At 68.9% G+C, this 56,970-nt stretch carries 52 protein-coding genes (2 of these 52 cut by a window edge); 31 read left to right on the top strand and 21 right to left on the bottom strand.

Annotated features, from left to right (window positions below; translation table 11 throughout):
- From ABS735_RS13785 to ABS735_RS13765, 5 genes are all read left to right on the top strand, one after another.
- Positions 1-246: the 3' portion of a PLP-dependent cysteine synthase family protein gene (locus ABS735_RS13785; protein ID WP_016325476.1), read on the top strand. 915 nt of this gene lie to the left of the window's left edge; 246 of the gene's 1,161 nt are visible here — the last part of the coding sequence; its start codon lies off the left edge, out of view; the stop codon is at positions 244-246.
- A 211-nt stretch (positions 247-457) separates the two neighbouring features.
- On the top strand, positions 458-745 hold the full coding sequence (locus ABS735_RS13780; protein ID WP_016325477.1) for a heavy-metal-associated domain-containing protein: 288 nt from the start codon (positions 458-460) through the stop codon (positions 743-745).
- Positions 746-857: 112 nt separating this feature from the next.
- Positions 858-3,134 (top strand): heavy metal translocating P-type ATPase, encoded by a 2,277-nt coding sequence (locus tag ABS735_RS13775; protein WP_016325478.1) that lies wholly within the window; start codon positions 858-860, stop codon positions 3,132-3,134.
- 495 nt (positions 3,135-3,629) lie between these two features.
- Complete coding sequence (locus ABS735_RS13770) at positions 3,630-4,382, top strand: cytochrome c biogenesis CcdA family protein (RefSeq protein ID WP_373905801.1); 753 nt, start codon at positions 3,630-3,632, stop codon at positions 4,380-4,382.
- A gap of 351 nt (positions 4,383-4,733) precedes the next feature.
- Positions 4,734-5,408 carry an SCO family protein gene (locus tag ABS735_RS13765; RefSeq protein ID WP_016325481.1) on the top strand — a complete coding sequence of 225 codons (675 nt, stop codon included), beginning with the start codon at positions 4,734-4,736 and terminating at the stop codon, positions 5,406-5,408.
- A gap of 70 nt (positions 5,409-5,478) precedes the next feature.
- Here ABS735_RS13765 and ABS735_RS13760 read toward each other — a convergent pair whose 3' ends face one another.
- Together ABS735_RS13760 and ABS735_RS13755 are read right to left on the bottom strand one after the other, a co-directional pair.
- Entirely contained in the window at positions 5,479-6,201 is a 723-nt protein-coding gene (locus tag ABS735_RS13760) for a cation efflux transmembrane domain-containing protein (RefSeq protein ID WP_016325482.1), read from the bottom strand.
- On the bottom strand, positions 6,201-6,536 hold the full coding sequence (locus ABS735_RS13755) for an ArsR/SmtB family transcription factor (protein WP_373905802.1): 336 nt from the start codon (positions 6,534-6,536) through the stop codon (positions 6,201-6,203). The genes ABS735_RS13760 and ABS735_RS13755 overlap by 1 nt, the downstream gene beginning before the upstream one ends.
- Positions 6,537-6,800: 264 nt before the next feature.
- Here ABS735_RS13755 and ABS735_RS13750 point away from each other — a divergent pair, with 264 nt between their 5' ends.
- From ABS735_RS13750 to ABS735_RS13740, 3 genes are all read left to right on the top strand, one after another.
- Positions 6,801-7,262: a DUF6153 family protein gene (locus tag ABS735_RS13750; RefSeq protein WP_016325484.1), complete on the top strand. Its 462-nt coding sequence runs from the start codon at positions 6,801-6,803 to the stop codon at positions 7,260-7,262.
- Between the two features lie 94 nt (positions 7,263-7,356).
- Entirely contained in the window at positions 7,357-8,031 is a 675-nt protein-coding gene (locus ABS735_RS13745; protein WP_016325485.1) for a DUF305 domain-containing protein, read from the top strand.
- Between the two features lie 145 nt (positions 8,032-8,176).
- Entirely contained in the window at positions 8,177-9,031 is an 855-nt protein-coding gene (locus tag ABS735_RS13740; protein ID WP_016325486.1) for a F510_1955 family glycosylhydrolase, read from the top strand.
- A 201-nt stretch (positions 9,032-9,232) separates the two neighbouring features.
- On the opposite strand, the gene ABS735_RS13735 is transcribed toward ABS735_RS13740, so the two are convergent.
- The 5 genes from ABS735_RS13735 to ABS735_RS13715 form a co-directional block, all read right to left on the bottom strand.
- Positions 9,233-10,498 (bottom strand): MFS transporter, encoded by a 1,266-nt coding sequence (locus ABS735_RS13735; protein ID WP_016325487.1) that lies wholly within the window; start codon positions 10,496-10,498, stop codon positions 9,233-9,235.
- A gap of 81 nt (positions 10,499-10,579) precedes the next feature.
- Positions 10,580-11,110 carry a carboxymuconolactone decarboxylase family protein gene (locus ABS735_RS13730; RefSeq protein WP_016325488.1) on the bottom strand — a complete coding sequence of 177 codons (531 nt, stop codon included), beginning with the start codon at positions 11,108-11,110 and terminating at the stop codon, positions 10,580-10,582.
- Between the two features lie 20 nt (positions 11,111-11,130).
- Positions 11,131-11,907, bottom strand: a complete 777-nt coding sequence (locus ABS735_RS13725) for a hypothetical protein (RefSeq protein WP_361015272.1) — start codon at positions 11,905-11,907, stop codon at positions 11,131-11,133.
- A gap of 962 nt (positions 11,908-12,869) precedes the next feature.
- Positions 12,870-13,979, bottom strand: coding sequence for an ACR3 family arsenite efflux transporter (arsB, locus tag ABS735_RS13720; RefSeq protein ID WP_046247777.1), 1,110 nt, complete (start codon positions 13,977-13,979; stop codon positions 12,870-12,872).
- Complete coding sequence (locus ABS735_RS13715; RefSeq protein WP_046247776.1) at positions 13,976-14,284, bottom strand: ArsR/SmtB family transcription factor; 309 nt, start codon at positions 14,282-14,284, stop codon at positions 13,976-13,978. Before ABS735_RS13715 ends, arsB begins: the two co-directional genes overlap by 4 nt.
- Positions 14,285-14,376: 92 nt before the next feature.
- Between ABS735_RS13715 and ABS735_RS13710 the strand changes: the two genes are divergently transcribed.
- Positions 14,377-14,790, top strand: a complete 414-nt coding sequence (locus ABS735_RS13710) for an arsenate reductase ArsC (RefSeq protein ID WP_016325493.1) — start codon at positions 14,377-14,379, stop codon at positions 14,788-14,790.
- The gene (trxB, locus tag ABS735_RS13705; protein WP_016325494.1) at positions 14,787-15,779 is read left to right on the top strand and encodes a thioredoxin-disulfide reductase; all 993 of its coding nucleotides are present in this window, start codon (positions 14,787-14,789) and stop codon (positions 15,777-15,779) included. The genes ABS735_RS13710 and trxB overlap by 4 nt, the downstream gene beginning before the upstream one ends.
- 88 nt (positions 15,780-15,867) lie before the next feature.
- Here trxB and ABS735_RS13700 read toward each other — a convergent pair whose 3' ends face one another.
- From ABS735_RS13700 to ABS735_RS13685, 4 genes are all read right to left on the bottom strand, one after another.
- Entirely contained in the window at positions 15,868-16,290 is a 423-nt protein-coding gene (locus ABS735_RS13700; RefSeq protein WP_016325495.1) for a cobalamin B12-binding domain-containing protein, read from the bottom strand.
- 42 nt (positions 16,291-16,332) lie between these two features.
- Positions 16,333-17,928 (bottom strand): acyl-CoA mutase large subunit family protein, encoded by a 1,596-nt coding sequence (locus ABS735_RS13695; RefSeq protein ID WP_373905803.1) that lies wholly within the window; start codon positions 17,926-17,928, stop codon positions 16,333-16,335.
- A 55-nt stretch (positions 17,929-17,983) separates the two neighbouring features.
- Positions 17,984-18,259 carry a DUF5988 family protein gene (locus tag ABS735_RS13690; RefSeq protein ID WP_016325497.1) on the bottom strand — a complete coding sequence of 92 codons (276 nt, stop codon included), beginning with the start codon at positions 18,257-18,259 and terminating at the stop codon, positions 17,984-17,986.
- 493 nt (positions 18,260-18,752) lie between these two features.
- Positions 18,753-19,106 carry an ArsR/SmtB family transcription factor gene (locus ABS735_RS13685; RefSeq protein ID WP_042799404.1) on the bottom strand — a complete coding sequence of 118 codons (354 nt, stop codon included), beginning with the start codon at positions 19,104-19,106 and terminating at the stop codon, positions 18,753-18,755.
- Between the two features lie 84 nt (positions 19,107-19,190).
- On the opposite strand from ABS735_RS13685, the gene ABS735_RS13680 reads away from it, so the two are divergent.
- Positions 19,191-19,970, top strand: coding sequence for an SDR family oxidoreductase (locus tag ABS735_RS13680; protein ID WP_042799405.1), 780 nt, complete (start codon positions 19,191-19,193; stop codon positions 19,968-19,970).
- Between the two features lie 60 nt (positions 19,971-20,030).
- Here ABS735_RS13680 and ABS735_RS13675 read toward each other — a convergent pair whose 3' ends face one another.
- Together ABS735_RS13675 and ABS735_RS13670 are read right to left on the bottom strand one after the other, a co-directional pair.
- The gene (locus ABS735_RS13675) at positions 20,031-21,512 is read right to left on the bottom strand and encodes an NAD(P)-binding domain-containing protein (RefSeq protein WP_016325500.1); all 1,482 of its coding nucleotides are present in this window, start codon (positions 21,510-21,512) and stop codon (positions 20,031-20,033) included.
- Positions 21,513-21,547: 35 nt separating this feature from the next.
- Entirely contained in the window at positions 21,548-21,709 is a 162-nt protein-coding gene (locus ABS735_RS13670) for a hypothetical protein (protein ID WP_016325501.1), read from the bottom strand.
- 498 nt (positions 21,710-22,207) lie between these two features.
- Here ABS735_RS13670 and ABS735_RS13665 point away from each other — a divergent pair, with 498 nt between their 5' ends.
- The 4 genes from ABS735_RS13665 to aepY all read left to right on the top strand — a co-directional run bounded on the left by ABS735_RS13665 (position 22,208) and on the right by aepY (position 32,231).
- Entirely contained in the window at positions 22,208-29,284 is a 7,077-nt protein-coding gene (locus ABS735_RS13665) for a type I polyketide synthase (protein ID WP_042799407.1), read from the top strand.
- A 26-nt stretch (positions 29,285-29,310) separates the two neighbouring features.
- On the top strand, positions 29,311-30,351 hold the full coding sequence (locus tag ABS735_RS13660; RefSeq protein ID WP_007445820.1) for a ketoacyl-ACP synthase III family protein: 1,041 nt from the start codon (positions 29,311-29,313) through the stop codon (positions 30,349-30,351).
- An 84-nt stretch (positions 30,352-30,435) separates the two neighbouring features.
- The gene (locus ABS735_RS13655) at positions 30,436-31,131 is read left to right on the top strand and encodes a DedA family protein (RefSeq protein ID WP_042799409.1); all 696 of its coding nucleotides are present in this window, start codon (positions 30,436-30,438) and stop codon (positions 31,129-31,131) included.
- Positions 31,128-32,231: a phosphonopyruvate decarboxylase gene (gene aepY / locus ABS735_RS13650; protein WP_016325504.1), complete on the top strand. Its 1,104-nt coding sequence runs from the start codon at positions 31,128-31,130 to the stop codon at positions 32,229-32,231. Before ABS735_RS13655 ends, aepY begins: the two co-directional genes overlap by 4 nt.
- Before the next feature lie 75 nt (positions 32,232-32,306).
- On the opposite strand, the gene ABS735_RS13645 is transcribed toward aepY, so the two are convergent.
- Positions 32,307-32,708 carry an ArsR/SmtB family transcription factor gene (locus ABS735_RS13645; RefSeq protein WP_016325505.1) on the bottom strand — a complete coding sequence of 134 codons (402 nt, stop codon included), beginning with the start codon at positions 32,706-32,708 and terminating at the stop codon, positions 32,307-32,309.
- Positions 32,709-32,776: 68 nt separating this feature from the next.
- The gene (locus ABS735_RS13640) at positions 32,777-34,342 is read right to left on the bottom strand and encodes an MFS transporter (protein WP_016325506.1); all 1,566 of its coding nucleotides are present in this window, start codon (positions 34,340-34,342) and stop codon (positions 32,777-32,779) included.
- 744 nt (positions 34,343-35,086) lie between these two features.
- Between ABS735_RS13640 and ABS735_RS13635 the strand changes: the two genes are divergently transcribed.
- The 8 genes from ABS735_RS13635 (at position 35,087) to ABS735_RS13600 (ending at position 45,393) form a co-directional block, all read left to right on the top strand.
- A complete protein-coding gene (locus ABS735_RS13635) occupies positions 35,087-35,809 on the top strand; it encodes a CTP synthase (protein ID WP_042799411.1) in 723 nt (240 codons plus the stop codon).
- Positions 35,810-35,919: 110 nt separating this feature from the next.
- A complete protein-coding gene (locus ABS735_RS13630; RefSeq protein ID WP_016325508.1) occupies positions 35,920-38,442 on the top strand; it encodes a molybdopterin-containing oxidoreductase family protein in 2,523 nt (840 codons plus the stop codon).
- 55 nt (positions 38,443-38,497) lie between these two features.
- The gene (gene aroA, locus ABS735_RS13625; protein ID WP_016325509.1) at positions 38,498-39,820 is read left to right on the top strand and encodes a 3-phosphoshikimate 1-carboxyvinyltransferase; all 1,323 of its coding nucleotides are present in this window, start codon (positions 38,498-38,500) and stop codon (positions 39,818-39,820) included.
- The gene (gene gpmI, locus ABS735_RS13620; RefSeq protein WP_016325510.1) at positions 39,817-41,352 is read left to right on the top strand and encodes a 2,3-bisphosphoglycerate-independent phosphoglycerate mutase; all 1,536 of its coding nucleotides are present in this window, start codon (positions 39,817-39,819) and stop codon (positions 41,350-41,352) included. Before aroA ends, gpmI begins: the two co-directional genes overlap by 4 nt.
- On the top strand, positions 41,349-41,708 hold the full coding sequence (locus ABS735_RS13615) for a hypothetical protein (RefSeq protein ID WP_016325511.1): 360 nt from the start codon (positions 41,349-41,351) through the stop codon (positions 41,706-41,708). Before gpmI ends, ABS735_RS13615 begins: the two co-directional genes overlap by 4 nt.
- A gap of 320 nt (positions 41,709-42,028) precedes the next feature.
- Positions 42,029-42,901 (top strand): phosphate ABC transporter substrate-binding protein, encoded by an 873-nt coding sequence (locus tag ABS735_RS13610; RefSeq protein ID WP_016325512.1) that lies wholly within the window; start codon positions 42,029-42,031, stop codon positions 42,899-42,901.
- A gap of 3 nt (positions 42,902-42,904) precedes the next feature.
- Positions 42,905-44,716, top strand: coding sequence for a phosphate ABC transporter permease subunit PstC (pstC, locus tag ABS735_RS13605; RefSeq protein WP_016325513.1), 1,812 nt, complete (start codon positions 42,905-42,907; stop codon positions 44,714-44,716).
- Entirely contained in the window at positions 44,704-45,393 is a 690-nt protein-coding gene (locus ABS735_RS13600) for an ATP-binding cassette domain-containing protein (protein ID WP_042799412.1), read from the top strand. Before pstC ends, ABS735_RS13600 begins: the two co-directional genes overlap by 13 nt.
- 121 nt (positions 45,394-45,514) lie before the next feature.
- Here the strand turns inward: ABS735_RS13600 and ABS735_RS13595 are convergent, their stop codons facing one another.
- Both ABS735_RS13595 and ABS735_RS13590 read right to left on the bottom strand, forming a co-directional pair.
- Positions 45,515-45,856 (bottom strand): ArsR/SmtB family transcription factor, encoded by a 342-nt coding sequence (locus ABS735_RS13595; protein ID WP_042799413.1) that lies wholly within the window; start codon positions 45,854-45,856, stop codon positions 45,515-45,517.
- Between the two features lie 117 nt (positions 45,857-45,973).
- A complete protein-coding gene (locus ABS735_RS13590) occupies positions 45,974-46,333 on the bottom strand; it encodes an ArsR/SmtB family transcription factor (RefSeq protein ID WP_007445854.1) in 360 nt (119 codons plus the stop codon).
- A gap of 156 nt (positions 46,334-46,489) precedes the next feature.
- Here ABS735_RS13590 and ABS735_RS13585 point away from each other — a divergent pair, with 156 nt between their 5' ends.
- The 4 genes from ABS735_RS13585 (at position 46,490) to ABS735_RS13570 (ending at position 50,152) form a co-directional block, all read left to right on the top strand.
- The gene (locus ABS735_RS13585) at positions 46,490-47,884 is read left to right on the top strand and encodes an NAD(P)-binding domain-containing protein (RefSeq protein ID WP_373905804.1); all 1,395 of its coding nucleotides are present in this window, start codon (positions 46,490-46,492) and stop codon (positions 47,882-47,884) included.
- A gap of 69 nt (positions 47,885-47,953) precedes the next feature.
- A complete protein-coding gene (locus tag ABS735_RS13580; protein ID WP_016325517.1) occupies positions 47,954-48,412 on the top strand; it encodes an ArsI/CadI family heavy metal resistance metalloenzyme in 459 nt (152 codons plus the stop codon).
- Positions 48,413-48,419: 7 nt separating this feature from the next.
- A complete protein-coding gene (locus ABS735_RS13575) occupies positions 48,420-49,652 on the top strand; it encodes an MFS transporter (RefSeq protein WP_016325518.1) in 1,233 nt (410 codons plus the stop codon).
- Positions 49,653-49,789: 137 nt separating this feature from the next.
- Positions 49,790-50,152, top strand: a complete 363-nt coding sequence (locus tag ABS735_RS13570; protein WP_042799867.1) for an ArsR/SmtB family transcription factor — start codon at positions 49,790-49,792, stop codon at positions 50,150-50,152.
- A gap of 491 nt (positions 50,153-50,643) precedes the next feature.
- Here ABS735_RS13570 and ABS735_RS13565 read toward each other — a convergent pair whose 3' ends face one another.
- Positions 50,644-51,609: a pirin family protein gene (locus tag ABS735_RS13565; RefSeq protein ID WP_373905805.1), complete on the bottom strand. Its 966-nt coding sequence runs from the start codon at positions 51,607-51,609 to the stop codon at positions 50,644-50,646.
- Positions 51,610-51,745: 136 nt separating this feature from the next.
- On the opposite strand from ABS735_RS13565, the gene ABS735_RS13560 reads away from it, so the two are divergent.
- Both ABS735_RS13560 and ABS735_RS13555 read left to right on the top strand, forming a co-directional pair.
- The gene (locus ABS735_RS13560; protein ID WP_373905806.1) at positions 51,746-52,093 is read left to right on the top strand and encodes a tetratricopeptide repeat protein; all 348 of its coding nucleotides are present in this window, start codon (positions 51,746-51,748) and stop codon (positions 52,091-52,093) included.
- A 76-nt stretch (positions 52,094-52,169) separates the two neighbouring features.
- The gene (locus tag ABS735_RS13555; protein WP_373905807.1) at positions 52,170-52,826 is read left to right on the top strand and encodes a peptide deformylase; all 657 of its coding nucleotides are present in this window, start codon (positions 52,170-52,172) and stop codon (positions 52,824-52,826) included.
- Positions 52,827-52,868: 42 nt separating this feature from the next.
- Here the strand turns inward: ABS735_RS13555 and ABS735_RS13550 are convergent, their stop codons facing one another.
- A complete protein-coding gene (locus tag ABS735_RS13550) occupies positions 52,869-54,302 on the bottom strand; it encodes a dihydrolipoyl dehydrogenase family protein (protein WP_373905808.1) in 1,434 nt (477 codons plus the stop codon).
- Between the two features lie 120 nt (positions 54,303-54,422).
- On the opposite strand from ABS735_RS13550, the gene trxA reads away from it, so the two are divergent.
- A complete protein-coding gene (trxA, locus tag ABS735_RS13545; protein WP_373905809.1) occupies positions 54,423-54,818 on the top strand; it encodes a thioredoxin in 396 nt (131 codons plus the stop codon).
- A 19-nt stretch (positions 54,819-54,837) separates the two neighbouring features.
- Here the strand turns inward: trxA and ABS735_RS13540 are convergent, their stop codons facing one another.
- Complete coding sequence (locus ABS735_RS13540; RefSeq protein WP_373905810.1) at positions 54,838-55,872, bottom strand: LacI family DNA-binding transcriptional regulator; 1,035 nt, start codon at positions 55,870-55,872, stop codon at positions 54,838-54,840.
- Between the two features lie 73 nt (positions 55,873-55,945).
- Positions 55,946-56,650, bottom strand: a complete 705-nt coding sequence (locus ABS735_RS13535) for a TetR/AcrR family transcriptional regulator (RefSeq protein WP_373905811.1) — start codon at positions 56,648-56,650, stop codon at positions 55,946-55,948.
- A gap of 183 nt (positions 56,651-56,833) precedes the next feature.
- Between ABS735_RS13535 and ABS735_RS13530 the strand changes: the two genes are divergently transcribed.
- Positions 56,834-56,970, top strand: partial view of an NAD(P)H-dependent oxidoreductase gene (locus ABS735_RS13530; protein WP_373905812.1) — the 5' portion only. Its footprint extends 427 nt past the window's final position; the window shows 137 of its 564 coding nt (coding positions 1-137); it begins with the start codon at positions 56,834-56,836; the stop codon falls past the right edge of the window.

Raw genomic sequence — 56,970 nt, 5'->3', positions numbered from 1 at the left:
CGTGTCGTCGCTGTCTTCCCCGATGGGCCCCAGCGGTACGTCGGTACCGTCTTCGACGACAGTTACTGCCTCGCCAATCAGCTTCTCGGCCACGTCCCCGCCGAGAACCCGGACGAGATCGACCATCCCCACGACCGGGTCGTGTCCCGATGGACACGATGCACCCGGGTGATCGACCCGCTCGCGCCCCCCGGCGCCACCAGCGCCCGCGTTCGCCGAGACGGCCCGATGACGTACGCGCCATGAAGTAGGCGCGGGACATCACCACGGTCCGCCGCGACTGAGGCCATGCACCCCGCTCCCCGCCGGCACATCTGTGGCTTCCCTCACGGGAGCACCTGACCAAAAAATACCCTAGGGGGGTATAGTGTTCTCTGTCGTGCGAGGGACGCGCGGGACCCTGTAGCTCCTCTCACGACAGAGACCGACACACGCACCCCACCCCGAGGAAGAAGCCATGACCGATCAGAACAACTCAAGCTCGTGCTGCGGTTCCTGCGGCACCGGCACCACGTCCGAGGTCCAGAACCTCGGCGTCACCACGGTCTACAAGGTGTCCGGCATGACCTGCGGCCACTGTGAGGGCGCCGTATCCAAAGAGATCTCGGCCCTCGACGGCGTCACCGCGGTCGCGGCGGTCGCCAAGACGGGCGAGGTGACCGTCACCTCCGCCGCCCCGCTCGACGAGCAGGCCGTACGAGCCGCCGTCGACGAGGCCGGCTACGAGCTCGTCGGCCAGAACTGACGCCCGTCCCGGGCCCCGCGCAGACAACACCCGCATTCCCCTTCCGCGTCGGTACGTACCGCTCCGCTCACTCGGACGCGGTACGCCCCGGCCCATCCCAGGAGTGACGTCCATGAGCAGCACGGCTCTCGAGAAGGCGACTTCCGAGACGGCGCCGCCCAGCGCGGAGGTCGAGCTCTCCATCGGCGGCATGACCTGCGCGTCGTGCGCGGCTCGCGTCGAGAAGAAGCTCAACCGCATGGACGGCGTCACCGCCACGGTCAACTTCGCCACCGAGAAGGCGAAGGTCGCGTACGGCGGAGACATCCAGGTTGCCGACCTCATCGCCACCGTCGAGAAGACCGGGTACACGGCCGAGGAGCCGCCCCCGCCCGCTTCACCTTCCGAGAGCGGACCCGAGACCGTCCAGGCGACGGCGGACGGTGAGTTGCTCTCACTCCGTCAGCGCCTGCTCGTGTCCCTCGTACTTTCAGTGCCAGTCGTTCTCATGGCGATGGTCCCTGCTCTGCAGTTCGACAACTGGCAGTGGCTGTCGCTGACGCTGGCCGCCCCCGTCGTGGTCTGGGGTGCGTTCCCCTTCCACAAGGCCGCCTTCACCAACGCCCGACACGGCGCCGCGACCATGGACACACTGGTCTCCATAGGTACGCTCGCCGCGCTGGGCTGGTCATTGTGGGCGCTGTTCTTCGGGCACGCCGGGATGCCGGGCATGCGGCACGGGTTCGAGTTCACCATCTCCCGCTCGGACGGCTCCTCCTCCATCTACCTGGAGGCCGCGGCCGGCGTGACCGCACTCATCCTCGCCGGGCGTTATCTGGAGGCGAAGTCGAAGCGCAAGGCGGGCGCGGCTCTGCGGAGTCTCCTCGAGCTGGGTGCCAAGGACGTCGCCGTGCTGCGCGGCGGCACGGAAGTGCGGATCCCGGTATCCCAGTTGACGGTCGGCGACCGATTCGTCGTACGGCCCGGAGAAAAGATCGCCAGCGACGGCACCGTCGTCGAGGGCAGCTCGGCCGTCGACGCCTCCATGCTGACCGGCGAGTCGGTGCCGGTGGACGTGGCCGTGGGGGATGCCGTCACCGGAGCGACCGTGAACGCCGGTGGACGGCTGGTTGTCGAGGCTTCGCGAATCGGGGCGGACACCCAGCTCGCACGGATGGCGAGGTTGGTCGTGGACGCACAGAACGGCAAGGCGGCTGTTCAGCGTCTGGCCGACCGCATCTCCGCCGTATTCGTCCCCGCAGTCATCCTCGTCGCACTGGGCACGCTCCTGACCTGGCTGTTCATCACCGGGGAGCCGGCTGCGGCGTTCACCGCGGCCGTCGCGGTTCTGATCATCGCCTGCCCCTGCGCGCTGGGGCTCGCCACGCCGACCGCGCTGATGGTCGGCACCGGGCGCGGTGCCCAACTCGGCATCCTCATCAAGGGTCCCGAAGTCCTGGAATCCACCCGGCGCGTCGACACCGTCGTCCTCGACAAGACCGGCACGGTGACCACGGGCCGAATGATCCTCCAGGACGTCTATGTCGCCGAGGGCGTCCAAGAGGCAGAACTTCTGCGACTCGTCGGCGCTTTGGAGCACGCCTCGGAGCACCCCATCGCCCGAGCAATCGCCGCAGGAGCGATCGAACAGGTGGGCAGCCTGCCCCTACCGGAGAACTTCGAGAATGTCGCCGGCTTCGGTGTACAAGGTGTGGTCGACGGTCACGCGGTGCTGGTCGGCCGCGAGAAACTCCTCACCCAGTGGGTTATCGAGCTGCCCCGTGAATTGGCAGAGGCCAAGGCGGCTGCGGAGGCCGACGGACACACTGCAGTGGCTGTCGCCTGGGACGGCGAGGCCCGCGGCGTTGTCACGGTCGCCGACACGGCCAAGGAGACCAGCGCCGAAGCGATCGCCGAGTTGCGGCAGCTGGGGCTGGAGCCGGTATTGCTGACCGGCGACAACCACCTGGTCGCCACATCGGTTGCGCGGGCGGTCGGAATCGACGAAGTAATCGCCGAGGTCCTGCCCCAGGACAAGGTGGACGTGGTCAAGCGGCTGCAGTCGGCGGGCCGAACGGTGGCCATGGTCGGCGACGGCGTCAACGACGCCGCCGCGCTCGCCACCGCCGACCTCGGACTGGCCATGGGCACCGGCACGGACGCGGCAATCGAGGCCGGCGATCTGACACTGGTGCGCGGGGACCTGCGGGTCGCCGCGGACGCGATCCGGCTGTCCCGGAAGACCCTCGCGACCATCAAGGGCAACCTCTTCTGGGCCTTCGGCTACAACGTCGCCGCGCTCCCGCTCGCGGCGGCCGGGATGCTCAACCCGATGATCGCCGGAGCCGCGATGGCCTTCTCCTCGGTCTTCGTCGTCACCAACAGCCTGCGCCTGCGGTCCTTCAAGTAGTCCGACTCGGTTACCACCGAACAGCACGAGAGCGATGGAGCGGCCGACGGCCTGCCGAGCCCCGAAGCCCGGCAGGCCGTCGGCGCACACCCGGCGAACCAACGGCTCAGCGATAGAACGAGAGAGGTGCACCGATGAGCCAGACGTCACGAACAGACACGCTTCGAAAGGTGATCCGGCATCCGGTGGTACGGATGACGGCCGCTGCTCTGCTCCAAGCCGTGGCGACCCACCTCACGCAGAAGGGCGCCGCCGGCTCGTCACGCCCGGAAGCGTGTGCCCCGCCCCGTCAACGGGACGCACTCCCCGAAAACCCGACTGTATAACTCGAGGGACAACGGCAGAACTCTGCTGGTGTCCTGGTCGGTGTGGTAGGGGCGAGGTCAGGCTCCGTAGCAACGTCCGTTAGCTTGTTGCTTCGGGTATGCCACGGCCTCCCCCGCTTCCCTGTCGCTACCCGTGCGATCGAGGCCCTGTACGAAGGAGTGTCGAGCCATGCTGGTGGCTGCCGGACTTGAGTCCACCGTGCTGACCGGCTCGGTGCTGCTGGCCATCCCGATCGCCGCCCTGGCTGGGCTTGTGTCGTTCTTCTCACCCTGTGTTCTACCGCTCGTGCCCGGCTACCTGTCCTACGTCACCGGGGTCAGCGGCGCGGACCTGGCCGACGTACGCCGCGGCCGGATACTTGCCGGCACCGCGCTGTTCCTGGCCGGGTTCACGGGTGTGTTCGTGTCTTTCGGCGCCGCGTTCGGCTACGCGGGCAACACCCTGCTGGAGCACCAGGATCTGCTGATCCGGGTGCTGGGCGGCCTGACGATCGTGATGGGCCTGTCGTTCATGGGCGTACTGCCGGGTATGAGCCGCGAATGGCGCCTGCACCGGCGCCCGGCCGCCGGCCTTGCCGGGGCGCCGATGCTGGGAGTGCTGTTCGGACTGGGCTGGACGCCGTGCATCGGCCCGACATTGGCAGCGGTGCAGGCGCTGGCGTTCAGCGAGGCCAGCGCCTCGCGCGGCGCCCTGCTGACCGTGGCCTACTGTCTCGGCCTCGGTGTTCCATTCCTCGCCGCCGGCCTCGCCTTCCGTAAAGCGCTCGGTGTCTTCACCTGGGTCAAGGCCCACTACCAATGGGTCATGCGCGTCGGCGGCGGCATGATGATCGCGACCGGCCTGCTCATGGTCACCGGCGTGTGGAGTGCACTCCTCAGCCAGATGCAGTCCTGGACGGCCGACTACACCATCGGCATCTAGACCGCCCCGTCCATACCCGCCCGAGAACGAGGGACTTCGACGTGAGTGACGCGAACGGTGACGACGCCGGCGACCTCCCATACCGGGAGCTGCCGGTGGCGGAGTCCATCCGTGACCGCAGAGCCTAGGTGCAAGTGCTGAAGAACGTGGCATCACCGGCGAAAGTGCCCCATGAACCGACTCCGCTGAAGACGGCCACCGCTCTGGCCACAGGCGGTGAGCTGTGCGGATACGGCCTGCTCTGGTCGTCAGCCAGGCCCAAAACGTGGTCTTCCCTCACCTCGCCCGGTGGTTCTGACCTCGTTCCGACCATCACCACACCCGAGTCCCGAAAGAATTGAGAAGACCACCATGCACCACCGCACGCGCCCCATCCGCCTGACCACCACTGTCCTCGCCACCGCCGCCGCAGTGCTCCTGGCAGGGTGCGGCACCTCCGGAACGGATCATCACGGTAAGGAGGAGCCCGCTGCCGCAGTCTCCCAGTTGGACACCTCCCCATACCGGGGCACTGCGTTGGACAGCGGGTTCACCAAACCCGACCTGGTCCTGACCGACACCACCGGCAAGCCCTTCGACCTGCGCAAGCAGACCACCGGCAAGACGACGCTGCTGTTCTTCGGCTACACCAACTGCCCCGATGTGTGCCCCACCACCATGGGAGACATCTCCCTCGCCCTGTCCAAGCAGCTGAAGACGGTCAAGGACAACGTCCGAGTCATCTTCATCACCACCGATCCCGAGCGTGACACCCCCAAGAGCCTCGGCAAGTGGCTCGAGTCGTTCGGACCGAACTTCATCGGTCTGTCCGGCGACCTCGCAAAGGTCAAGACGGCCGCACGCAGCATCGGCATCTCCGTTGAGGAGCCCAAAGAGCACCAGGACGGCACGGTCACCTCCGACCACGGCGCCCAGGTCGCGGCCTTCCTTCCCGCCGATGACGAGGCCCACGTCATCTACACCGCGGGCACCACCACCGACGACTACGCCCACGACCTGCCGCTGCTCGTCAAGAGCACCCGCTGACAATGAGGAGGGGCTCCATCTCCCGCATCATGACACCGCAGACGAAGCCCTCTCGTCCGACTGGTGCCGGTCAACAGCAGTCGCAGCCTCCACGACTGCCGCAAGCGTCTGCCTCGGCCTTGCCCGCACCAGAGCTCGAGGCGGTGCCGCTGGGCGCGCAGCAGCCCTTGCCCCGCCAGGCTTCAATGCCCTCCTTGACGGCGATGACCGCAATGACCAGGGCGGCGATCGGGTCTGCCCAGGACCAGCCGAGCGTGACGTTGAGGACCAGGCCGACGAGGAGGACCGCGGAGAGGTAGGTGCACAGCAAAGTCTGCTTGGAGTCCGCCACGGCCGAGGCAGAGCCGAGTTCGCGTCCGGTTCTGCGTTGGGCGGCGGAGAGGAACGGCATGAGCACCAGCGACAGTGCGGCGATGACGATGCCAGGCATGGAGCGCTCGGCCTCGCCAGTGCCCATCAACGCCCGGGCGGCGTCGAAGGAGACGTAGGCGGCGAGGGCAAAGAAGGAAGCCGCGATGATCCGCAGCGTGATCTTCTCGCGGGCTTCGCGCAGCTCGTGGTCGCGCGCAGAGAACTGCCAGGCAACCGCCGCCGCTGAGGAAACCTCGACGATCGAGTCCAGGCCGAAGCCGATCAGTGCAGCGGAGGAGGCCACGGTGCCAGCGGTGATGGCGACGGTCGCCTCGATCACGTTGTAGGTGATCGTCGCGGCCACGAGGAACCGTATCCGTTTGGCCAGGACATCGCGGCGGACCGGGGACGAGCCGAGGGACGTGGAGATGTCCGCGGTCATCAGCAGCAGCCGTTCCTTACGGCATTCACGCAGGTCCTGTCGGCCTCGACGGCGACCACCGCATTACGAAGGTCGTCCAGCGCGTGTCCCAGGCGTTCGTCGGCCAGCTCGTAGCGCACCCTGCGCCCCTCCGGCACGGCGACAACCAGGCCGCAGTCCCGCAGACAGGCCAGGTGATTCGACAGCCGCGTGCGGGAGATCTCCAGCAGATCGGCCAGCGCGGCCGGGGGTGCCGGCTCCTCCCGCAGGGCGAGCAGGATCCGGCATCGGATCGGATCGGCCAGCGCCCGCCCGAACCGGGTGAGCGCGTCGAGGTCAGTCGCAAGGCTGAGCATGAATGGAAAGGTACACGAATTCGTGAATTCAAGATATCTTGGATCATCGGGGCCAGCTCTCCTTCGCCGCACCCATGCATCACTGCAGGGCCCGATGGACTCCTCACCAGGTACGAGCCGGCCGACCCCCTCCGAACGAAAGTGATCAGCTTTCCATGACCCGCGGGCCACCTCGTTCGGGCGCACCTCTCGCGGCGTGACCCGCGTCCGTTCGGTACTGTCGGATGGACCGAAGTTCAACGGTCAGGAACGGAGTCTCGAGGAATGCGGCCGAGCCGACATGCACGCGCGGGAGGAGCCCTGGGGCGCCTACTGCTCGTCATCGTGCTCGCGTTCGGGGTTCTCGCGATGCACACCATGGGGCATCCCGACGACTCCTCCGGTTCCGCCATGAGCACCACATCCCACATGTCGGCGGTGGACGGGACCGCAACAGCTCACAATGCCGTGAGCCCGCTCACCATGACGGACACCAAGTCGGTCGACCATGTAGGGGATCCAACGGACTCCTCACCTGCGCACGACCCCGGTGCGGCGATGGACATGCTCTCGCTGTGCGTGGCGGTCCTGTTCAGCGCATGGATGCTCGTCACGCTGCTGAAGTCCGCTTTCGCCCGGCATCGCGAGTGGTTGGCACGGCTCCTCGCCCAGGTCGCCGCCGTACTGCGACCGAATCCGCCCCCACGCTGCCCCGATCTCACCCAGCTGTCGGTCCTGCGGCTGTAGACCGAACCGCACTCACGGGCGCACATACATGTGATCCCGCGACTTCGCGTACGGCAAAACAGACCCAAAACCGACACAAAAGGTGACACGAACCATGACTGCCTTCACTCGCGCTGCCCTGCGCCGCAAGCCCGCCCGTCGCATCGCCGTAGTGGGCCTCATCGCTACCGGCTCGCTGTTCCTCGCCGCCTGCGGTGGTGACGGTGACGACATGAGCGGCATGGACCACGGCAGCAGCAGCTCGGCGTCCGCGACGGCTACCAGCCAGGCGGCCGGGAGTGCGGAACAGGGGAAGGACTTCAATGACGCGGACGTCGCGTTCGCTCAGATGATGATCCCGCACCACGAGCAGGCCCTGGAGATGGCGAAGCTGGCCGACGGCCGCGCTTCGGACGCCGAGGTCAAGGACATCGCACAGAAAATCGAGAATGCACAGGACCCGGAAATCAAGACGATGAAGGGCTGGCTGAAGGCCTGGGGGCAGCCGACCCAGATGGAGTCCATGCCCGGCATGGACCATGGAGGCCACGGCAGCGGCGACGGCATGATGTCCGAGGCGGACATGGAAGAACTCAAGGGCATGAAGGGGACCGAGTTCGACAAGGCGTTCGCCGAGATGATGATCGACCACCACAACGGCGCGATCAGCATGGCCAAGGACGAACAGAAGAACGGCAAGTACGCCGAAGCCAAGAAGATGGCCGACGACATCGTCAAGGGCCAGTCTGCCGAGGTGGAGCAGCTCCAGAGCACTCTCGACCGGCTCTGATCCGGGCGACGCGACCGCACGATCGGTCTCGCGTAGCGCCACCGGCCATCCGGGCCCGCTAGGGGCCCGGGTGGTCGTTCCTCCCCTCGCGTGCCGGTCTCTGCGCCCGGCGCGCTTGCCCCGTCCAACTCTTCATCGAGGACCTATGAACTCGCGCCTTGCCGCTGCGGCAGCCGTCGCCGCCGCGCTCACGCTCACCTTGACCGCATGTTCCGGCGACGACGCCGACACGGATGCCTCCGCACCCGGCGTCACGGTGAGCCACATCCATGGGATCGGCCTGGACCCCTCAGACCAGCGTCTGTACGTCGCGACGCACGAGGGCGTCTATACCCCCGGCGCCCAGGGAGAGCCGACCTTGGTGGGTGACAGCAAGGACGACTTCATGGGCTTTACGGTGGCCGGGGCCAAAACCTTCTACGCCAGCGGCCATCCCACCACCGGTGGCAACAAAGGACTGATCAAGAGCACGGACGCGGGCAAGACCTGGGAGTCTCTGTCACTCTCCGGCGAGTCCGACTTCCACGCGCTCGACTACGTCCATGACACCGTCTACGGCTACGACTCCACCGGCGGCCTGTTGCGCACCAGCAAGGACGGCAAGACCTGGAAGGACGGGGCAAGCATCCAGGCTCTCGACATCACGGTGAGCCCCGAGGACCCTGGCCTCCTCCTCGCCACGACCGCAGAGGGAGTCGCCCGCAGCACGGACGGCGGCACAACCTTCACCGCCGGCCGGCAGCCGATGATGGCGTTCCTGTCCTGGCCGACGAAGGACACCCTTTACGGCATCGACACCGCTGGCACGCTGCACCGCAGTTCCGACGGAGGGACCACGTGGCAGCAGGCTGGCACGGCGCCCGGGGGGCAGCCACAAGCACTCACCGCCGCGGGAGCCGATCACGTCCTGGTTGCTACACAGACCGGGGTATACGAGTCGAAGGACGGCGGCAAGACGTTCACGAGGCGCATGGACGTGGAGAGCAGCAGCGGACACTGATCGGCACCAGCGAACTTCCGCGGCCATGACCGCGCGTACGCCGGTCGGCAGCCGACGTCCAGGACCCGTCTTGAGGAGTAACGCCATCGGACGGACCAGGACGTCGGCTGAGTGGGGCCGATCGCCCGAGCGTCGGTATCGAGCGGGGTTTCCACCGTTCCACCGAGACGGGGAGTCGACGCCGCCGCATCCGGAGCGGGCTCAGGCGGCCTTGGCCAGGCTGGAGCGGTCCTTCGCCGGGGCGGAGGACACGGGGCCAGTGACCGGCGCCGGGGTGTCGTGGCGTGGCCACAGCAGGAGGGCGCCGGCCGCTCCCGCCCCGGCGAGAACCGCGAGGACGGACCAGGCGAGGGTGAGGCCGGCGGCCGTGCCGACCCAGCCCGCGACAGGGTAGGTGATCAACCAGGCCAGGTGCGACAGGGAGAACTGGGCGGCGAACGCCTCGGGGATCGCGTTCCGGGCGACGGAGGCGCGCAGCACCTTGCCGGTCGGCGTGACGATCAGCGCCATGCCAACACCGATCGCGCTCCAGACGACCGCCGTGCCGGCCCAGGTGGCGATCCCCGTCGCGACGAGCACCACAGCGGCACCCGTGGCCCCGACGAGGACGGAGGCGCCGGTCATCATCACGGTGCGGGCGGCGACCTGGTCGAGAACGCGGGGCAGCACGAGGGCGGCCACCAGGGTGCCGGTGCCGGAGGCGGCGAGCATCCAGGCGACGTCCGACTGCGATCCGCTGAGCCGGTCACGGACGAGGTTGACGGTGTTGACGACGACGATCGACCCGGCGGCCGCGACCACGAGGTTGAGCGCCATGAGCCCGCGCAGCCTCGGCGTGCGGAGGAAGGTCCTGACCCCCGCCGCCGCCTTGTCCCACGCCCTGGTGTGGACGCTCGGTCGGGCGTCTGGGACGTGCGCCGACAGGACGAGGAGAGCGGAGAGGAGGAATCCGGCGGAGGTGCCGAGGAACAGCCGGTCGAAGCTCAGGAACGCCAGGGCGACGGCCGCCAGCACCGGGCTGAGCAGGCTCTCCATGGTGGAGGCGACCTGGGACGCCGACAGCGCGCGCGTGTAGGCGGACTCGTCGGTGACGATGTCGGGGATGACCGCTTGGAACGTCGGCGTAAACGCCGCGGAAGCAGCCTGGAGCAGACCTATCAGGACGTAGACGTGCCAGACCTCGGTGACCAGCGGCAGCGCGAGGACCACCGCACCGCGGACCACGTCGAGGAGGACGAGGAGCGTTCTTCGGGGGAACCGGTCGACGTACGCGGCGGCCAATGGGGCGATGATCACGTACATGACCATCTTGATGGTGAGGGCCGTGCCGAGGACCATGCCGGCGTTCGAACCGGCTAGGTCGTAGGCGAGCAGACCGAGGGCCACTGTCGTCAGCCCGGTGCCGAACAGGGCGATAACCTGGGCACCGAACAGGTGGCGGTAGTCGCGTAGGGCGAACAGACGCATGGCGGTTTCCTTCCGTGTCCATGCGGCGGGGCACGGCTCCGGGACGGAGGCCGTGCCCCGCGGGTACAGGCGGGGAGGTCTCTAGGCACGAGTGGTGCTCTCCGGGGTGAGGCCGGCGAGTAGGTTGAAGGCGCCGGTGAGGAGGTTGAGCGCGACGACGCCGACGATGTCGGCGATCGCGCGGTCGCTGAAACCGTGCGTGCGCAAGGCGGTGACCTGGTCGTCGGTGATCGAGGCCGGCTCGCGGTAAAGCTGGAGGGCGATGGCGACGACTGCGGCGATCGCGGCATCGGCCGAGGTGCCGGCGCGGGCCCGCTCGATCTCCTCCTCGTCCACGCCCAGGGCGCGGGCGGCACGGATGTGCGCGTCGAGGCAGAGTCCGCAGCCCTGCTGGGCCTGGACTGCGATCGAGACGCGCTCGCTGATCCGACGGTCCAGCTTGGCCCGGCCCATGGCGCGGCTGAGCTGGAGGTAGCCGCCGAGCACGGCTGGGGAGTGCGCCATCGTGGCGACCATGTCGCCGACCTGGCCGTGGCGCGAGACCAGGTCGGCGAGGAGATCGCGCGAGGCGCCGACCGCCGTGTCGGGCGTGAGGCGGGTCAGGCGGGTCATGACGCTCCTTTCGTTCACGATCAGTGGTGGGTGTGGTGTGCCGGGTGGCCGTGCTGGTGGCCCTGGAGCGCGGGCACGGCCGCGGCGGTCTGGGCCACGTGGGCGGTGTCCGCGGTCCGCGCGGTGAACTCGGCGGTACGGACGACGCCGGCGTGCCGGAAGTCCAAGTACAGCCGGTAGGTACCGGGGGTGGGTGCGACGGCCAGGAAGGTGATGCCGGGTCCGGCGGCGGTTGCGCCGTCACCGGGCTGGCCCTCCGGGTGGACGTGCAGATAGCCCAAGTCGCCGACCCGCAAGGCGACGAGATGCCCATACGCGGCCAGGTAGGGTTGCAGGTCGGTGACGGGGCGGCCGTCGCGGCTCACTGTGAGGGTCAACTCGCTCGCCTCGCCGGGCATGAGTGCACCGTGGAGGGCGACGGTGTACTCGCCGAGCCGCGCGACGCCGGTGGCCTCGGGCAGCGGGCGGGGTTCGTACACCCCGGCAACCGCGGCGTCGATCCCGAGCGTCAGCGTCCCGTCGTGGCCGGCCGGGTGGACGTCGGTGAAGAACTTCCAGTCGCCAGGCGTCAGGTCCAGCTCGACGCTCCAGTCACCCTTGCCGTCGCGCACGGGGTGCACGTGCTGGAACCCGGCCGTGTCCCGCCGTACGGCGATGAAGTGCAGTTCCTTCTCGTGCTCGGCCACGAAGTCGGTCACCGGCCGCCCGTCGGGGCCGACGACCCGGAAGCGCACCGGCTGCACCCCGGCGGCGAGGACCGCCGACTCGAGTTCCAGGGTGTACCCGCTCTGCGACACCGACAGCCCACCGGGCTGGGCTCCACCGTGACCACGGTGACCGGAGTGATTCCGCATGACATCTCCCAAGAAATAGAAGCGCCTACCGAAGCCGCCCGTTCAGGACGCTGACGGCGACCATATACCCCCCAGGGGTATATGTGAAGCCCAGAAGCCCCCTCCGCGTATACGTAGATCGCCGTGCCTTTAGAGGGGACGGGTCAACACCTCAACGGGGCTGGGGAGAATGGTCGTGGACCACGCTGCCCACAACGCTCGCTGCGAGGGTCACCATGGCCGCGCCGACTACGGCTCGCGCGTCGGCGCCTCACCCGGAACGGCAGGCAACGCGGCACTGCGCTGTCTCACCGGCTGCGCAATGGGCGGGAGCTTCGGCATGGCGTCCGTGCCGGGCTGGACTTCAAGAGCGCACACAAAGTCACGCTTGCCGCCGGCAGGGTCTCGATCGCCGCGATGCAGTTGGTCGACTGAACCTCCGCCAACCTGAAAACCCCAGGTCAGCAGCGCTGGTGTGACGTGTTCCGGGACGCTCGTACTGGTCGTGGGCGGTAGTCCGCGCCGTAGATCGTCCGTCACGGGGCGGCTTGCCGGATTCCCACTCGCGGCGGGCGAGCGGCCTTCTACGATCCGGTGTATGGATCCCGAGTTGCTGGAACGGATCACCGCGCGGCGTGCGGAACTGGACGAACTCGAAGAGCAGCTGGCCAAGCAGCTGGCGGAGGTACGGGCCGAGCGCGACGAACTGGCCGTCGCTGAGAAGGTCCTGGAGCGGATGAGTAAGCAGCCCGCCGAGGACTGGACAGTGCGGGCCGTGACCTCGCCGGGTCGTCCGAGGAGCGGTCCCTCACGCACGACGCGGTGGGCGACGAGCGTGTGTTCGGGGCAGACGGCGGCTACGCAGTCGCGGCAAACGCCGACAGCCGTGCTGGTCGTTCCCCGTGCGCGGCAGTCCAGGCAGTGCATCAGTAGTCCCTGCCCTCAGTGGTCAGAGCGGACGGAGTGAACTTCTTGCGCCAGGCCAGGGACACGTAGACCAGGCCGATCAGGACGGGCACCTCAATCAGCGGTCCCACAACGCCGGACAGGGCCTGGCCGGAGGTGACGCCGAAGGTGGCGATGGCGACGGCGATGGCCAGCTCGAAGTTGTTGCCCGCGGCGGTGAAGGCAAGGGTGGCCGTGCGGTCGTAGGCGAGGCCGATCGCCTTGCCCAGCAAGAAGGTCCCGGCCCACATCACGGCGAAGTACACAAGCAGAGGCAGTGCGATGCGGGCGACATCGAGCGGCTGGGAAGTGATGGTCTTGCCCTGGAGGGCGAAGAGGATGACGATCGTGAAGAGCAGGCCGTAGAGCGCCCACGGGCCGATTTTCGGCAGAAAATTGGACTCGTACTTCTCGCGGCCGAGCCTCTTCTCGCCGATGCGGCGGGTGAGGAAGCCGGCCAGCAGCGGGACACCCAGAAAGATGACCACGTTCAGGGCGATCTTCCACATGGAGATGTCCAGGTGCTCGCCGTCGCCCAGGCCGAGCCAGCCGGGCAGCAGGTCGAGGTAGAACCAGCCGAGCAGGCCGAATGCCAGGACCTGGAAGACCGAGTTGAGTGCGACCAGGACGGCCGCCGCCTCGCGGTCACCGCAGGCCAGGTCGTTCCAGATGATGACCATAGCGATGCAGCGGGCCAGGCCCACGATGATCAGACCGGTGCGGTACTCGGGCAGGTCCGGCAGGAAGATCCACGCGAGCGCGAACATCACCGCCGGGCCGACGATCCAGTTGATCACCAGGGAGGAGGCCATGAGCCTGCGGTCGCCGGTGACGGCGTCGAGCTTGTCGTAGCGGACCTTGGCCAGGACCGGATACATCATGACCAGCAGACCGATGGCGATCGGCAGGGAGATGCCGCCGATCTCGACCTTGGCTAGGGCGTCGTTCAGGCCCGGAATGGCTCGCCCCAGGCCGAGCCCGACAGCCATGGCGATGAGGATCCAGACGGCGAGGAAGCGGTCGAGCGTCGACAGCTTCGCGACGACGGAAGGCTCCTCGGCGGTCGTTGCGGGGGCTTCGGTGCGGGTCACGGACAGGCCCTCTTGTTCTCGACGGCGGTACGGGCGGACTCCGCCAGGCCGGCGAACTGGCCGGCGAGCGATGCGATGACGTCGGGGCGAAGCTTGTAGTACGTGTAGCGGCCGCACGGCTCGGTCTCGACGACCCCGGCCTCACGCAGCACTTTCAGGTGGTTGGAGAGGTTGGTCTGCCGGGCGCCGGTCTCCTCCACGAGGTGGGTGGTGCACAGCGTCTCCTGGGCGAGCAGGGTCACGATCCGAAGCCTGAGCGGGTCCGCCAGAACCCGAATCAGGTCAGTGTCGACTGACGTCATCATGTACTGATACTCTCACATCAGTGGTGACTGACACCACCGGGTGCTGAAGTCATTCGCGCCTGATGTCGTTGCGAGACAAGTGAGACGCCCTGATGTCCGACAAGCCCTCCGTGTTGTTCGTCTGTGTCCACAACGCCGGCCGATCCCAGATGGCTGCCGCGTGGCTGACCCACCTGGCCGGGGACCGCGTCGAGGTCCGTTCCGCCGGATCCAACCCGGGCGAGAGCGTCAACCCGGCCGCCGTCGAGGCCATGCGTGAGGTCGGCATCGACATCTCTGCCGAAGTGCCCAAGATGCTGACCGTGGACGCGGTCCAGGAGTCCGACGTCTGTATCACCATGGGATGCGGCGACACCTGCCCGGTCTTCCCCGGCAAGCGCTACCTCGACTGGACACTGGACGACCCCGCCGGCCAAGGCGTCGAGGCCGTCCGCCCGATCCGCGACGAGATCAAGGTGCTGGTCGAGGGCCTGATCAAGGAGATCGCCCCGGAGCCGCAGTCATGAGCAGCACCACAAACGTGCGCGACGTCATCATCATCGGCTCGGGCCCGGCCGGCTACACCGCCGCGCTCTACACTGCCCGCGCCAGCCTCAAGCCCCTCGTCTTCGGCGGTGCGATTTTCGTCGGCGGCTCGCTCACGACCACGACCGAGGTTGAGAACTTCCCCGGATTCCCCCACGGTGTCCAAGGCCCCGAGCTCATGGAGAACATGCGGGCCCAAGCCGAAAGGTTCGGCGCCGACATGCTCGACGACGACATCGTCGCCGTCGACCTTGCCGGTGACATCAAGTCCGTTACCGACACCGCCGGTACCGTCCACCGTGCAAGGACGGTGATCGTCGCCACGGGCTCCGGATACCGCAAGCTCGGCCTGCCCAAGGAGGACGAGCTGTCCGGGCGGGGCGTCTCCTGGTGCGCGACCTGTGATGGCTTCTTCTTCCGTGACCGCGACATCGTGGTCGTCGGCGGCGGCGACACCGCCATGGAAGAGGCCACCTTCCTCACCCGCTTCGCCCGCTCGGTCACCGTCGTACACCGGCGCTCCATCCTGCGCGCCTCCCAGGTCATGCAGAACCGCGCGTTCTCCGACGACAAGATCTCCTTCGCCTTCGACAGCGAGGTCGCTGCGCTCCACGAGGAAAACGGCATGCTGTCCGGCATGACGCTGCGCGACACCCTTACCGACGAGAAGCGTGAGCTGACCGCGACCGGCCTCTTCATCGCCATCGGCCACGACCCGCGCACCGATATCTTCCGCGGACAGCTGGAGCTGGACCCCTCGGGCTACCTGAGGGTCGCCTCTCCCTCCACCCGGACGAACATCCCCGGTGTGTTCGGTGCCGGAGACGTGGTTGATCACACGTACCGTCAGGCAATCACCGCCGCCGGCTCCGGCTGCGCGGCGGCCCTGGACGCCGAGCGTCATCTTGCGGCGGAAGGGCGCGCCGAGCGGGCCGAACCGGACAGGGCTCTCGCAGTCGTCAGTAGCTGAACTCCTGCATTCAGCAAGCTTCGCCGGCCCTCCGCTGGAAGAGGGGCCTCAGCAAGCCCGGCCTACCCGCCGACGGGCACAGGTGGCGTCAAACCCGGTCGGCTCGAAGTCTGCCCGCGCCCACATGATTCGTCACCCAGTCCACGACCGTCGTCATCGAAGTCCCCGGCGTAAACAGCGCCGCAACGCCCCCTCCGAGGAGGCTCGCAACATCGTCCTCGGGAATGATGCCGCCCCCGAAGACGACAATGTTCGATGCCTCCTCCTTCCGGAGCAGCTTCACGACTTCCGGAAACGCGGTCATGTGTGCTCCGGACAGTACGGACAGTCCGATGCCATCAGCGTCTTCCTGGACTGCCGTGGCGACGATCTGTGCCGGCGTCTGGTGCAAACCCGTGTAGATGACTTCCACACCGGCATCGCGCAAAGCTCGTGCGACAACCTTCGCCCCTCGATCATGACCGTCGAGGCCGGGTTTGGCCACGACGACCCGCAGCGGTAACAACCGCATCAATGAACTCCTAACACACAGGCACGGATTGGGCCGCCCGTCCTAAACATCGGAAGGCATGTAGGTGCCCCAGACCTCGCGCAGGGCGTTGCAGACCTCGCCGACGGTGGCGCGGGCGCGCAGCGCGTCCTTCATCGGGTACAGGACGTTGTCCTCGCCCTCGGCGGCCTTCCTCAGCGCCGCGAGGGCCGAGTCCACCGACGCCTGGTCGCGCTCCGCGCGGAGCCTGGCCAGGCGTTCGGCCTGCTGGGCCTCGATGGCCGGGTCGACGCGGAGCGGCTCGTAGGGCTCCTCCTCGTCGAGCTGGAAGCGGTTGACGCCGACCACGACCCGCTCGCCGGAGTCGGTCTCCTGGGCGATGCGGTAGGCGGAGCGCTCGATCTCGCTCTTCTGGAAGCCGTGCTCGATGGCGTTGACCGCGCCGCCGAGGTCCTCGACCTTGCCCATCAGCTCCAGGGCCGCCGCCTCGACGTCGTCGGTCATCCGCTCGACGACGTAGGAACCGGCGAAGGGGTCGACGGTCGCCGTCACGTCCGTCTCGTAGGCGAGGACCTGCTGGGTGCGCAGGGCCAGGCGCGCGGACTTGTCGGTGGGCAGCGCGATGGCCTCGTCGAAGGAGTTGGTGTGCAGCGACTGCGTACCGCCCAGGACCGCGCCCAGGCCCTGCACGGCGACCCGGACCAGGTTCACCTCGGGCTGCTGGGCGGTCAGCTGCACGCCCGCGGTCTGGGTGTGGAAGCGCAGCATCAGCGACTTGGGGTTCTTCGCGCCGAACTCCTCCTTCATCACCCGCGCCCAGATCCGGCGGGCCGCGCGGAACTTGGCGACCTCCTCCAGGATCGTCGTGCGGGCCACGAAGAAGAAGGACAGGCGGGGCGCGAAGTCGTCCACGTCCATGCCGGCCGCGACCGCGGTGCGCACGTACTCGATGCCGTCCGCGAGGGTGAACGCGATCTCCTGCGCGGGGGACGCGCCCGCCTCGGCCATGTGGTAGCCGGAGATCGAGATGGTGTTCCACTTCGGGATCTCGGCCCCGCAGTACTTGAAGATGTCCGCGATCAGCCGCAGCGAGGGCTTCGGCGGGAAGATGTACGTCCCGCGCGCGATGTACTCCTTCAGCACGTCGTTCTGAATCGTGCCGGTGAGCTCGTCCGCGCTCACGCCCTGCTCCTCGGCGACGAGTTGGTAGAGCAGGAGCAGCAGGGCGGCCGGGGCGTTGATCGTCATCGACGTGGAGACCTTGTCCAGCGGGATCCCGCCGAACAGCACCCGCATGTCGTCGATGGAGTCGATGGCGACGCCGACCTTGCCGACCTCGCCGCTCGCGATCGGCGCGTCGGAGTCGTGGCCCATCTGGGTGGGCAGGTCGAAGGCGACCGACAGGCCCATGGTGCCGTTGGCGATGAGCTGCTTGTAGCGGGCGTTGGACTCCGTCGCCGTGCCGAAACCGGCGTACTGGCGCATCGTCCACGGCCGGCCCGTGTACATCGACGGGTAGACGCCCCGGGTGAAGGGGTACTTCCCGGGCTCGCCCAGCTTCTCGGCCGCGTCCCAGTCCGCCAGGGCGTCGGGCCCGTAGACCGGTTCGATGGGCAGCCCGGACTCGCTGGTCCGAGCACTGGCCGACTCGCGCGCCATTCTGAGGGGATCCTCTCTGGAAGACATTCGCCCCGCCCTTCGCGTGACTGGCCTGCTACTCGGCTACGTACGTCCGATAGATCCAGCCGTAGACACGCAGGGAGCGCCCGTCGACCTCTCGTACTTCTGACGTCGCCTCGAAGTGCTCGTAGCGGTTCTCGACGTTGAGTTTGACCCGGTCGGTGAGCGGTTCCACCTCGTGCATCCGCTGGTCCTCGGGAATGTCTTTCCCGCCCGCCAGGAAGATGTTGGGCTCCGCAGCACGGTCGCCGTCGCTTCGCAGAATGTTGTTGGAGTGGGCCTGAGCAGTGGTGAGGATGGTGCTGGTCATGTGCGAGTCCTCTCATGCAAGGGCACTGTGGACAGCCGAACCGGCGGGGGAGGGAGTGGGCAGCCCGACGGGTGGCACTGCCGGATTGGAGGGTGCGGAGGTCCCGGGCGCATCCGTGCGCACGGGAACGTTGCGGCCACGAGGGCGCTGCATAGAGCCGGCCGCGACTTGGCTATATCGACTGTTGCCGAATCAGGAATCAGCTTGGCGTCGATCTATGGCGGGTGTCAACCACTTGCCGGGACCCAAGTGCAGCGCATCCTTGGGGACTACTGGCGGTGCCCTCAGGAGATCAAGGCGCACCGAGAGGCCCCGAAGCGCAGCCGGGGCAGACACAGGAGAGGCAGCACGACGAGTGAGCCACCACCCTCGACGGACCGCTGGCCGCGTGGGGCGTCACCACGGGCCGGGGCATGCACAGCACGCAGAAATCACGTGGCGCGGCAGATGTCAGCCGCGCAGACCAGGCTCGATGGATACTCCGTGATGCGGATCAGTCGCGGGTGGTAAGAAATCCGGACAGGGCAGCGAGCACCGACGGGGCGAGTCGGTAGTAGACCCAGGTGCCGCGCCGCTCGGACAGCAACAGGCCGGCCTCGCGGAGTTTCTTCAGGTGATGGCTGACCGTGGGCTGGGAGACGCCGACGTCGGCGATGTCGCACACACAGGCCTCCCCGTCAGGGTGGGAAGCAACCTTGGAAAACAGCCGCAGCCTCACCGGATCACCCAGCGCCTTGAACATGGCGGCGGTGACCTCGGCCTCCTCGTCGGTGAGCTCCCGGTCCGTGAGGGACGGGCAGCACGGTGGAGCGGAGGCGGTGGCCGCCAACTGCGCTAGCTTCGACATGCATCTATGTTGACACTCGTTTCGTCTCCTGCCAAGATCGATTGATTCGATGAGCGTCTAATCAGCACTGGGGGCACGACAAGCATGCGTACCGCCGATACACAGGCAGCTCGCACGAGGACGGCCGTCGTCACCGGAGCCAGTAGCGGCATCGGGGCGGCAACCGCGCGGGCGCTGGCTCGCGAAGGGTTCGAGGTCGTCCTGACAGCCCGCCGGGTCGACCGCCTGGAGGCCGTCGCCAAGGAGATCAGAAACGACGGAGGAACGGCCCAGGTGTTCCCCCTGGACGTGACCGACCGAGAGGCCGTCCTCGCCTTCGCCGCCCAGTTTCCGGCGTGTGACGTGCTGGTCAACAACGCGGGTGGGGCCTACGGAACGGAGCATATCGAGAACGCCGATCCTGGTGACTGGCGGTCGATGTACGAGGTGAATGTCGTCGGCGCCCTGCACATGACCCAGGCCCTGCTGCCGGCCCTGAAGGCCTCTGGTGACGGGGTGGTGGTCGTGATCTCCTCCACCGCGTCGTTCACCTGCTACGAAGGAGGGGGCGGTTACAGCGCCGCCAAGCACGGCGCCCACGTACTGGCCGAGACTCTGCGTCTGGAGGTGTGCGGGGAGGCCTTGCGGGTGGTCGAGATCGCTCCGGGGATGGTCCACACCGAGGAGTTCTCCCTGAATCGCTACCGCGGTGACCTGGACAGGGCGGACGCCGTCTACGCGGGTGTTCCGGACCCGCTGGTCGCCGATGATGTCGCCGACGTGGTGACGTGGGCGGTGACCCGGCCGCCTCACGTGAACATCGACCTCCTTGTGGTCCGCCCCAGAGCACAGGCGGCGCAGCACAAGGTGCACCGCACCACCTGACCGGACTGCCGACGGGGTCGCCTCCCCCAAGACGGGGAGGGGCGACCCCGCCGGGGCGGTTCAGCAGCCTTGGGCGCCGGGCGCGTCGAACATGTCAGCGGCGTAGGCGGCCAACTGCAGGGCCGCGGTGTGGTCGATGCCGAGTTCCGTCGCGGCGGACAGCACGGCGTCCGAAGCCGTGGCCGATGTGCCCAGGTGCTTCGCGGTGACGTGGAGAAGCTGCTCGTGCTGATCCTTGGTCAACCCGAGACGCAGGGCGAGCGCCTCTCCCCCGGCAGTCACCGAGCACACTCCGGTCTCTGGCAGCTGCAGTTCGACCGACTGAGCCGCTTCGAAGTCACCGGCCAGCGCGGCGGCGATGGAGCGGACCTGCTCGTAACCGGTGAGCATGAGGAAGGTCGGAGCCCGGCCGTAGCTCTTCATGCCGACGGTGTAGTAGCCCGGTTCGGGGTGGGCCAGTTCGCGGTAGCCGTGCGGGGTGACGGTTCCGCACGAGTGCTGGTTGGGGTCGATGAGCGGGGCGAGGGCGCGGGGTGCGGACATGATCGGGTCGAGCTCCAGGCGCAGCTCGTCGACGATGCGGTAGTCGGGCCTGAAGCCGGTGGCCGCGACGACCCGGTCGGCGGTCAGGCTTCGCTCGGTGCCGTCCAGGTCCCGGGAGACGAGCTCCACCTGGTCGCGCGAGGGGTCGTCGCCCAGGCGGCGGACGGCGTGGGTGCGGAAGTTGGCGGCAAGAGTGACGCGGCCGGTTTCCACGAGCATCTTCAGGCCGGAGCCGATGGCTCCTCGTGCGGGCAGCTCGTCGTCACTGCCACCGCCGAAGGAGGCGGCCGGGTCGGCGCCGCGGATGGCCCAGGTGATGGTGGTGCCCGGTGCGGTGTCGGCCAGCTCGGCCAGGGCCAGCAGGGTGTTGGCTGCCGAGTGGCCGGCGCCGACCACGACGGTGTGACGGCCGGCGTGCTGGTCGCGGTCCGCTCCGAAGACGTCGGGCAGGCCGTGGTTGATCCAGGCGGCGGCGTCCTGCTCGCCGTGGGCGGGCAGGCCGTTCGCGCCGACGTGGTTCGGCTGACGCCAGGTCCCCGAGGCGTCGATGACGGCGCGCGCCAGCACTTCCTCACCGTCAGCCAGGCGCAGGACGAACGGGGCCGCGTCCCGGTCGGCGGTGCGCAGACGGTCGATGCCCAGCCTGCTGATTGCGGTGACCTCGGCGCCGTAGCGGATGTGGGAAGCCAGCGCGGGAAGCTCGGCCAGCGGCTGGAGGTACTGCTTGACGAGATCCCCGCCCGTGGGCAGGGCGGACGCCTCGGGCTCCTCCCAGCCGGCGGCCGCGAGCAGTCGGCGGGCAGCGGGATCGGTGTTGAACTCCCATGGGCTGAAGAGCTGAATGTGGGACCAGGCCTGCACGGCTGTCGCCGCAGCGTCTCCGGCTTCCAGGACGACGAAGGGGACGCTGCGTTCGGCCAGGTGCGCGGCAGCAGCCAGCCCGACGGGGCCGGCGCCGATCACGGCGACTGGGAGGCGGTCGGAGCCGAGGTCAACCACTGTGCGGTGTCCTTTCACGAAGGGAAGGGCGGCAGTCAGGCATCTCGCGTGGGATCGGACGAGGAAGCCGCGAGATCCTCTGCGGTGTCCGCCTGCTTGTGTTGTTCGCTGCGCTCCGCAGCCCGCCGCCGGAATTCAGCGATCGCGGCACAGCAAGAGCCGGTCTGCTCAGCGTCGAGGCCGATGGAATCACTCATCGCAAGCGGCTCCTGTCGCGGCGGCTCGGAGGGCGACGCGAAGCAAGCGCATCACAACCGCCTATATAGATAAACAACGAATCAGAGTTCCACCTTCACCCCTGTTTCGATGAATGTCAACCTCATGCCACAGCCTGCCACGATGTGACGAGCGTCACCTCGTGCCGCGTTGCGCGGGCGCCCCACGCCGGGTCAATCTCGATACATGTCGAAACAGCGGGGGTAGTGGCACCAGGACAACCGCCCAGTGCCACAGCGACATCGGGAAGCAGCGGCTGTGCCGATAGCCGCGCCCGGCCCGTGAACGGTCAAGTGCGCTCGCCCCGCACCTGACCGCTCAGCCAACGGACCGAATCCTTCCCGCCTCACTCTCGTTCTGTCCTCGGTGCGATCGCCCGCCACCGGACCGGCCCAGCTGCCGGTCTGCCGCGCCCGCACCGCAGATCCTTCCGTGCTGCTTCACCAGTGAACGGCTTCGTCATGCCCGGAAGGACATTCATGCCTCACGACTCCACCCGCGCGGCTGGGACTGCCAGTGAACCGATCGCCATCATCGGCATGGCCGGACGGTTCGCCGATGCCACCAGCCTTGAACAACTCTGGGACATGCTGCTCCAGGGCCGCGACGCCATCACGGACATCCCGCCGGACCGCTACGACGTCGACGCCGTCTACGACCCCACGCCCCGCACGCCCGGCCGCACGGTGAGCCGGTGGGGCGGCCTGCTCCACGACATCGACGCCTTCGACGCGGAATTCTTCGGCATCTCCCCCCGGGAGGCCGACCGCATGGACCCCCAGCAGCGGCTCCTCCTGGAGGTCGCCTACGAAGCCCTCGAAGACGCGGGGCAGCCCCTGCCCCGCATCGCGGGCACCGACACGGGCGTCTTCATCGGCCAGCTGGGCGGTGACTACTGGCATCTGCAGTACGACGACCGCGATCAGCTCGACCTGTACGCCATGACCGGTGCGGCCGCCCGCGCCATCACCTCCGGCCGGCTGTCCTACGCATTCGACCTGCGGGGACCCAGCTTCACCGTCGACACCGCCTGCTCCTCCGCGCTCGTGGCCGTCCACAACGCCGTCCAGGCAATCCGGCTCGGCGAGTGCCCCCTGGCGATCGCCGGCGGGGTCAACCTCGTACTCCTGCCGGAAGAGGGGGTCGTCTACTCGGGCGCCGGCATGCTCGCCTCCGACGGCCGCTGCAAGTTCGCCGACGCCTCGGGCGACGGCTTCGTCCGCAGCGACGGCATCGGGGCCGTCATCCTCAAGCCGCTGTCGGCCGCTCTCGCCGACGGCGACCGCATCCGGGCGGTCATCCGCGGGTCCGCCGTCGGCAACGACGGCCAGAGCAGTGGCTACCTGGTCACGCCCGCCGTCGAGGGCCAACGTGACGTGCTGCGCCGCGCCTACGCCAACGCCGCCGTGGACCCGGCCGACATCGACTACATCGAGGCCCACGGCACCGGCACCAGCGTCGGCGACCCGGTCGAGCTGCAGGCCCTGGCCGACATCGTCGGCACCCGGGCCTCGGACGATCGCTGCCTGGTCGGCTCAGTGAAGACCAACATCGGCCACGCCGAGGCAGCCGCCGGAATCGCCGGTCTCATCAAGGCCGTGCTGTGCCTGGAGAACAAGACGATCCCGCCCAACCTGCACCTGAAGAACCCCAACCCCGCCGTCGACTGGGCCAACCTGCCGCTCGCCGTACCCACCCACGCCACCCCCCTGCCGCAGCGGGACCGGCCCGCCATCGCCGGGGTCTCCAGCTTCGGCTTCTCCGGAACCAACGCCCACCTCGTCCTCGAAGCCGCCCCCGAGCCGCGCACCACCGCCCGGGACACAGCGCCGGACGCGCGCAGCGAGCTGCTGGTGTTGTCCGCGTTCAGCCCCGAAGCCCTGTCCGAAGCAGCCCGCAGCATGGCCGACCACCTCGAAGACCCCGGCGCGCGCCAGAAGCTGAGGGACATCGCCCACTCCGCGGCGCTGCGCCGTACCGTTCACGACGCCCGCCTCGCCCTTCCCCTCCAGAGCCACGCCGAGGCCGCCGCCGCGTTGCGGGGGTTCGCCGACGGCGACAACGAGCCCGGCCTGTCCTTCAGCGACTACACCGACTCCGACGCGACGCCACGGGTCGCGTTCGTGTTTCCCGGACAGGGCTCGCAGTGGCCAGGCATGGGCCGCGAGCTCCTGGACACCGAGCCGGTCTTCCACCAGGCCATGCGGGACTGCGACGACGCCATCAGGACGGAGAACGGCTGGTCGGTCATCGAGCTCCTGCGCTCGGCGGATGAAGAGCGGCTCAAGGAACTCGACGTCATCCAGCCCACCCTCTGGGCCATGGAGATCGCCCTGACCGAACTCTGGCGCTCCTGGGGCATCGAACCGGACGTGGTCATCGGCCACAGCATGGGTGAGTCCGCCGCCGCCTACATCGCCGGCGCTCTGTCACTCTCTGACGCCGCCGCGGTGATCTGCCGCCGCAGCCGACTGGCCAAGCGCCTTTCCGGCCGCGGCACCATGGCCTGGGTCGCTCTTCCCGCCGACGAGGCAGCGGCAGCGCTGGTCGGTCACGAGGACACGGTGGCCGTAGCCGCCATCAACAGCCCCACCTCCACCCTCCTGTCCGGTGATGGTGAGGCTCTCGACCAGGTACTGGCCGGCCTCGACGCGCGCGGTGTCGACAATCGGCGGGTCAACGTGGACTTCGCGTCGCACTGCCCGCAGATGGACGCGCTTCAGGAGGATCTGCTCTCCGAGCTGTCCCACCTCACACCGCGGGCAGGCACCATCCCCCTGCACTCCACCCTGTTGAACGAGGTCATCGACGGCTCCGGCATGAACGCCGAGTACTGGGTGCGCAACATCCGCCAACCGGTCGACTTCGTCGGCGCGGTACAGGGGCAGCTCGACCTCGGCGACACCGTGTTCGTCGAAGTCAGTCCTCATCCGCTGCTCGTGTCAGGAATCCGCGAGACCAGCCGCATGGCCACCGGCGCCGACACCACCGCGGTCGGCAGCCTGCGCCGGCACGCGGACGAACGCGGCTCCCTGCTCACCTCCGCAGCCGCCCTGCACACAGCCGGTGCCCGTCTCGACCTCGACAAGCTGACCGCCGACGGGAGCTACGTGGCCCTGCCCACGTATCCGTGGCAGCGCACCCACCACTGGATCAGCCCCGGCCCAGCCCGTCCCGCGGCCGCCACCGCGGCACCCGCCGAGCCTGCATCGGGTAAGGAGCACGCGACGCACCCACTGCTCGGTAAGCCGTCACCCACCGAGGGCGCGACCCGCACATGGCAAGGTCCACTTCGGCTCGCTGACCACCCCTACCTGCGCGACCACTGCATTCAGGACACCATCATCCTGCCGGGCACCGCCCACCTGGAGCTCGTCAGCGCTGCCGCACGCACCGAACTGGGATCCGGAGCGCTGTCGGTCAGCGAGGTGCGCTACCACCGGGCCCTCTTCCTCGACGAGGACGGGCCCGCACCAGAGGTCCAGGTCACTGTCACTCCGCGCCCGGACTCCTCACTTCACTGCCGCATCCTCAGCCGGGAATCCGCCGACGACGACTGGGCTCTGCACACCGAAGCAACTGCTCGCGCGGTGGAGGGCGGCACTCCCCGAGCGGGCGAGTCGCTGCAGTCCATTCGTGCCCGCCTGCCCCAACACCAGGACGCCGGCGACTTCTACACGTGGAACGCCGCCCGCGGAAACCAGTGGAACGGCACCTTCCAAGGCATCACCGAACTGTGGCGCGCCGACGGCGAGGTCCTCGCCCAGCTGACCTGCCCAGCCGCACTCCTCGACGGACTCGCCCACCACCACTTCCACCCGGCCCTCCTGGACGCGAGCGGGCACGCCATGGCCGCCGCCCGTGAGCTGACTGCTCCCGGTGACGAAGGCGTCTTCGTCCTCGGCGGCATCGACGAAGTCCGCTTCTACCAGCAGCCGCCCGCCTCCTTGTTCAGCCACGCCAGGCTGCTGCCATCCCCGCGCGAGGACTCGTTCAGCGCCGACATCGACATCCGCGCCGACGACGGCCGTCTGATCGCCCAGATGCGCGGACTGCGCCTGCAGTACCTGGCCGGCCACGCCCCCGCCCTGCTCAACGCCCGTACCGAGGATCCCGTGACGCCATCCCGCACCCCAGGCTCCCCGGCTGCCCCGGCCAGCGACGACCGCGACACCTGGCTGCACACACTCACCTGGGACGAAGCTCCCCTTCCCGCCCCAGCGACGGGCGCCACCGACCCCGACGGCTTCTGGTTGCTGTTGACCGACAGCGGGCCCACCGGGCGCGCCCTGGCGCGTGAACTGAACGGCCGCGGCCAGCGCGTCGTCGCCGTCACCGCCGGCGCGGGCCAGCTGTCCGGGGGCGGCGACCGCTACCGCATCGACCCCGCCAAGGAAGAGCACTACCGCGAGGTCCTGGCCGATGTCGCCCGCTACGGTGCCTGCCGCGGCATCATCCATCTGTGGGCCCTGGACGCCCAGACCGGCCTGGACGCCACACCCACCGAGATCCACCGCACCCAGGTGCTCGCCGCGCACAGCGTCCTGCACCTGACCAGGGCCCTGGAGAAGGAGCCGCTCGGCAACCCCCCACTGTGGCTGGTCACCCAGCTCGCCCAGGCCACCGGAACCGGGGAACGGGTACGCCATCCCTTCCAGGCCATGTCGTGGGGGCTGGGCCGCACGCTGGCTGCCGAGGCACCCGCGCTGAACCCTCGCCTGGTCGACCTCGACCGTTCCCCGGCCAGTGTCCCGGCCCTGGCGGAGCAACTGCTCGACCCCGACCAGGAGAACCAGGTCGCGTGGCGCAACGGCCGGCGCCTGGCAGCCCGGCTGCGCCCCGCGGCGGCCGCCACCCCTCCGCCGCAGGCGCTGTCACTGCCTGCACCCGGCGTCATCGACGACCTGCAGCTGACCGCGGCCCCCTCGCGCGGCCTCGCCGCAGACGAAGTCCGTATCCAGGTCAGCCACGCCGGGGTCAACTACCGCGACGTGCTCCTGAGCCTGGGCATGTATCCCGGACAGGACGACAGGCCGCCGGTGATGGGCTGGGAGTGCGCCGGCACGGTCAGCGAGACCGGCTCGGGCGTGACCGACGTCGCGGTGGGCGACCAGGTCATCGCCTTCGCCGAAGGGGCCTTGGCCTCCGAGGTCGTCACCCGCGCCTGCCTCACGGCACCCAAGCCGGCCAGGCTGACCGCGGCCGAGGCCGCGACCCTGCCGGCCGCCTACCTCACCGCCTACCACGCCCTGCACGACATGGCCCGCCTCGAACGGGGGCAGAAGATACTCATCCACACCGCGACCGGCGGCACCGGCCGGGCCGCGCTGAACGTCGCCCGCTGGAAGGGAGCCCGCGTCTTCGCCACCGCCGGCAGTGACGCCAAGCGGCAGCTGCTGAACGAGCTCGGCGTGGAGCAGGTCGCCGACTCCCGAAGTCTTGCCTTCGCCGACGCCTTCAAGCCGGCTGTCGCAGAGGGCTTCGACGTCATCTGCAACACCCTGGCCGGTGACGCCATCGAGGCGAACCTGTCCCTGATGGCCCCGTACGGGCACTACCTGGAACTCAGCAAACGCGACATCCTCGACAACAACGCGTTGCCGATGGGTGCCTTCGCCCGCAACCTTTCCTTCCACGCCATCGACGTCGTGCACATGATCCAACACGCGCCTGAACGGGCTGGACGTGTCCTGCGGGCCGCTGCCGCCCTGGTCGACGAGGGCGCTCTGGAGGCACTGCCGCACACGGTGTACCCGGTCGAGAAGGCCGCCGACGCCTTCCGGTTGATCGCCCAGGCCCGGCACACCGGCAAGGTCGTGCTGTCCTTCGGCCAGTCATCCGTCACGGCCGGCGGTGCACGCGGCCGCTCGGTCACCGTTCATGCCGACGGGACCTACCTGGTCACCGGAGGTGCGGGCGGCATCGGCGGCCGGCTGGCGCTGTGGCTGGCCGACCAGGGCGCCCGTCACCTGCTGCTCACCGGCCGCAGTGCGCTGCCCGAGCAGGACGCGGTAGTAAGCGAGACTCATCCGCAGGCCACCGCCGTCGCCGTGCTCCGGCAATTGCGCGAGCGCGGGGTGAACGTGACGTACAAGGCTGTGGACGTCGCCGACGCCCGGGCCATGCAGACGACGCTGGAGTCGCGACGCCGCGCGGGGAAGCCACCTGTGCGCGGTGTGTTCCACGCGGCCGGGGTCATCGACTACACCCTGCTCAGTGACATGAGTGGCGCCGAGATGGACCGAGTCCTGGCGGCGAAGGTCTCTGGCGCGTGGAATCTGCACCGGTTGCTGCGCGAGGAGTCGGTCGAGGCGTTCGTCATGTTCTCTTCCGGCTCCGCACTCCTCAGCTCCCCCATGCTGGGCGGGTACGCGGCAGGGAATGCGTTCCTCGATGCGCTGGCGCACCACCGGCATGCCCAGGGCCTCTCCAGCACAGTCGTCAACTGGGGGTTCTGGGACAGCGTCGGGATGGTGGCGCGCAAGGAGCAGGAGGAAGAGCGCACGCTGCTGCCGCACGGCATGACCTCGTTCAGCCCGGACGACGGTCTGTCGGTGCTGGGCAGGATTCTGGCCGAAGGCAGGCTCCACACGGCGGTGTTGCCGGCGGACTGGCGGGCTTGGGCCCGCGCCTACCCGAACGCGGCTGCTGCCCCTCTGGTGCAGCACCTCACCAACCGTGATCAGTCGGCGGACCCGACTCCCGCTCCTGAGAAGCAGAACACCGAACCCCGCCCGTCGTCCCAGGTCACCGAACCTGACGTGTCCCGTCGGGTCGCATCCGCGCCAGCCGCGGCTCCGGCCGCCTCTGCAACGGTCGCCGAGCCGCCGGCCACTGACCGGATCGCACCGCAGGCCACCGCTCCTGCACAAGCAGCGCCCAGCACCGAACTGCTCGACTTCCTCAAGCAGGAGGTCGCGGTCGTGATGGGGCTGCGGCCCGAACGCGTCAACATCAACCGACCGCTGAACCGGCTCGGCATGGACTCCCTCATGGCCGTCGAACTCCGCAACCGCGTCGAACGCCGCTACCAGGTCAAACTCCCCATGGTGCAACTCCTCAAGGACGGCACCATCACCACCGTCGCCCAAGCCCTCGCCAACGAACTGGAGCCGGTCGAGGAGGAGTCCGGCACCAAGGCGGACGACTCCGCAACACCTGTGGCGGCAACGGACAGCGTGCCTCCGGTAGCCGAGGTCGCATCCGTCGAGGCCAGTGGCGAGAGCACGGCCCCGGCGGCCGCAGCACCGTCCCTGCCCGATGCCAGGGCCTCGCAGGCCCCCGAAGCAGCGCAGGCGCCTCCCACGGACGAGCTCCTCGACTTCCTCAAGCAGGAGGTCGCGGTCGTGATGGGGCTGCGGCCCGAACGCGTCAACATCAACCGACCGCTGAACCGGCTCGGCATGGACTCCCTCATGGCCGTCGAACTCCGCAACCGCGTCGAACGCCGCTACCAGGTCAAACTCCCCATGGTGCAACTCCTCAAAGACGGCACCATCACCACCGTCGCCCAAGCCCTGGCCAACGAACTGAACTCCGCAGACGCCTCGGCCTGACCGAGCGAGGGACGAGGACCGACTTCATGAAGACCACCGACATTCGCATCGCCGGGCTCGGCACGTACATCCCTGAGATCGTCGACGCCCGGAAGGCAGTCGCGCTGGGTCTGTACGACGCCGACGACTACGAGTTCTACGGCTGGACCGGCGCCGCCGTCGCCGACGACATGCCCGCTCCGGACATGGCGGTCGCCGCTGCCCGGCAGGCCATGGAACGCTCCGCGCTGCACCCGCACGACATCGACTTCCACATCCACGCCTGCGGGCACGAACAGGGCCCCGAAGGCTGGTCCCCGCAGCACTACATCCTGCGTCACCTGACCGACCGCGACGTGCCCTCCTTCCGTGTCTGGCAGGCCTGCAGCGGACTGATTGGCTCGCTGGAGCTGGCCGCCTGCTACCTCAAGGCCGTACCCGAACGCAGCGCCGCTCTGCTCACCGGCGCCGACAACGTCGGAACCCCCAACTTCAACCGGTGGGCCTTCGGCATCCAGAACGGGGTGCTCGGTGACGGGGGCAGTGCGATCCTGCTGTCGAAGTCCGAGGGCTTCGCGAGCCTCCTGTCCATCAACACCGGCTCCACTGCGGAGGTCGAGGAGCAGTACCGCGGTACGGAGCCGCTCTTCCCCCCGTCGCTGACGGTCGGCCGCGGCATGGACTTCAAGGAGCGTCTGGCCGCCGCCGGCGGGCTGGAGGAGACCGTCGCCGAGGTCGTGCGCCGCCAGGGCGAGCTGCGCACGGAGATCGCCCTGCGCACCCTGGCCGAAGCCGGCCTGGAACCGGGCGACGTCACCAGGGTCTGCCACGTGTTCACCGGCCAGGAGAGCTACCTGAAGGTCATCCTCGACCCCATGGGCCTCTCCCCCGACCAGGGCCTGCTCGACTTCGGCCGCAACCTGGGCCACATGACGGTCAACGACCAGATTGTCGGCCTGACGCACCTGGTGGAAACCGGGCAGGTCGGCCCGGGCGACCACGTACTGATCGTCGCCCACGGCGGCGGGGTGTCCATCACTTGCGCCGTCGTACGCATCGACCAGCGACCCGACTGGGCCGCCGGCTGATCAACCCCGCCCACCTGCCGGTCCCGCGACGGGGCCGGCAGGCGGCATGTCCGCTCATTCGCACCACCGTCCTGGGGGGCACGCGTGCAAAACCTCGCCTCATCACCCTTGCTCGACGCCGAGGCCCTGATCTCCGGCTTCGGCCTGCTGGGCATCATGGCCACCGTCTTCGCCGAATCCGGCCTGATCGTCTGCTTCTTCCTGCCCGGCGACTCGCTACTGTTCACGGCGGGGCTGCTCGTGGCCAACGACCAGTTCCTCCACCAGCCCCTGTGGCTGGTCATGCTCGCCATCGCCGCAGCCGCCGTCCTGGGCGACCAGTTCGGCTACGCCTTCGGCCGCAAAGTGGGCGGAGCGCTCTTCCGCCGCCCCAACTCCCGCTTCTTCAAGCAGGAAAATGCCGAGCGGGCCCAGCAGTTCATGCTCAAGCACGGCCCCAAGGCCCTGGTGATGGGCCGCTTCATCCCGGTCTTCCGTACCTTCATCCCCATCACCGCCGGCATCGGACGCATGACGTACCGCACGTTTTTCCTGTTCAACGTGATCGGTGCGGTGCTGTGGTCGGTCAGCCTGACTCTCGTCGGCTACTACCTGGGCCAAGTCGCCTTCGTCCGCGACAACATCGAAGGCATCGTCATCGGCATCGTGCTCATCTCCGGCATTCCCATCATCATCGAGGGCATCAAAATGCGACGCCGCGCCCGCAGCGCGCCCGCGGCGGGCCAGGAGATGCCCGTCACGCCGTCCACCACCCCCGAAACGGAGCTGCCCCGTCCATGATCACGGCACAAGAATTCTGCGACCTCCTGGCCGACCGCGGCTTCACCCTCGCCAGCGGCGTTCCCTGCTCCCACTTCGGTGGACCGATCGCGCACCTGAGCACCGAGCCCGGTCGCTACGTACCCGCCCCGAACGAGGGCAGCGCGCTCGCCGTGGCCGCCGGCGCCGCCCTGGGCGGGCAGCGCGCCTACGTGATGCTGCAGAACTCCGGTCTGGGCAACCTCATCAATCCGCTCACTTCGCTGGTGATGACCTACCAGTTGCCGATCCTGACCTTCACCAGCCTGCGGGGCTGGCCCGACCCCGCAACGGACGAACCCCAGCACGCCGTGATGGGGCCGGCGACTCCCGGCCTTCTCGACAGCGTCGACACCCCGCACCACACCTTGTACGCGCAGGACGGGGTCGAGGAGTTCACCGCGGTCCTGGAGAAGGCGGAAAAGGACCTCGCCGAGCAGCGGGCGCCGTTCGTGCTGGTTGAACGCGGCGCCATCGGCAAGGCCGCGGCGGCCAACTCCCCTCACACCGAGGGACTGCCCGCCGCGGAAGCCATCCGCATCGTCACCTCTGCCGCGCCGCAGGCGGCCGTCGTCGCCACCACCGGATTCACCGGCCGTGACACCTTCGCGGTGGCCGACACGCCCAGCACCTTCTACATGCAGGGCTCCATGGGCCACGCCTCCTCCATCGGCCTCGGCGTGGCGCTGACCCAACCGGAGCGGACCGTGGTGGTCCTGGACGGAGACGGAGCCCTGCTGATGCACCTGGGCGCCCTGTCGATGATCGGCAGCGAGGCGCCTGCCAACCTGATCCACGTCGTGCTCGACAACCGGGTGCACGAGTCGACGGGCGGACAGGCGACAACCTCGGCGACGACCTCGTTCCCCGAGATGGCGAAGGCCGCCGGATACGCCGACGCGGTCGTCTGCGACCGGGAGGAGGACGTGCGGGCCGCGATGCTGAGGGCCCAGGCCGCTCCCGGCCCGCACCTGATCTGTATCAAGACGCTGCCTCGCACGGGCGCGATCCCGCCCCGCGCGACCAATGCCCTCAGCACGCTCGACATCCGGGACCGCTTCCAGAACGATCTTCGGCAGTAGCAACAGCGGCACGCCACAGGGGGCCGTATCCCACGCGTCTGCGTGGAACACGGCCCCCTGTGGCGAGTGGCGGGCTCAGGCTCCCTGCACCGCGGCCGGCTGTCCGGCCCCCGTCTGGAGGCAAGCCGCAACCGTCTCAGGGTCCATGGCGGCAAGGCTGGCGAACATGCGCAACGGCTCGGCCAACGTCTGACAGCACATCACGTACTGATTGCTGCGGCCCTTCGGAATCGCCTCTACGAGGTTCTGCTCACGCAGCGGGGCCAGGTGATGGCTGACCAGCGTCTGGCTCAAGCCGGTGGCCTCCTGCAGTTCCTTGACGGTGCGGGGACGTTGCGCGATGAGCAGGATCAGCGTCAGTCGCGTCTCGTCCGCCAAGGCCCGCAGTTTCGGTGCCAGCATCTGTGCCCGCTCGCGTTCGCTGAGCCACTGGTCAGGATCACTGACCGCTACCCTGAGCTTCGACGGCCGGGCCATCGCCACCTCCCTCTCACCCGCGGGCCGGGCTGCGGAGTCGATCCTACGCACTGTCCGCTCCCCGGTCTTCAGGACGTAGCGGCGGCGTCGGCGCTGTCACTGGGGGCGGCGGCTTCGGACTGCGCTGTGCCGTCCTCGTCGGCAACTCGGGCTCGGGGCAGAATGAACGCGGCGGCCAGGGCACCGACCGCCGCGACACCCACGGCGATCAGCAGCGTGCCGGTGAACCCGCCCACGAAGGACTCCTGCGCCGCGTCCAGCACGCGCCGGCCCGTGTCGCCGCCGAGCTGCTGGGCCACCGCGGAAGCGCCCGCCAGGGATTCGTGGACCGCTTCTCCGGCCTCACCAGGCAGCTGAGCCGCCTGCGGCAGGTCGTCACGGTACAGCGTAGCGATCACGCTGCCGCTGATCGCGATGCCAAGCGCCCCGCCCACCTGCATGCCGACATCGGCGACGGCCGACCCGGCGCCCGCCTGACGGGCGGCGGAGACCACCAGGATGGCATCCACGGCGGCGGGCAGCGCGATACCCATGCCCAGGCCGAACACGGCCAGGCCGATCAGTGCCTGCGTCTCGTCGTCGACGCTGAGCCCGGCCAGGACACCGAGTCCCGCAGCACACAGCAGCAGGCCGACCACCACCGTCGTCTTCAGCCCCGTGCGCTCCACCAGCTTGGCGGACAGCGGCGCGCCGACCATCATCGTGCCGATGGCGAGCATGCGCAGGCCCGCGCCCAGGGGGTCGAGTTCGAGCACCGACTGCAGGTACTGGGTGAGCAGGTACAGGCCGCTGTAGAGGCCGAAGGAGGTGCAGGCGATGGCCAGCGCGCCCCCGCCGTAGCGAGCGTTCAGGAACAGGCCGACGTCGAGCATCGGATGGGCCGTCTTCCGCTCCCACAGAACGAAGGCGACCATCAGCACCACGCCGAGGAACAGCGAGCCGAGGGTGATGATGTCGCTCCAGCCGTTGTGCGGGGCTTCGACCAGGCCGTAGACGATTGCGACCAGCCCCGCCACCGAGAGGAGGGCGCCGACGAGGTCCAGTCCGGGGTGGCCTTCGGCCTTGGACTCGGGGATGAGCTTGGCTCCGCCGATCAGGGCGATGGCCGCCAGGGGAACGTTGATGAGGAACATCGAGCCCCACCAGAAGTGTTCGAGCAGCAAACCACTGACGAGCGGGCCCAGCGGCACGCCGACCGCAGCGGCGCCCGACCAGATGCCGATCGCCTTGCCCTGCTCCTCGCGCGGGAAGACATCCTTGATGATGGCAAGGGTGGCGGGCATCATCAGCGCCGCCGAGATGCCCATGAGGGCCCGAAAAGTGATCAGCATCTCGGCATTGGAGGCGAACGCGGCGCCCAGACTGGTCAGGGCGAAGGCCCCCAGACCGACGGAGAGAAGCCTCTTGCGGCCGAACCGGTCCGACAAGCCGCCGGCCATGAGCAGCAGTCCGCCGAATGCCAGTGCGTAGGAGTCCACCATCCACTGGAGTTGGCTGCTCGTGGCATCCAGGTCCTTCTGGATACTGGGCAGCGCCAGGTTCAGGATCAGGGTGTCCAGGCCGATCAACACGAGACTCAGGCACAGGATGTTCAGGATCTGCCATCGGCGCGGATGGCCGGCGGAGCTGTTCACTTGCTTCTCCTCAAACGCAACAGGTTGGAGTCCCGGGGAGCGGCTGTGGCCGGCCGTCGCACGGGGGAATGACGAGCAGGCCGGCCATCAGCCAAGCCCAAACTAAACAGCATCCATCGCTATCAACAGCCATCACTGTTAATAACGGCCGGGTTTGTACGCTGGATCCGGCCAACTCACAGTGCCTCCCGCGATCCGGCATGCGAGGTTCCGTTCACCGCACTGGCGTGCACGGCAGTACTCACGGTGACGAATCACCGTCGAGCGGGGCTCCCCCACCCCCTCCGATCCACAGGCACCGGAGTGCCACCGACACGGCTGGTCAGAGCGCCTCCTTACCGCCGCTGACAGCCGGCGCAGCGGCAGTCCCGTCGAACGACAGAGATGGCGTGATCGTTTCCAGGCCGACCCGGAAACCCTCGAATACTTTGACCGCCATCGATAAATTGAGCGAGAAGCAGCACGGGGGGCCTGCAGAGGGCTCCCACACGGGGCACACCAGGGGGCTGGCAGACATGCGCACATCCAGTAGGCAACAACTCACAGCCCAGCCGTCCACACGGCGGTAGTTCCCCACCTTTCCTTCCTCACGGGACCCGTGCGTGGCGGCACGGTCCTGACATCACCCCAGGCACGACCACACCCGCGCAGCGGAACGCACGGCACGCGTTCTGCCGCGCCACTTGGGCTGGAACCGTCACAGGCGAGACGGATTCGCCCTCCTGAACCGTTGAAGGGAAAACGATGTCAGTCTCTGCACAGCCACGCCTTGCCCTGGTGGGAGACCGCGGCAATCACGACGAGCCGTCCCACCCCAGGATCGACGCGATGCGTGAGCAATGGGACCTGACCACCGAATGGATACCGACCACCGACATACACGACGCCTCGGTTGTCGACGGCTTCGACGGCATATGGGTCGTGCCGGGAGCCCCGTACTTCAACCAGAAGGGCGTGCACGTCGCCGTGCGCCACGCCCGTGAGAACGGGCTGCCCTTCCTGGGCACCTGCGGCGGATTCTTCAGCGCCCTGATCGAACACGCCCAGAACGTGCTCCACCTCCCGGAGGCAGAGGGCGTCGACGAGGACCCCGAGAAGCTGATGCCTCTCGTCACGCCGCTGAAGTGCTCCTTCCGCGGAGAGAAGGCTCCATTGACTGTCAAGGAGAACTCCCGGCTCGCCGGCATCTACGGCACGACCGAGGTCGAGGAGATCTTCCACTGCGACTACGGGCTGACCGACACCTTCATGAACGCGGCCAACCAGGGCTCACTGAAGCTGAGCGCCTGGGACGGCGACGGCGCGCCCCGGGCCCTGGAGATCACCGGGCACCCCTTCTTCCTGGGCAGCCTCTTCCAGCCCGAGCTCTCGTCGGCCCCGGGCAGCGAACACAAGATCCTCAAGGCGTTTCTGGCCGCCGTACGGGCGAAGGCCGACGCCGGCGCCCTGCCGATGCCCACACCCTGATCACCACGGCACATCCGCATCAGACAAGGCCGTGCGGCGTACCCGCACGGCCCGGGCACCGCCATGCCCGCCTCGTACCCCACACCAGGCGGAAGGATCCCCACGTCTTCATGAAGCACGATCAGCACGGCCTGTCCCGGCGCGGTTTCGTCCGCGGGAGCGTCGTCGGCGGTGCAGGCCTTGGAACGCCCGTCCTGCTTCCGGTGGTCTCTGCACACGCGGCCGATGCCGCAGGCTCCCCGGGAGAACCTTCCGGTACGGGCGGCCGGTCCGGCGCGGATTTCACCGACCAGTCCGCCGCCTTGACCCCTGACAAGACAGTCGCCACCGCCTGCCAGTTCTGCAATTCCAACTGCCGGCTCAACGTCGACCTCAAAGCAGGCCGTGTACTGGCCGTGCGAGGTGAGGACGGTGACCCGGTCCAGCAGGGACAGGTGTGTGTCAAAGCCGAGCTGATGCCGCAGCTCGTCTACAACACCGAGCGGCTGACCCGTCCACTTCGCCGCGTCTCCGGTGCGAAGGGCTCCCCGCACTCCAAGTTCGAGGCGGTGAGCTGGGAGGAGGCCCTGAACACCATCGCCAGGAAGTTCCTGGCGCTGCGGGACGCCGGTCAGGCCCACACCATCGCCAACCGCACCACCGGCCGGATGCCCCGAGGCACCGGATCTCTCGTGGCCCGCATGTTCGCGATGCTGGGCAGCCCCAACAACACGGACGTCGGCCCGGTCTGCAACGACGCCGGCGGCAACGCCCTTGCGATGACCTTCGGACTCGGCAATTTCACCAACGGGTACGGGACCGACGGCGCGACCGGCAAGGACGACCTCGGCTCGGCGCGCCACTACCTGTTCCTGGGCACCAACCAGGCCGAGACCCACCCGGTCACCTTCGACTACCTCCTGCGCGGCCGCAAGGAGAACAACGCGACCCTGACGGTCGTGGACCCGCGCCTGACGCCCACCGGAGCCGCGGCCGACCGCTGGGTGGCGCCGAAGCCGCACACAGACCTCGCGCTCCTGCTCGCCATGCTCCACCACATCGTGCAGGAGAAGCTGTACGACAAGACGTTCGTCAAACGATGGGTAGCAGGTTTTGACGAGCTGCGCGAGCATCTCGCGAAGCACCGATTCACCCCCGTGTGGGCGGCAAGGGTAACCGGAGTCAAGGCTGACGTCATCACCAAGATGGCGGTGGAGTACGCGACGGCGAAACCGGCGGCGATCTTCTGCAACGCGGGCATCTCTCACCAGCTCGGGGCCTTCGACACCTATCGGGTGGCCACATTCCTGGCTGCGGTGACAGGCAACATCGGGCAGCCGGGCGGCGGCTGCAACTTCATGCACAACACGTGGCCCGGCGACCTGCACCTGCCGCCCCTGGACGCCAACGTGCCCGAGCGGCGCGAGGCGCTGCCGGTCGGCCCGGACTACTTCGCCGAGTCCATCCTCACGGACAATCCCTACCGACTGCGCGCGGTGGTGACCCAGGGCAATCCGCTGGTGTCCTCGGCCAACACGACCAAGGTCAAGAAGGCGTTCGAGCACCTCGACTTCTACGTCTACACCGGTCTGTTCATGGAAGAGGCCGCGTACTACGCCGACATCATCCTGCCGGTCTGCAGTGGTCTGGAGATGGAGGGCGTCTACATGCGCCGCGACGACCGGGCCATTCGCTGGCAGGACCAGGCGGTCGAGCGGGTGGGCGAGTCCCGGCCGGACTGGGAGATCTGGGTCGGGCTCGCACACGCGCTGGCCGAACTCGACAGCCGTCGGCCGGCCGCCGAGTGGCGTACAGCGTTCCCCAAGCGGTGGATGAACTACCGGGAACTGTGGGACGACTTCGTCACCCACACCCCCGGCGTGGGCGGAATGACCCGCGCAAGGATGCGACAGCGTACCGAGCCGCTGCGCTGGCCATGCCCCACCGAGGACCACCCCGGCGTGAGCACCCTCTACCTGGACCACTCCAGCTGGTACCAGGCGGCAGAGTCACTCGACCCCGCCAACCGCGGGAAGAGGTTCCTCACCCCCAGCGGCAAGGTCGAGATCTCGACACCGGCCCTGGAGAAGAAGCTGTCCGTCACCGGGCACAGCGCCCTGCCGATCTTCTACACACACCCCGAGGTCACCGGCAGGAACCCCACCCTGTCCTACGGCCGCAAGTTCGTCACCAACCCCATCAACCCTCAGGCAGTCACCCATCCCGTACGCCTGGGCGTCCCCGGAAGCGACGCGGTGCACCGGGACTTCCCGCTCATGGGCATGACGGGGAGGCCCAGCGTCGTCCACTTCGCCGAGGTGACCCACTGGACACCCACCGGCAAGCAGCTCAACGGCATCCGCTTCATCCAGATCCACCCCGACACGGCACGCCGTTCCGGCATCGCCGACGGCGACGAGGTGACCGTCGAGAGCCCTCGCGGATCGGTCACCGGTACCGCACTCCTCTGGGAGGGGATCAGAGCGGACACCGTGTTCGTCCCCAACACCTTCGGGCCGGCCCAAAAGCAGGGTGACCTCTTCGACGACCCCCACTACGAGGCGGCCAACACCCTGCCCGACGACCGCTTCTACGACAACCTGTCCGGCCAACAGGCCTTCAAGTGCTTCGCGTGCCGGGTCGTCAAAGCCTGAACTCATCACCGAGTACAGACATCACCTCACCCGTCCCCACCGCAGGAGGTAACGCATGTCCGCAACGCCCGACCCACGGCTCAAGGCCGAGACCCTCACGATCCGAACCCTCACCGCTTTCGACGAGACCGTCCGCGTCCTGGGCTCCAAGAGCTACACCAACCGATACCTCGCCATCGCCTCGCTGTCCGGGCAGGAAACGGTCATCGACAACGCCCTGTTGTCCGACGACACCGTCTACTTCTCCCGCGCCATCGAATCCTTCGGCCACGTCACCTGCGACATCGACCACGCCACCGCCCGCATACGCGTCACCCCCACGGGCAAGCCAATGCGCGCCCCGAGCGAGGACATCTTCGTCGGCGGCGCGGGCACGCCCCTACGGTTCCTGATCTCCATGGCCGGTCACGCCGACGGCACGACGATCATCACCGGCAACTCCCGCATGCAGGAGCGCCCCATGAGCGACCTGCTCAAGGCATTGCCGGCACTCGGTGTGGACGCCACCGCGGTACGCGGCAACGGCAGCCCGCCCATCCGCGTCGTCGGCGGCTCCTTCAAGGGCGGCTCCACCTCCATCAGCGGAGCCGTGTCCAGCCAGTTCACCTCCAGCCTGATCATCAACGCGCTGCGCGCCCAGACCGACACCGAGATCACCATCAGCGACGACCTGGTCTCCAAGCCCTACGTGGAGATGACGCTCGCCGCGCTGGCGGAGATGGGCGTGAGCGTCGACCGGGACGGCTACCGGCGCTTCACCGTCCCGTCCGGTCAGCAGGCCCGCGGCGGGCAGGTCACCGTCGAGCCGGACGCCTCCGGCATGTCCTATTTCCTGGCGGCCGCCGCCGTCCTCCAGTCGCGTGTCGTCATCCCGGGCATCGGCGCCGGCTCCCACCAGGGAGACGTCCACCTCGTCCAGGCCCTGGAGCGGATGGGCTGTCGCACCGAGGTCGGCGACGACTCGATCACGGTCACCGGCAGTCCCCTGCGCGGCATCGACATCGACATGGAGGCCATGCCCGACGTCGTGCCCTCCCTGGCCATCGCCGCCGCGTACGCCGAGGGCACCACCCGCATCACCAACATCGCCTCCCTGCGCGTCAAGGAGTGCGACCGCATCGCCGCCGTCACCACCGAGCTGCGCAAGATGGGCATCGACGTCGAGGAACACGCCGACGCGATGTACATCACCGGCGGCACACCGCACGGCGCGGTCATCGACACCTACGACGACCACCGCATCGCCATGACCTTCGCCATCGCCGGTCTGCGCACCGAGGGCGTGGTCATCAAGGACCCGGGATGCGTCGCCAAGTCCTTCCCCGCCTTCTGGCAGACCCTCGACACCCTGCACCCGGACCTGGAGAGCACCAAGTGAGTACACCCGACCCGGTGCTCGCCGGCCCGGGAATTCTCCTGGTCCTCGACGGCTGGGGCTCCGCCGACGCAGCCGACGACAACGCCCTGAGCCTCGCCCGCACCCCGGTGCTGGACGAACTCGTGGCCCAGCACCCGAGCACGCTGGCCGAAGCTTCCGGCGAAGCGGTCGGGCTGCTCCCCGGTACGGTCGGCAACTCCGAGATCGGCCACATGGTCATCGGAGCCGGAAGGCCCCTCCCCTACGACAGCCTCCTGGTCCAACAGGCCATCGACAGCGGCACCCTGCGCAGCCATCCGCGGCTGGACACCGTGCTGAACGAGGTCGCCAGCGCCTCAGGCACGCTGCATCTGATCGGTCTGTGTTCGGACGGGCAGATCCACGCCCACGTCGAGCACCTGAGCGAGCTGCTGGCCGCCGCAGCCACGCACCAGGTGGAGCGCGTCTTCATCCATGCGATCACCGACGGCCGGGATGTCGCCGACCACACGGGCGAGGCGTATCTGACACGGGTGGCCGAGTTGGCCGCCGCAGCCGGAACTGGGCAGATCGCCACAGTCATCGGCCGCGGCTACGCGATGGACAAGGCCGGCAATCTCGACCTGACCGAGCATGCGGTCGCCCTGGTCGCCGACGGGCGCGGCTCCCCGGCCGACAGCGCCCACTCGGCGGTCCACTCAAGCGAACGCGGCGACGAGTGGGTCCCCGCCTCCGTGCTCACGGAAGCGGGTGACGCGAGGGTCACCGACGGGGACGCGGTGCTGTGGTTCAACTTCCGCAGCGACCGTATCCAGCAGTTCGCGGACAGGCTCCATGAGCACCTCGCAGCCACCGGCCGCACGGTGAACACGGTGAGCCTGGCCCAGTACGACACCCACACCGCGATACCCGCCCTCGTGAACCGCGCGGACGCCTCCGGCGGTCTGGCCGATGAGCTCCAGGAAGCCGGGCTGCGCAGTGTCCGCATCGCGGAGACCGAAAAGTTCGAACACGTCACGTACTACATCAACGGCCGGGACGCGACCGTACGCGAGAGCGAGGAGCATGTGCGGATCAGGGGTGAGGGCAAGGCCGACTACGTCGCCCGTCCCCTGATGAACCTCGACCGTGTCACGGAGGCGGTGGCCGAGGCGGCCGGCCGCGTCGACGTCGACCTGGTAATCGCCAACCTGGCCAACATCGACGTGGTCGGGCACACGGGCAACCTCGCCGCCACCGTCACAGCCTGCGAGGCGACCGACGCCGCCGTGGACCAGATCTTGCAAGCGGCCCGGAACAGCGGCCGATGGGTAGTGGCCGTGGGAGACCACGGCAACGCCGAACGCATGACCAAGCAGGCTCCGGACGGCAGCGTACGGCCCTACGGCGGCCACACGACGAACCCGGTCCCGCTGGTGATCGTCCCCAACCGGACCGACACGCCTGCACCCACGCTGTCGAGAACGGCCACGCTGGCCGACGTAGCCCCCACCATCCTGCACCTGCTGGGACACAAACCCGGACCCGCCATGACAGGAAGGCCCCTGCTGTGAGTCCACTCACCCCCACACCCGACCACGCCCTGTGGCATCGGACACCCGCTCTGTCCGATTGCCTGGCACTGCCTCACATCGCAGCCGCCTTCGCCGGTGATGCTCTCGTCCGCGAGCTGGAGGCCGACGGCGTCGAGGGAGTACTGCACGAGCCCGCCGACCGCTCGCTAGTGGTGCTGGGCCTGCACAACCCGTCCACGACCGAGAGTCGCGTCAATCTCCGCGCCCTGCTGCCCGAACACACCGACTGCACCTGGCACTTCCTCAGCGGCTCCATGCACACCAGCGAAGCAGCCGACGGTCTTCACCTTCACCTGGCCGCGTCCGAAACCGTCTGGCTCACCGCCACCACTTAGCGAGGGCCGCGCCACCAGATCCCCCCGCAGCCTGCGCGAGCAACCCTCCCACGGAAGATTCCTCGCGTTCTCTTTCAGGGCACCGCCAACCCCGAAGGATCTGACATGCACGTCTGCACGCATTCAGCGTTCGACCATGCCCCATCCAGCACTCGGGACACCCGTCCGTCTGCCGTTGGCATGACCGACGGGGACAGTCCGCCTACCAGCCCAGTCCTTCCTCGTCTGTCACACCGGTGACCGTCCAGAGGGCGTCGCATCGCGCCCCGTCCCCCTACACCCCAGGTACCACGGTCACGCGCAAAGGAAGGGCCTCAGAAATGTTCAGCAAGAAGCGCCGCCTCGCATGCCTCGCAACTTCGGCACTGGCGGTCGTATCCCTGGCCGGTTGCGCCGACGGCGGAGCCGGAAAGAGTGGCGCCCTGCAGGTCAGCGGATCCACCACCGTGGCTCCGGTCGCCGCCGACGCGGCCGAAGCACTCAAGGCTGACGGACTCGACATCACCGTCGCCACCCAGGGCGGCTCGGCCGGTGGCATCTCGCAGCTCGCCTCCGGGCAGATCACCGTCGCCCTGAGCTCGAAGCCCCTGTCCGACGAGGACAAGGCCGCCAACCCCAACACCGACTTCGTCTCCACACAGATCGGCGCCGACGCCGTCGGCATCATCGTTACCAAGCAGGTCGCCGACGCCGGAGTCAAGAACCTCACCGCCGACCAGGTGCGTGACCTGTTCGAGGGCAAGATCAAGAACTGGTCCGAAGTCGGCGGCCCGGATCTCGACGTCTTCGTCTACGACAAGGAACCGGGGCGAGGCACGCGAGAGGTCCTCGACAAGTACATCTACGGGGACGAGAAGGCCCCGCCGCCGCCGGAGTCCGGCAACTTCGCCATCGTCGGCGGCAATCTGGAGACCCGCAACAAGCTGGAGTCCACGCCTGGGGCCGTGGCGCCGCTGTCCACCAGCTTCGTCGAGGGACGCGACCGCCTGGCCGCGGTCACGCTCGACGGCATAGAGGCGTCCCCCGAGAACATCGCCACGGGCAAGTACCCCATGTCCCGTCCCCTCTACTTGATCACCAACGGCAAGCCGGAGGGAACCGCCAAGAAGTTCATCGACTACGTACTCTCCGCCAAGGGTCAGGCCTTGATGACCAAGCACGACTACCTGACCCTCAAGGAAATCGGGAAGTAGTCGATGACCACCAAGACCCTGACTCGGCCTCCCGACGCACCCGACATCGGCAGCCGCCCCCGCCCCTCCACATGGATCTGGAGTTGGCTGTACGGCGGGGCCTTCGCCGTGGCGGCCCTGCTCCTGACCGTCATCGGATACCTCGGCGCGGGACTGGCCAGCGGGCGCGTCGACTGGCTTGAACTGCTGACCGAGAAGGCATGGGCCCCGACGAGCTCCGTGTACGGCGGCCTGGCAATGATCTACGGAACCGCCGTGGTGTCTGCCCTCGCGCTGGTCATCGCCGTGCCGATCAGCTGGGCCGCGGCCGTCGCACTGTCGGAGTACCTCCCGCCCCGTCTGTCCCGGCCGCTGCGCATGTGCGTGGAGTTGCTCGCAGCCGTACCGTCCATCGTCTACGGCCTCATCGGCATCATGGTCGTCCGCCCGGTCATCGCGCAGATCGGCGACGTACCGGGTGGCGACAGTCTCGCTGCCGCCGGCATCGTCCTCGCCGTCATGATCACTCCGACGATCGTGGCGGTCAGCGTCGACGCCCTCGCCGCTGTACCGGACCGCGTCCGCGAATCCGCGTACTCCCTCGGCCTGACCCGCCGGGAAGTGGTCCGCTCGGCAGTACTGCCGCTTGCCCGGTCTGGCATGCGAGCGGCTGTGCTGCTCGGACTGGCCCGAGCGCTGGGCGAAGCCATCGCCGTCTTCCTGGTCGTCGGCCGGGCGGACGGACGACTGCCCACCAGTTTCGGGGGGTTCCTCGACTCGCTGTCCCACCCCGGCCAGACTCTGACGACGAAACTCGCCGGTCCGGAGCCCGTCCTTGCCGGGACCTCTGGCCCCTACTTCGCCGCGCTCTGCGCACTCGGTCTCATCCTCCTGGCGCTGGTGGCCGTCGCGACCATCTGGGGCACACGAAGCCGCACCCGCAAGGACGCGGCGGAACGCACTCCGCGCTTCCGGGGGACATCGCGGATGCGGTTGCAGCGGGACTGGCTGGTCATGACGCTGCGGATGGGCGCCCTGCTCCTGCCCAGTGCACTCCTCCTCGGCATGCTCGGTCTGCTGGTGACGCGAGGGAGCTCAGCGTTCAATCCCTCTTTCTGGTTCTCATCAGCGACGGGCGCGGCAGGGGGAGGCGTCCGCGACCAGATCGTCGGCACCGTGCTCCTTATCACCGCCACCGGCATCCTGGCCCTGCCCCTCGGATTCGGTGCGGGCATCCTGATCGGCGTCCACGCATCCGAGCGCACCGCGCGAGTGCTGCAGACCTTCACGGTCGTCCTCGGAGGGGCCCCGACCATCCTGCTGGGCCTGGCCGGATTCGTGATCCTCTCCACCACCATGGGCTGGGGCCGGTCGTGGCTGGCCGGCGCGATCGTACTCGTTCCCGTCGTGGTGCCGGTGATAGCCCTGACGACCTCCGCCCGCGTCAGGAGCATCCCCCCGGAACTCAAGGAAAGTGCCATGTCCCTCGGCCTGACGCGCGCACAGTTCGTCCGCTCCGTCGTCGTTCCGTACACCTGGCCCGCGACGATCACCGGACTGCTGCTCGGACTGGCCCGCGCCGCCGGCGAGACCGCCCCGTTGATCTTCACCGCGACGGTCTTCTTCGGCGCACCCGCCCTGCCGAGCGGCATCGTGGAAGCGCCGGTGCAGGCACTACCGACCCACATCTTCACGCTCTCCCAGGACTCGGGCGACCCACAGGCCGTCACCCAGGCATGGGGAAGCGCCATGGTGCTGGTCATCATCACAGCCGTACTTCTCAGCGCGGCGGTCGCGCTGCGCAACCGCTCCGAGGGGGAACGATGGACAACGTGATCACCGTGCGCCAGCTACGCGTACGCAGCAAGGACAAAACTCTGGTCGGCCCCGTCTCCTTCAGTCTCCAGCACGGGTCGACCACAGGCCTGTGCGGACCGTCCGGGGTCGGCAAATCCACAGTTCTGCGCGCCCTGGTGGAACTGCTCCCGAACGGGTTGACCCGCGACGGGGAACTCCAGGCGCTGGACCGCACGATCGCACCCGGCAAGGGAGACGCCGACCTGAGGGCGAAGATCGTCCTTGTTCCTCAGACGCCCGTCGTCTTCGGGGGCAGCATCCTCGACAACGCCCTGTTCGGGCTCCGTCATCTCCTCCGGGCTTCCCAGGAAGTCCTGCGCGAGCGCGCGGAGAAGGCGCTGGAGGAAGCCGGACTGTGGAAGGAAGTAGCCGACCGGCTCGACTCACCCGCGCAGAACCTGTCCGCGGGGCAGCGCCAACGACTCTGCCTTGCCCGGGCCCTTGCTCTGGAGCCGGCCGCACTGCTGCTCGACGAGCCCACCAGCGCCCTTGACGAACGCAGCAGGGACAAGGTCGAACAGTCCATTTCGGCGCTGCGCGGAAGCCGTGCCGTCCTCCTGGTCTCCCACGACCCGGCGCAGGTGGAGCGCCTGTGCGATACGACCGTCCACCTGGATCAACCCGCGACGGCATCAACAGCTGCCGCCGTGGCCTGATCGTCAGTATGTGAGTGCAGGTCCGACGCCCTCACAAGTCCTCGACTCAAGCCGCGTCTTGGGGCGTTGCAGCGCCTGACCGCAACGGTAGGGGCGGAGCGTCGGTCCCGACCGACGATGCCTACGTACCCACCTGGCTGCGCTGATGCAGGATCTGCATCAGCGCAGCGCGCACACCGGCACCCAGCCTGTAGTAGACGAGGCGACCCTCACGTCGACTCTCAATCAGACCTATGCAGCGCAGTCGTTTCAAGTGATGGCTGACCGTGGCAGCGGACACGCCGACGTCCGCCAGTTCATGCACCGCGGCTTCACCTCCTGACCGCTCCGCGAGCTTCATCAGCAACTGCAGACGAACGGGGTCTCCCAGGGTCTTGAAGACATCGGACCACCAGACCATGTCGGCCGCGCTCAGCTCCAGACACGTCCCGTCACAAGCGGAGCCCGCCCCCTTCTGACACATGACATCTCCCTCCCAGCGTCCCTTCTGGGATCCGTTACCGGTGGGCATGTCCTGGCACCCAGGGGACCGCAGCATACGGTCCGAGCGTGCACCTGCGGACGGGCGGAGCCGACCGGTTCAGGTGGTCTGCGACAGCAGTCCCGCCATGGCCGACAGAACGCCGGGCGCAACCCGGTAGTACACCCAGCTGGCGCGGCGCTCCGACTCGAGAAGTCCGGCCTCTCGCAGCTTGCGCAGGTGGTGGCTGACCGTGGGCTGAGAGACTCCGACATCCTGAATGTCACAGACACAGGCCTCTCCACCCGGCCGAGCGGCGATCTTCGAGAACAGCCGCAGCCGGACGGGATCGGACAGCGCCTTGAACATCACGGCGATCTTTTCCGAGTCCGCAGCGGACAGCTCTTCCTTGCCCAGCGGCTGGCAGCACCAGGACGCGGTGGCGTTCACGTTGGTGGAGTCCAGAGCCAGATTCGACATACCTCTATGTTGACAGGCATCTAATCATTTGCCAAGCGGCATGCGGAACCCCTCTGCGCCCGAACGGGCACAGCTTAGATGAACTTCTATGTTGACGAACGTCGATTCCGGATGCATCCTGGCGGCATCGACAAACATCGAAGCCGAGGAGCCGTCGTGAATGCGCCCGCCGTTCCCACCACACCCGTAGTCGTCATCGGCGCCGGACCCATCGGGCTGGCTGCCGCAGCTCATCTGCTGGAACAAGGGCTCCCTCCGCTCGTACTAGAAGCAGGCCCCACCGCCGGCAGCGCCGTCAGCGAGTGGGCCCACGTCCGCCTGTTCTCCACATGGGGCGAGGTCGTGGACCCCACCGCCGAAAAGCTCCTCTCCCTCACCGGGTGGAGCAGGCCCGACAGCAGCACCTACCCCAGCGGCGGTGATTGGGTGCAGCACTATCTGCAGCCGCTTGCCGACACCCTCGGCGACCGGGTCCGCTACGGAGCCCGAGTCACCGGCGTCTCGAAGGCCGGCCGGGACCGCGTCGTGGACGCCGACCGCGACGCACAGCCTTACGTCGTCCAGGTGAAGCACGCGGACGGCCGGGAAGAGAGGATCACCGCCTCCGCAGTGATCGATGCCTCCGGCACCTGGTCCCTGCCCTCCCCCGCCGGCAGCAGCGGTCTGCCCGCCCTCGGTGAGCACATGGCCTCCGAGCATGTCACCTACCGCGTCCCCGATCTCACGGACCCGGCGGTGCGCGCACGCTACGCGGGAAGGCGCACCGCGGTCATCGGCTCGGGCGCCTCGGCATTCACCGCGCTCGCCTCACTGGCCGAACTCGCGCGGTCCCAGAACAGCGCGACGACAAAGACGGTGTGGGTACTGCGCCGCGGCCTCTCGGGCTCCACCTACGGCGGCGGCGAAGCGGACCAGCTGCCCGCGCGCGGTGCCCTCGGTCTGGCTGCCAAGGCCGCCGTCGACGAGGGCCACGCAGAGGCGGTCACGGGCTTTCGCACCGAGGCCGTGGAACGCGGTGCCGAGGGCCGGCTGATCCTCGTCGCGGAAGACGGTCGGCGGCTCCAGGCAGTGGACGAGGTCATCGTCCTGACCGGCTTCCGCCCCGACCTGTCCTTCCTCTCCGAGGTCCGCCTGCGCCTGGACGAACGCCTGCAGGCACCGGTCGAGCTCGCTCCACTGATCGACCCCAACCAGCACTCGTGCGGCACCGTCTACCCGCACGGCCATCGAGAACTGTCCCACCCGGACTCCGGTGTCTACCTGGTCGGTATGAAGAGCTACGGACGCGCTCCCACGTTCCTGGCGATGACCGGCTACGAGCAGGTCCGCTCCATCGCGGCCGCCCTGGCGGGCGAAACCGAAGCGGCCGACCGCGTCGAGCTGGTCCTGCCGGAAACCGGCGTCTGCGGAGGCTCGGGACTCTTCGACACGGACTACGCCGCCGAGCCCGACACGCAAGGCTGCTGCTCTCCCTCGGCTCCTCAGTTGGTCCAGTTGTCCACCATCTCCCCCGGGCCTGCCACGACACCCGGCAGCAGCAGCAACGCCTGATCGTCCCCACCCGCAGCCGTTGCGGCCACGGGAAAAGCGCCCCACTGAACCGGCAGGAGCAATGTCCCCATGTCCCGGATACAACTCGCCCTGCGAGTACCCGATTTGCAGTCAGCCATCGCCTTTTACAGCAGGCTGTTCGACACTGAACCGGCCAAACTACGTGATGGCTATGCGAACTTCGCCGTCACCGAGCCGCCGCTCAAGCTGGTTCTGATCGAGGGAGAAGGAGGTGCGGACACCCGCCTGGACCACCTCGGTGTCGAGGTGGCATCCACCGAGGACGTTGCGACAGCCACCGCCCGGCTGAACCAGGCCGGGCTGAGCACCCGCGAAGAGAACGACACCACCTGCTGCTACGCCCTGCAGGACAAGGTGTGGGTACACGGCCCCGGCCAGGAGGCGTGGGAGGTGTACGTCGTGAAGGCGGACGCCGACACCCTGGCCAAGCAACCCAGCAGCACCTGTTGCGCGTCCACCGATGCCGTCCAGACCGGGCCGCAGACCACCACAACCAGTTGTTGCTGACCGGCGCATGAGCTACCGCTCCCCCGCCTCCCCCGCGACCACCGCCCTCGACCGGCCGGCGCGGCCGGGGGCGGCTCTCCCCGCCCTGTGCCTGACTCAGATCACCAGCTGGGGCATCGTCTACTACGCCTTTCCGGTCCTCAACCCACAGATCACCATGGCCACCGGCTGGAGCGCCACCGCAACCACGGCCGCGTTCTCCGCTGCCCTGCTGATGTCGGCTGTTGCGGGCATCAGCATCGGCCGTATCCTCGATGCCCGAGGCCCTCGCACCGTCATGACCGTCGGATCGGTGGTCGGCACAGTCAGCTTGGTCTTCATCGCCAGCGCCCCCAACCTGACCCTGTTCACCGCCGGATGGCTACTGGCCGGTTTCGCCATGGCCTCCACCTTCTACCAACCCGCGTTCGCGGCGCTTACCCGCTGGTGGGCCCCCAACCACGTACGTGCGCTGACGATCGTCACTCTTGCCGGCGGCCTGGCATCGACCGCCTTCGCACCACTCACCGCCCAGTTGGCCAACCACTTCAGTTGGCGGCACACCTACCTGCTTCTGGCTCTCGTCCTGGCCACAGTGACGGTGCCCCTACACGCCTATGCCCTGCGCGGCCCATGGCCCCCCGCCCCATCCCCGAGCACAACAGGTGAGACCGCATCTACAGTCGTCATCACGCATAGCCGTCCCTTCCTTCTTCTGGCAACGGCTCTGACCCTGTCGGCGTTCGCAGCGTACGCCGTCGTCATCACCCTCGTCCCCCTGCTGCTCGACCGCGGCTACACCGCTGCCGAAGCCGCCTGGGCCCTGGGGCTGGGCGGAGCCGGCCAGACCCTCGGCCGCACCCTCTACGCCTCACTGGCCCGCCGCAGCTCCCCCGCTCTGCGCGCAGCAGTGCTGATCGGCATGGGAGGACTGACCACCGCGGCCTTCGCGCTCATTCCCGGCCCTTACGGGGTGCTTGCGGCGCTGGCCGTAATCGCCGGCACCGTCCGCGGCAACCTGACCCTGCTGCAGGCCACCGCCATCACAGACCGATGGGGCGCCAATCGCTACGGCCGCCTCTCCGGCATCCTCGCCGCCCCCACGACGACCGCCTCCGCACTCGCTCCGTTTGCCGGCACCGCCCTGGCCGCCCCTCTCGGCGGCTACCCTCACCTGTTCGCCGTTCTCGCGTTGACCTCGTCCGCCGCTGCGCTCATCGCCTGGTACACGGCACCAACTACGGCTGCCACAAGGCCATAGCCACCAAGGACCGAAACGGAGGGGCCTGCCCTAGCATCCGCCCAACATCAGGTGAACTCGCAGTCCGGCCATATTCGATCGTGTCAAGGTGATCACACTGCGTCTATGGTTGACGGGTGACTGTCATAGATCTGCAGATGTCGGATGACGGGTTCTTCGAAGGCGGCTCATGCGGGCCCGGGCTGAACTGCCAGCCCCTGGAGCGATCAGAAGCCGAACAGCTGTCCACGATACTGAGATCCATCGCCGACCCCACCCGCCTGCAATTGTTCCGACTCCTGGAACGGGCCCCCGATGGCGAGGCCTGCGTGTGCGATCTGGCCGACAGCCTGGGGCTGCGGCAGTCCACAGTCAGTCACCATTTGAAGATCATGACTGAGGCAGGGCTCCTGGACCGCGAACGGCGCGGTACTTGGGCCTGGTTCTCCGTCAACCACGAAGGACTGCGCCGGATCCGCTCCATTCTGGACCCGGCTCCCCAGGCCACGACAGGGCCGTGATTCACTGATCCCTCTCAGAGGCTCATGTACGCGGTACGACCAGCCGCCGAGAAGCCTGCTACGAGCGCTCCGATACGGCTCTCCTCCAAGAAGGCAGCACCACAAGCCTCACCGTCACAGCCATTGACGCCGCTTGTAGAACCCCCACAATACGATGGGCCAAGCAGCGAGTCCGTGCGGCAGAGCGTGTGCCCGTCGCCCACAGGCTCGCTATCCACCCGGTGGTCATCCAGCCACGCTGACGACGCCACCGCGCCCAGAGGTCAGCCACGAAGGCCACCGGAACATGATGACGCGTCAGTAGAGTGAGCAAAGGGTTAGCAAGTGTCCTGCCACAGCCACCCACAGATGGCCACACCCTCGACAGGCATGGCGCAGCGCATCGAGCTAACAGCACGCCCTGCCGCCCCTCGCCCGCAAGGCACCCATGAGTGACGACGGAGGACGGCCGGCCGACTGGCCGGCACCAGCTCATCAGCCATTCTCGCAGGTCAGCGTTCCCTTCCGCGCGGCTTCAGTGGCACCGTCGGCAGCGCAGGGGCAGGCAGCGGGACGCCGTCATACCCCTTGACCTCACCGAACCGTGTCCCTTCCATCCAGTCCCGGCGGGCCTGTACGATCTCCTCCTGCGACCGTCCGATCCAGTTCCAGAACATGATCAGCTCCTCCTCGAACGGCTCGCCGCCCAGGAGCATCAGGCCCGCGTCCGAGTCGGCCCGCAGCGGGAGTTCGTCGCGGCCGCAGCCGAGGTAGAGCATCGAGCCCGGCACCAGGGGCACGCCGTCGACGTGGGCCTCGCCGCTCATGGCCAGTACGGCGTACTCGAAGTCCCGTTCCAGCGGCAGGCGTACGTCCGTGCCGCCGGTGAGGGCGAGGTCGGCGCCGACGAGGGGGGTGTACGTCGTGCCGGGCGAGGTGGCGGTGTCGAGGGTGCCGAGCAGTACGGTGGCCGCCAGACCCGGGGCCGTGACCCGGGGCAGCTCGGCGTGGAACTCGAAGTGCGGGTCGGTGTGGCGGTGGGTGTCCGGGAGGGCCACCCACAGTTGCGCGCCGTGCAGGAGGCGGGCGTGCGGACGCGGGCTCTCCTCCGAGTGGCTGATGGCGCGGCCTGAGGTCATCAGGCCCAGCTGGCGCGGGCGGATGGTCTGCAGGCTGCCCGTGGAGTCGCGGTGCAGTACCTCGCCCTCGTGCAGCCAGCTCACCGTCTGCAGGCCCATGTGCGGATGCGGCGGCACCTGCATGCCGGGCTCGTCGGCGATGTCGTCGGGGCCGTAGTGGTCGACGAAACACCAGGCGCCGACCATGCGCCGGCCCAGGTTGGGCAGCAGTCGGCGGACCTCGGTCGACTCGCCGAGCTTGACGTTGCGAGGGCTGAGGAGTTCACGCACGGGCTCCGTCACCACGAAGCCGCGGCCGCCGCACAGGCTGGGAACCGCGTCCCGGTCAAGGTTGCTCATGCCGCCCAACGTAGCCCCCGGCCGGCTCTCCGCGTGGGGCGGTGCCCGGGGCGTCACCGTGGCGGGCGACGGCAGCCCCCGGTAGTGGAATGTTCAACCGTGTGGCGTGGTTGCAGGAGGTCGAAGGAGGTTTCGAGTGGACACGACGTACTACGACCACGGAACGCCGGCGGAGCGCTGGGAGCGCGCGCGGATGTTCTTCGACGCCAAGGACTACGCCGCCGCGGCACGCGTCCTGGACGGACTGGTCGCGGAGGTGCCCGAGCAGACCGGACCGCGGCTGCTGCTGGCGCGCTCCTACTACCACTCGGCCCAGCTGCGGCGGGCGGAGGCGGAGCTGCGGATCGTCGTCGAGCGCGATCCCGTCGAGCAGTACGCCCGGCTGATGCTGGGCCGCACCCTCGAACGGCAGGGGCGGCAGGAGGAGGCCGACGCCCAGCTGCGGATCGCCTCCGCCCTCGCGGGCGACTTCGCCGAACTCTGAGCGAGGACGGCGCCCTCGTGCCCGTGCCTGCGCGGTCCCCGGCGGCGGGCCCGTCGCTCCATGGCATCCTGGCGCGATGGGAACTCCGCGTGAACGTGCCCCGCTTGCCGAGCGGGTCGAGGAACTGCTCGCCGTCGGCGGCCCGTTGCCCGTCGTCGCGGCCGGGGACCCGGTGCTGCGGCGGGCGGCCGAGCCGTACGACGGGCAGTTGGGGCCCGCGCTGCTCGCGCGGTTCGTCGGGGCGCTGCGCCTGACCATGCACGCGGCGCCCGGGGTGGGCCTGGCGGCACCGCAGGTCGGGGTGGGGCTCAGGATCGCGGTGATCGAGGACCCGGCGCCGGTGCCGGACGAGGTGCGGGTGGCGCGGCGGCGGGTGCCGCAGCCGTTCCGGGTGCTGGTGAACCCGTCGTACGAGCCCGTCGGCGCCGGGCGGGCCGCGTTCTTCGAGGGCTGTCTGAGCGTGCCGGGCTGGCAGGCGGTGGTGGCGCGCCATGCCGAGGTGCGGCTGCGGGCGCGGGACGAGCACGGGCGGGCGGTGGACGAGGTGTTCGCGGGCTGGCCGGCCCGGATCGTGCAGCACGAGACGGACCATCTCGACGGCACGCTGTACCTGGACCGGGCCGAGCCGCGCTCGTTGTCCTCGAACGCGGCGATGGCGGACCTGTGGTCCCAGCCGACGCCGGAGCGGGCGGCGTCGGCGCTGGGGTTCGAGCTGCCCGGCCCGGCGGTCTGACCGGCCGCCGGGCCCACGCTCACGCGACAGCGACAGGCCCCGTCAGTTGTCCCGGTAGGTCTCCAGGAGCCGCAGCCACACCTCGCTGATCGTCGGGTACGACGGGACCGCGTGCCACAGGCGGCTGATCGGCACCCGGCCGGCGACGGCGACGGTCGCGGAGTGGATCAACTCGCCGACGCCGGGGCCGACGAAGGTGACGCCCCGCACGATCTCGTCCTCCAGGTCGACCACCATGCGAGCGCGGCCCTTGTACCCGTCGCCGTACAGGCTCGAGCCCGCCACCGCGATGGGGAGGTCGACGGCGCGCACGCGGTGGCCCGCCTGCTCGGCCTCGGCCAGGGTCAGGCCGACGGACGCGGCCTCGGGGTCGGTGAAGACCACCTGGGGCACGGCGTCGTGGTCGGCGGTCGCGGCGTGCGCGCCCCACGGGTCGGACTCCAGGATCGGCACCCCGGAGGCGCGGGCGGCGATGGCGGCGCCGGCGATGCGTGCCTGGTACTTGCCCTGGTGGGTGAGGAGGGCACGGTGGTTGACGTCGCCGACGGCGTAGAGCCAGTCGTGGCCCTCCACCCGGAGGCTGTCGTCGACCGGCAGCCACGAGCCCGGCTCCAGCCCGACGGTCTCCAGGCCGATGTCTCCGGTGCGGGGCGTCCGGCCGGTGGCGAAGAGGATCTCGTCGGCCTCGAGGCGGTCGCCCGTGTCGGTGACGGCGACGACGCTGCCGTTCTCGCGGGTGACGGACTCGACGGAGACGCCGGTGCGGATGTCCGCGCCGGCCTCGGTGAGCGCTTCGGCGACCAGTTCCCCGGCGAACGGCTCCATGCGGGCGAGCAGGCCGCCGTCGCCGCGCACCAGCATCGTCACCCGGGAGCCGAGGGCCTGCCAGGCGGTGGCCATCTCGGCGGCGACCACTCCGCCGCCGACGACGATGAGGCGGCCGGGCGCGCTCTCGGCGCTGGTGGCCTCGCGGCTGGTCCAGGGGCGCACCTCGGCGAGTCCGGGCAGCGGGGGCAGGGCGGCGGCGCTGCCGGTGCAGACGGCGACGGCGTGGCGGGCGGTCAGGGTCCGGCGGGTGCCGTCGGGACCGGCCACCTCCACCGTGCGCGGTCCGGCGAGCCGGCCCTGCCCGCGGTACAGGTCGGCACCGATGCCCTCGACCCACTGGACCTGGCCGTCGTCCTTCCAGTGCGAGGTGAACTCGTCGCGGCGGGCGAGGACGGCCTGCGCGTCGAGCGGGTCCCGGACCGACCGGGCGAGGCCCGGCAGGCGGCGGGCGTCCGCGTGGGCGATGACCGGGCGCAGCAGGGCCTTGCTGGGCATGCACGCCCAGTAGGAGCATTCGCCGCCGACCAGTTCGCTCTCCACGATGGCGGTGGACAGCCCGGCCGCGCGGGTGCGGTCGGCGACGTTCTCCCCGACGGGGCCCGCACCGATCACGACGACGTCGTACGTGAGGGAATCCGATTGCGTCATGGGGTCAGTCTGGTGGGTGGTGTGCGACGTGGCCACATGGGTACGTGCGCGGAATACCCACCAGGTCGGCACTGTTGTGCCGACGGCTTCTCCCCCGAAACCAGGAAGAGGGATCACCTCATGACCAGCACCGTGGAACTCACCAAGGAGAACTTCGACCAGACGGTCACGGACAACGAGTTCGTGCTGATCGATTTCTGGGCGTCGTGGTGCGGTCCGTGCCGTCAGTTCGCCCCGGTGTACGAGAAGGCCGCCGAGGCCAATCCCGATCTGGTGTTCGGCAAGGTGGACACCGAGGCGCAGCCGGAGCTGGCGCAGGCCTTCGGCATCCAGTCGATTCCGACGCTGATGATCGTGCGGGACCAGGTGGCCGTGTTCGCGCAGCCGGGCGCGCTGCCGGAGGAGGCCCTTACCGACGTGATCGGCCAGGCCCGCAAGCTGGACATGGACGAGGTCCGCAAGGCGGTCGCCGAGCAGCAGGCGCAGGCCGGTCAGAACGGCCAGGAAGGCCAGTAACGGGCGGTTCGGCCGCCGGTCAGCTCGACTCCCGGTGCACCACCGTCGCGCTCAGCACCTTGTGGCGCTCGGGCGCGGCGCCGGGGTCGTGCACCGCCCGGTCGACGAGTGCGGCCAGGTCGCGGCCGGCGGGGAGCTCCAGGTGGACGGTGCTCAGCCGGGGTCGCAGCAGCCGGCCCAGCATCAGGTCGTCGGCGCCGATCACGGCGGCGTCGCCGGGGATGCCGAGGCCCTCGTCCTGAAGGGCCCGCATCAGCAGCATCGCGTACTCGTCGTTGTACGCGAACACCGCGTCCAGCCCCAGGGGGCGCCAGCGTGCCGCGAGGCGGGCGGCGTCCCGTTCGTCGTAGGCGAGGGGCAGTTCGGTGACGGTGGCGTCGGTGCCGCCGACCGCGTGGCGGGCACCCGCGAGGCGCGGTGCCGAGAAGACGTCCAGGCCGCGTTCCGCGGGCACGACGACGCCGATGCTGCGGCGTCCGCGGTCGTACAAGTGGCGGGTCGCGCTGCGGCCGACGCCCTCCTGGTCCGTGAGCAGGGCGTGCGCTCCGTCGACGGCCTCGGGGCCGAGGGTGAGGACCGCCCGGGCGCCGGAGCGTTTGAGGATCTCCACACCCTGCGGGCCGAGGTCAAAGCCGGGGGCGAGGACGGCGACCGGGCGCAGCTCGGCCCAGGCACGGGCGGCCTCGTCGCCGTGCACGCCGACGGTGCCGTACTGCACGACGGTGTAGTCGAGGCGGCCCAGGGCCCACTGGAGTTCGGTGAGAAAGCGGCTGTAGAGCGGGCCGGCGGGGAAGGACGGCGCCGGCATCAGGACCATGCGGCTGTGCCCGGCGCGCAGTGAGCGGGCCGCGGCGTGGGGGACGTAGCCGAGCTCCCGGGCGGCCTCGCGGACGCGGCGGCGGGTGGGTTCGCTGATCCGTACGGCGTCGGCGTTGTTGAGGACGTAGGAGACGGTCGCGCGCGAGACGCCGGCCAGGCGGGCCACATCGGCGCTCGTGGGGGCGGAGCGCGGTGCGGGGGGCTCGGAGGCCGGCTGATTCGGTATCTGCGCCATGACGTACGGCATCCTGGCAGAAGCCCGGCCGCGGGGCGGCGGGCGGGGCAACGTCGTCCGCCCCGGGCGGAGTTCAGGCCGTCGGCGCGGTGGCCGGGGACTCGGTCCCTGGGGCCGGGGGTTCGGTGCGGGTGACCCGCGCGACCAGGTCCAGCCAGCCCGCGCGCAGCCGCTCGGCGGGCAGCCCGCACTGTTCGGTGAGGTGGTGGATCAGCGCGGCGTCGAGGTACGCCATCAGCGTGTGGGACAGGAGTTCGCTGTCGCCGTCCGGCGCCGCCTCGCGCAGCAGCAGGGCGACATGGCCGCGCAGGAAGCGGCGCGGCGGGGCGGTGTGGCGGCGTTCCGCGTTCGGCTCGGCGGCCAGTTGCAGGTCGAGTTCGTCGATGAAGCGGCGCAGCAGCGCGCAGCCGAAGGCCCGCAGCCGCTCGACCGGCGGTGCGCCGGGGCCCAGGGGCGGGGGGCCGCTCAGGAGCGAGGCCTGGAACTTGCGCTCCGAGTGGTCGAGGAGTGCCGCAAGCAGCCCGGCGCGGTCGCCGAAGCGGCGGAAGACGGTGCCCTTGCCCACGCAGGCCGCGGCGGCCACCGCCTCCATGGTGAGGGCGGCCGCGCCGTGCTCGGCGACCAGGCGCTCGGCGGCCTCCAGCAGCCGGGCCCGGTTGCGTGCCGCGTCGGCCCGCAGGCAGGGCTCGTCCTCCTCGGTCCCGGTGCCGAGTTGCAGCAGTTCGGACGGACCGACGGCGTCCGGGGGCGTCGGGAAGGGCGGCAGGGCGGCGGACATGGAGCCAGCGTAGAGCATCGGGAAGAGAACTGGACCGCGGTCCGTTTGAGATGTTAGAAATTAAACGGACCTCGGTCCGGATCGTTGCGCCGATGTTGCGTGCCGCCCTTCGGCACCCGCATCACCTGCAGCGATGCAGCACCTTCAGCACCTTCAGCACCTGTTCCAGCACTGGGAGTACTCATGTCTGTCCGCATCCTTGCGCTCGTCGGCAGCCTTCGCGCCGGTTCGCACAACCGCCAGCTCGCCGAGGCGGCCGCCAAGTTCGCGCCGGAGGGCGCCGAGGTGCAGCTGTTCGAAGGGCTCGCCGAGATCCCCTT

This window comes from Streptomyces sp. MMCC 100, assembly GCF_041538145.2.
Lineage (GTDB): Bacteria > Actinomycetota > Actinomycetes > Streptomycetales > Streptomycetaceae > Streptomyces.
The sequence above is the reverse complement of the archived record's forward strand: the minus strand, read 5'-3'. Positions and strand labels throughout refer to the sequence as shown.

Excerpts from the sequence above, each read along its gene's own strand:
- ABS735_RS13690 (WP_016325497.1), bottom strand. The coding sequence starts at position 18,259 with ATGACCAGCACCATCCTCACCACTGCTCAGGCCCACTCCAACAACATT.
- ABS735_RS13540 (WP_373905810.1), bottom strand. The coding sequence starts at position 55,872 with ATGGCGCAGATACCGAATCAGCCGGCCTCCGAGCCCCCCGCACCGCGC.
- ABS735_RS13570 (WP_042799867.1), top strand. The coding sequence starts at position 49,790 with ATGTCGGATGACGGGTTCTTCGAAGGCGGCTCATGCGGGCCCGGGCTG.
- ABS735_RS13685 (WP_042799404.1), bottom strand. The coding sequence starts at position 19,106 with ATGTCGAAGCTAGCGCAGTTGGCGGCCACCGCCTCCGCTCCACCGTGC.
- ABS735_RS13635 (WP_042799411.1), top strand. The coding sequence starts at position 35,087 with ATGTCAGTCTCTGCACAGCCACGCCTTGCCCTGGTGGGAGACCGCGGC.
- ABS735_RS13710 (WP_016325493.1), top strand. The coding sequence starts at position 14,377 with ATGTCCGACAAGCCCTCCGTGTTGTTCGTCTGTGTCCACAACGCCGGC.
- ABS735_RS13770 (WP_373905801.1), top strand. The coding sequence starts at position 3,630 with ATGCTGGTGGCTGCCGGACTTGAGTCCACCGTGCTGACCGGCTCGGTG.
- ABS735_RS13565 (WP_373905805.1), bottom strand. The coding sequence starts at position 51,609 with ATGAGCAACCTTGACCGGGACGCGGTTCCCAGCCTGTGCGGCGGCCGC.
- ABS735_RS13575 (WP_016325518.1), top strand. The coding sequence starts at position 48,420 with ATGAGCTACCGCTCCCCCGCCTCCCCCGCGACCACCGCCCTCGACCGG.
- ABS735_RS13780 (WP_016325477.1), top strand. The coding sequence starts at position 458 with ATGACCGATCAGAACAACTCAAGCTCGTGCTGCGGTTCCTGCGGCACC.
- ABS735_RS13670 (WP_016325501.1), bottom strand. The coding sequence starts at position 21,709 with ATGAGTGATTCCATCGGCCTCGACGCTGAGCAGACCGGCTCTTGCTGT.
- ABS735_RS13775 (WP_016325478.1), top strand. The coding sequence starts at position 858 with ATGAGCAGCACGGCTCTCGAGAAGGCGACTTCCGAGACGGCGCCGCCC.
- ABS735_RS13740 (WP_016325486.1), top strand. The coding sequence starts at position 8,177 with ATGAACTCGCGCCTTGCCGCTGCGGCAGCCGTCGCCGCCGCGCTCACG.
- ABS735_RS13665 (WP_042799407.1), top strand. The coding sequence starts at position 22,208 with ATGCCTCACGACTCCACCCGCGCGGCTGGGACTGCCAGTGAACCGATC.
- ABS735_RS13750 (WP_016325484.1), top strand. The coding sequence starts at position 6,801 with ATGCGGCCGAGCCGACATGCACGCGCGGGAGGAGCCCTGGGGCGCCTA.
- ABS735_RS13595 (WP_042799413.1), bottom strand. The coding sequence starts at position 45,856 with ATGTGTCAGAAGGGGGCGGGCTCCGCTTGTGACGGGACGTGTCTGGAG.
- ABS735_RS13535 (WP_373905811.1), bottom strand. The coding sequence starts at position 56,650 with ATGTCCGCCGCCCTGCCGCCCTTCCCGACGCCCCCGGACGCCGTCGGT.
- ABS735_RS13610 (WP_016325512.1), top strand. The coding sequence starts at position 42,029 with ATGTTCAGCAAGAAGCGCCGCCTCGCATGCCTCGCAACTTCGGCACTG.
- ABS735_RS13555 (WP_373905807.1), top strand. The coding sequence starts at position 52,170 with ATGGGAACTCCGCGTGAACGTGCCCCGCTTGCCGAGCGGGTCGAGGAA.
- pstC (WP_016325513.1), top strand. The coding sequence starts at position 42,905 with ATGACCACCAAGACCCTGACTCGGCCTCCCGACGCACCCGACATCGGC.
- ABS735_RS13745 (WP_016325485.1), top strand. The coding sequence starts at position 7,357 with ATGACTGCCTTCACTCGCGCTGCCCTGCGCCGCAAGCCCGCCCGTCGC.
- ABS735_RS13735 (WP_016325487.1), bottom strand. The coding sequence starts at position 10,498 with ATGCGTCTGTTCGCCCTACGCGACTACCGCCACCTGTTCGGTGCCCAG.
- ABS735_RS13730 (WP_016325488.1), bottom strand. The coding sequence starts at position 11,110 with ATGACCCGCCTGACCCGCCTCACGCCCGACACGGCGGTCGGCGCCTCG.
- aroA (WP_016325509.1), top strand. The coding sequence starts at position 38,498 with ATGTCCGCAACGCCCGACCCACGGCTCAAGGCCGAGACCCTCACGATC.
- aepY (WP_016325504.1), top strand. The coding sequence starts at position 31,128 with ATGATCACGGCACAAGAATTCTGCGACCTCCTGGCCGACCGCGGCTTC.
- ABS735_RS13580 (WP_016325517.1), top strand. The coding sequence starts at position 47,954 with ATGTCCCGGATACAACTCGCCCTGCGAGTACCCGATTTGCAGTCAGCC.
- ABS735_RS13760 (WP_016325482.1), bottom strand. The coding sequence starts at position 6,201 with ATGACCGCGGACATCTCCACGTCCCTCGGCTCGTCCCCGGTCCGCCGC.
- ABS735_RS13630 (WP_016325508.1), top strand. The coding sequence starts at position 35,920 with ATGAAGCACGATCAGCACGGCCTGTCCCGGCGCGGTTTCGTCCGCGGG.
- trxA (WP_373905809.1), top strand. The coding sequence starts at position 54,423 with ATGACCAGCACCGTGGAACTCACCAAGGAGAACTTCGACCAGACGGTC.
- ABS735_RS13645 (WP_016325505.1), bottom strand. The coding sequence starts at position 32,708 with ATGGCCCGGCCGTCGAAGCTCAGGGTAGCGGTCAGTGATCCTGACCAG.
- ABS735_RS13765 (WP_016325481.1), top strand. The coding sequence starts at position 4,734 with ATGCACCACCGCACGCGCCCCATCCGCCTGACCACCACTGTCCTCGCC.
- ABS735_RS13755 (WP_373905802.1), bottom strand. The coding sequence starts at position 6,536 with ATGCTCAGCCTTGCGACTGACCTCGACGCGCTCACCCGGTTCGGGCGG.
- ABS735_RS13600 (WP_042799412.1), top strand. The coding sequence starts at position 44,704 with ATGGACAACGTGATCACCGTGCGCCAGCTACGCGTACGCAGCAAGGAC.
- ABS735_RS13660 (WP_007445820.1), top strand. The coding sequence starts at position 29,311 with ATGAAGACCACCGACATTCGCATCGCCGGGCTCGGCACGTACATCCCT.
- trxB (WP_016325494.1), top strand. The coding sequence starts at position 14,787 with ATGAGCAGCACCACAAACGTGCGCGACGTCATCATCATCGGCTCGGGC.
- ABS735_RS13695 (WP_373905803.1), bottom strand. The coding sequence starts at position 17,928 with ATGGCGCGCGAGTCGGCCAGTGCTCGGACCAGCGAGTCCGGGCTGCCC.
- ABS735_RS13550 (WP_373905808.1), bottom strand. The coding sequence starts at position 54,302 with ATGACGCAATCGGATTCCCTCACGTACGACGTCGTCGTGATCGGTGCG.
- ABS735_RS13680 (WP_042799405.1), top strand. The coding sequence starts at position 19,191 with ATGCGTACCGCCGATACACAGGCAGCTCGCACGAGGACGGCCGTCGTC.
- ABS735_RS13590 (WP_007445854.1), bottom strand. The coding sequence starts at position 46,333 with ATGTCGAATCTGGCTCTGGACTCCACCAACGTGAACGCCACCGCGTCC.
- ABS735_RS13715 (WP_046247776.1), bottom strand. The coding sequence starts at position 14,284 with ATGATGACGTCAGTCGACACTGACCTGATTCGGGTTCTGGCGGACCCG.
- ABS735_RS13700 (WP_016325495.1), bottom strand. The coding sequence starts at position 16,290 with ATGCGGTTGTTACCGCTGCGGGTCGTCGTGGCCAAACCCGGCCTCGAC.